This is a genomic window from Bradyrhizobium sp. LA6.1 (genome assembly GCF_040547805.1).
Taxonomy (GTDB): domain Bacteria; phylum Pseudomonadota; class Alphaproteobacteria; order Rhizobiales; family Xanthobacteraceae; genus Bradyrhizobium; species Bradyrhizobium barranii.
The window spans coordinates 340,321-396,581 of the sequence record NZ_JBEPQK010000002.1 but is presented as its reverse complement, the minus strand read 5'-3'; the positions used below and the strand labels follow the sequence as shown (position 1 = coordinate 396,581).

Sequence of the window (56,261 nt, the reverse complement as noted above, 5' to 3'; positions counted from 1 at the left end):
TTGAGATAGGCGGGGTCGAGGGTCATGAGATACCCGCGCCTTTCAGTCTCCAGTTCCGCGACGATCGCCCGCAGCCGATCAAGCGTTTCGAGGACCTGGCGGCTATGCTCGATGAAGTGATGAGCTGCTTGCCGCTCCTGCCAATATTGCAGGCCGAGGAAGCTGGTCGCGGCAAACAGGGTCACAAGCACTGCGACCGCAAGGATCAGCGGACGAGCAAACCATCGCAGAGGCAGGGCCCGAACAGGAACGGACATTGGCCGTGGGTCTTCGATGCTCGTGTGACCGCGCGTGTTCTGGTGCCGACGCCAGAGCATGATGGGACAATAGCACGGATAAGGAGGTCGGGAACCCGACATTCATCGGATACGCCAGAGGTCGGGCCGTGATGTCGCAGGACTGCGGCACCGTGCGTGTGCTATGGATGAATGCCCTTGGTTAATTCAAGGAGCATCATCATGGCACAGGGTGAAAACTCATTGAGCCATCCGGCGAGCCGCCGCAGTTTCATCAAGGGACTGGGGGCGGCTGGCGCGGGCCTGACCGCGCTGCCGCGATGGGGCTTTGCCGAGGATTCCGCTGCGGCTAACGCCAACGCCGCGATCGACTGGAAGCAATTTGCGGGACAGACGATCGCACTTTCGGGTGCGATCCATCCGTGGTCGAACGCGATCGCGCCGCTGTTGCCGGAGTTCACCATCCTCACCGGCATCAACGTCACCATCGATTTCCAGCTGGAAACCACCTACCTCGGCGCGCTGCCGATCAGGCTCGCTCGCGGCAGTAGCACGCCCGACGTCTTCATGTTCACGACCTATGGCCAGGGCATCACGAACGGATGGGTGGAGCCACTGAACGGCTATTATTCCATGAAGTCGCTGACCGACCCCGCCTGGTATGACGAGAGCGACCTGCTCAAGACGGCCCGCGCCTTCCCGCTGTGGTCGGACGGCGAACGGTACGCGGTCCCGATTACCTCAGAGGCGACGACCCTGTTCATCAACAGCGATGCGCTGGCAGCCAAGGACCAGCCGGTACCCCAGACTTTCGACGAGCTGCTTGTCACCGCCAAGGCGGTCAAGAGCAACGGGATGTCGGGGATCGCGATGCGGGCCCAGGCGAGCGGCAATTCCTCCCCGCCAGCCATGGGCTTCCTGTTCTCCTACGGTGGGGCCATGGTCGAGCACAACAGGGTCGTTTTCGCGAGCCCGGAGGGGATCGCGGCCGTCGAGATGTACGGACAGTTGCTCGGTCAGGCCGGGCCTGCCGGCGTCGGCAGCTACGAATGGTACCACGTGCTGGACGACTTCCTGCAGGGGCGGACGGCCATGGCGATCGACAGCAGCAACTTCGCGACCGACATTTCCAATCCAGCGAAAAGCCGTGTCGCCAAGCAGGCCGGGTTTGCAACCTTTCCGCATCTCGCCGGTCGCGGCCCCGTCCCCTTCATGTCGCACTGGCAGGCGTGCATCAATTCCAAATCGCGAAACAAGCGCGCGGCTTTCCTGTTCCTGCTCTGGGCGACGAGCAAGGCGACCTCGCTGCAGACTGCTGCAGCAGGGCTGGCGACGACACGCGTGTCGGCCTGGTCGAGCGAGGGCTTCAGGAAGGCGTTCGGTTCGCAGGCCGCCGAGGCGGCGCTGATCAATTTGCAGAATGCCGACGTCGACCGCGCCAAGGCGATTCTTTTCCATCCGCAATCGAGACTGATCCTGGACGCCTTCATGATCGGCGTGAATGAAGTGGTCAACGGGGCGAAATCGGCCAAGGATGCGATGATGGGCGCGGCCGAAAGGGCCAATGCGGCGATCCGCGGGTAACGGCGAGGCGTCGCCCGATCGGAAGAGGTGGCCACGGTGGACAAGTCGCCGACTCCCGCTGCGCGGCAATTACCCCTGATATTGCAGCACGTGCATTCCGGCATTCCAGTCCGACACGAACATCAGCCCGTCAGGCCGGACATAGGAATCGCAGGTCTTGGCTGCGAGCGCGACGTTCGGCCGGGGATCGATCAGCTTCTTCGGTACCGGCGGCACCCAATACGCGATCTCCTTCGGCGCAAACTGATCCCTGACGTCAAACACCCTGACGCCGGCATTGTTGTAGGTCGCGAAAATCGTCTCCTCGCTCTGGAAGGAGCCGGGGCGGTTCTCATGCAGATTATGCGGACCGAAGGTGCCCTTCGCACAGAAGTCGCGATCGCGTGGCGTCGGCAGCGTCGCGATCGGCACCGGATTTTGCGGCGCGCGCACGTCAAGCACGAATGTATGAAACAGGCCCTTGGCGCATTGATCCGCATTGGCTTCATCCGCGACGATGGCGAGCTGACGCTTCGGCAGCGGCAGCGGCGTATGCGTGCCGCCGGCGAAGGGCGGCGACCAGTTGATGTGCGAGAGCAGCTTCGGATTGGCGGGATCGCCGATGTCGTGGATGGTGAAGCCGCCGTCGCGCCAGGCGGCATAGCCGCGATCGCCCGCCGTGATCATGTGATGCAGCGCAAAGCGCTTGCCCTTGGGCGTCGCCGGCTCGCCGGCCGCGCGGTTCATGCCCGGCAGCCACCATTTCGCGACGATCTCCGGCTTGGTGATGGTCTTGAGATCGACCACGCAAAGGATGTGGTCGGTGAAGCCGTCGAAATGCGCCGACACATAGGCATAGCGGCCGCCGGGCCACCACAGCCGGTTGATGCCGAAGCCCGGCATTTCGAGGAACGCGACCTCGCGCATCTCGCCCGGTTTCGAGATGTCGTGGATCGACAGGCCGGAGCGGAATTTCTTGGCCTTGGTGATGCTGTCGGCGAGCGAATTCTCGAAATAGCCGCGCATGCTGTCGTAGGACTGCATCGCGACGATGTTGGCGCCGTTCGCAAGCAGCAGCAGGTCTTCCGCCACCTGCAGATGGTGGGTGCGGGTGTATTGCCCGGCAGTGAAGAAATTGACCGGTTTCAGTGCGCGCGGATCGGACGCGTCCAGGATCGTCACGCCGTCGCTGAACATGTGTCCGACATAGACGTGCTGCCGGTTGAACATCACCTGCACGGTGTCGGGCCGGCCGCCGACGTCGCTGTACGAGATATGCTTGATGCCCTTGCCGATGCCCTCCGGCGGAATGTCCGGCTCTGACGCCCATACCGGCCGTGACAATCCGGACAGCGCAGCGGATCCGAACACGGCCGACAATTGTTGAAGGTGATGGCGGCGAGAGAGTTCAGGCATCGGCTTCCCCCCATTTTTTGAGAGGATGATGCGCGCTCGCGGCGAGGCGCGCAAGCCTCGCGTGCCCTTACCTACGCCTGCACCACCTCGTGCCGCATCACGAACGGATCGAGCAGCGTGTGCACCTCGCCAGCGACGAGTTCGCGCTGGTCTGCCGGCAGGCCCGCGAGCGTCACAGTGGCGATCGAGCCGTGGCTGCCATGCGCGCCGACCTTCACCTTGCAGTCGATGCCGCGCGCGATGATCGGCGACAGCACCTTGGTGAACACCCGCTGCGCGGCGTCCCAGCGCAGCTGCGGCTTGAACACCTTGCCGACGCCCGTGACCGGCATCGGGTCGATCGGAATGACCTGCACTGGAACGGCGGCGCGCTCCGGCGTCCGCTCGCGCACCCACGACTCGAGCTCGCCCGGCTGAATGGTCGCGCCCGGCTTCAGTTGCACGTAACCGACCGGCAGCTCGCCCGCATAGGCGTCGGGCTGGCCAACCACGGCGGCGAAGCCGACGGCGGGATGGCGAAACATGATCTCTTCGATCGGCGCCGGATCGATATTGTGGCCGCCGCGGATCACGAGATCCTTGGCGCGGCCGGTGATCCAGAGGTAGCCGTCGGCATCGAGACGTCCGAGGTCGCCGGAGTTGACCCAGACCTCGTCGACGAACGCGCCCTTGTTGTGCTCGTCGTTGAGATAGCCGCCGAACACGCCGGGCCCGGCCATGATGACGACGCCGATCTCGTCGGCTGCGCAGTCGCGGATCAGGCGACCGTCGGCATCGAGCTGCACGATGCGCACGCGCGCGTAAGGCATGGGAAGACCGACCGAGCCGAGCCGGATCGGCCGGCTGGGATAAGCGAGCGTGTGCACGCTCGAGGTCTCGGTCATGCCGTAGACCTCGACCACCGGCAGCTTCAGCTTCTCCTGGATCGCCGAGCCGACGGCGACGGGAATCGCCGAGCCGCCGCCGGCGGCATATTTCAGGCTGGAGATGTCCGCATTGCCTGGCGGCACCGCAAGCGTCGCCGCCAGCACCGTCGGCACGCTCGACAGCGCCTCGGGCTTGAAGCGCTCCACCAGCCCCCAGATGTTCTTCACCGAATTCGGGTTGCGCCAGCCGCTCGGCGACAGCACGACCAATGAGCCGCCGGCGGACAGCGTCAGCAGCACCTGCGTCAGCGATCCTCCGACATGGAATAGCGGCATGCCGAACAGCATGTTGGCGCCGGGCTTCGACTTCAGCAGCAGATTGAGCGCCCAGGCCTGATAGACCTGATTGGCGTGGGTGTGCCGCACGAGCTTCGGCGTGCCGGTGGTGCCGCCGGTGTGGAAATAGGCGGCGATGTCGCCACCCAGAATCTTGCGCCCGCTGATAAGCCGGTCGGACGGCTGCTGCTTGATCAGGTCGTTGAAGGCGAAGATGCCCTTGTCCGGATCGCCTCCGCCGAACACCTGCACGACCGCCTTGAGATGTTTCAGCTGCGGGCGGATCTGCTCGACCTTCTGCCAGATGTCGGTGCCCGGCATCGGCCCGAGCGCAACCAGGACCTTGGTGTTCGCGGCCTCAAGGATCTCCGCGATCTGGTGCGGCTCGAGCAGCGGATTGACGGGATTGGCGATGCCCGCGGCCTCGGCGCCGAACAGCGTCACGAAGGCATCGGGCACCAGCGGCAGCATGAAGCTGACGACGTCGCCCTTCTCGACGCCGAGCGCGTGAAACATGTTGGCGGCCTGCGTGACGCGCGCGACGAAATCGCGATAGGTGACCACGAGCGGCGTGTCGGCCGGATCGGCGTTTTGCAGGAACTGGATCGCGGCCCCGTCGGGGTTGCGCGCCGCACCGAGCCTGATGGCGTCATAAGTGCTCTCGGCCGCGACGCGATCGGCGTAAGGGACCTGCTCGAAGGCCCGGACCTCTGCGTCCGTCGCGAAGTCCGGATAGTCGTTGCCGATGAACCGATCGAGCGCGTGGATGCCCGCCATGGAATTCCGTCCTCCCTCAGATGCATTTCCCCGCCCCCTGTCTTTTGACATTTTGGTCGGCGAGGCCTCGGCCGATAGCCGGTCGAGCGCCGACAGAATGATGGATGATTGAGCGTTCGTCCATGGCCGAACGGCTACGGTCGTAGCACTCGTATTCAAGGCCATTGAACCTCCCCGCCCGATCGGGGGACCAAGAACATGCATCGGACTCCCCTGCCAGCGTCCTGCCGCAAGACTTGAGGAAATCATGACTACGCCCCCGCGGCACCGCATCACACGGCTGATTGTCGCGCTCGCCGTGACTTCGGCGATCATGACTTCGGCGGTCATCCTGCCTCGCGCGGCACTCGCCGAGGACGGCCAGTTCGACAAGATGCGTGCCAGGATCGCCGCCTTCGTCGCCGACAAGATGGAGAAGCTGGGCGGCTCGCGCATCGTCTACAGGGTCGATACCGACGGCTTGCGCGAGAGCGTCGTCACGGATTTGCGCGACGATGTCTACAAGACCCTGCGCGAGGGCAAGATCGCCTTCTCCGGTCTTGCGATCCGCGACGCCGGCGTGGAGGTGAAGATCGCGGATGCCAAGGGCCGCGAACAGCTCGCACGCAAGCTCGCGTCGGCCGCGGAGGGATTGCCATCGCATGCGCTCAAGGTGACCGATAGCGGCGACGGACTGGTCAGGCTCGCGCCGACCGATGCCGCATCCGCGGCCCGGCTGCGCGATCTCGTCGAAGATTCCATCGCCATGATCGAGCAGCGCCTCAAGGATGCCGGCATCAACCTCGCCAGCGTCCTGCCGGATGGCACGGATCGCATCCGCATTTTCATCCCGGGCATGATGGAGCCCGCCCGCGTGACCGCGGTCTTCGCCAGGAAGGTCAAGGTCAGCTTCCGCCTGATCGACCTCTCGATGCCGGCGGAGCAGGCGCAATCCGGCACGCCGCCCACGGGCACCGAAGTCCTGCCCGGCTTCAAGGACGAGCGCCATTACCTGGTCGCCAGGGACAGCGCGCTCGACGGCGACGACATCAGCTATGCCGGCCCGGGATTTGCCAGCGGCACGAAAGACCCGATCGCCTCGTTCCGCTTCAACGGCCGCGGCACGCGGCGCTTTGCCCACGTCACCGAAGAGAACATCGGAAGGCCCTTCGCCATCGTGCTCGACGGCAAGGTGATCTCCGCCCCCGTGATCCGCGAGCCCATCACCGGCGGCTCCGGCCAGATCTCCGGCAATTTCACCCTGGAGGAAGCCAATAGCGTCGCGATGCTGCTGCGCGCCGGTTCGCTGCCGGGGCACCTCGACCTCGTCGAGCAGCAGGTCGTGCAGCCCGCCGCCAAGCCGTAAGGGCTGGTCGCCCTGCGCCCCCTCCCCGCCGGGGCGCCACGGTCGACGACGCCGAAGCCCGCGCCCCGGGGGCCCCGAATCACGGGCGCGCGACGGCCATGCGCACAACCAACGGGCAATTGCCGAAACGCCCGATCAGGCTAAAATTTGCCTCTTGCGGCATGGCGGCCGAAGGCTTCATTTCAAGCGGTCGTCATTCGATTTCGGCTATACGTGTCGAGCATACCGACCAGGACTGAAGGCCTTACGCGGGGTTAGTACATGCCGTCCGGCAGCGCAGACATTTCCTCGATCCTCGACCGCATTCTGGATGCGGCGACGGACAACCTCAGGATCGCAAAGATCCTGGTCCAGATGGGCCTCGATCCCAACAACGTCACCTACGACGCGATCTTCAACCGGTTGCTGGAGATCTTTGTCCAAAACATCACGCTGGCCAATCTGTTCGCCGCGGTCGGTGCCGGCTTCTTCGTCGCCACCCTCCTGATGCGGACGATGGTGCCGCTGCGCGTCGCCAACATGGTCGGCTGTGCGTTCTTCGCCGTCTTCGGCGCGCTCTCGGCCAACGTCTCGACCTTCCTCCTCTATCTGCTGCTGCTTCCGATCAACGCCCTGCGCCTGCGGCAGATGCTCAAGCTCGTCAAGAAGGCGCGCCATGCGGCCGAAGGCGACATGTCGATCGAGTGGCTCAAGCCGTTCATGACCGAGCGCAGATATCGCAGTGGCGATACGCTCTTCAAACTGGGCGATCCCGCCAAGGAGATGCTCCTCACGGTCACCGGCAAGTTCCTGGTCAAGGAGATCAATGTGGAGATCGGGCCCGGAGCTCTCATGGGAGAGCTCGGCTTCCTCACGCCGGACAACCGGCGCACCGGGACGATCGAATGCGTCGAGGACGGACAGGTGCTGACGATCACCTATGACCGCTTGCTCGAGATCTATTTTCAGGACCCGCAGTTCGGCTATTACTTCCTGGTGCTGACCAGCCAGCGCCTGCTGCAAAACATCGATCGCTTGCAGAAGCAGCTGGCGAGCGAGCGGTCAACGACCACGAACCGGATCGCGTGAACCGGCGCCGCGGCTCAGCTCAGCAGCTGCGCCATTCCCGGATCGCCCTTCTCCATCGCGCGCCGGTAGGCCGGGCGGGCACCGACGCGGCCGAGATATTTGATCACACTCGGGCAGCGCGACAGGTCATAGGGCTGGAAGTAGCGCATCGTGGTGAGCGAGAAGCCCATCATGATGTCGGCGGTGGTGAAGGTGTCGCCCGCCAGATATTCGGCGTCGCGGACGCGCGCATCGACCAGGTCGAAGGCACGGTCGGTACGCCCTCTGCTCGCGGCCAGCATCGGATTGTCCTCGGCGAGCTTGAGCCGGTTCAGGATCATCAGCCGGCCCATGCCGGCCTGCAGCGTGCCGTTGGCGAAGTGAAACCAGTACAGGAACTGGGCGAAATCGGGATGATCAGGGCGGAGCGCAAGGCGCCCATCGCCGTATTTGGCCATGACGTAATCGACGATGGCGCCGGACTCGGCGAGCACGAGGTCGCCGTCGGTGATCACGGGCGCACTCCCGATCGGATGCAGCGCCTTGTAGTCGGGCGGCGCCAGCATGGTGACGGAATCGCGCGCGTAGCGCTTCAGCTCGTAGGGAATTCCCAGTTCCTCGCAGAGCCAGACGATGCGCTCGGATTGCGACTTGCCGAGATGATGGACGGTGAGCATGGCGTCTCCTGCGACCGTGAGTTGGACCTGCCGTGATGTCCGCATCTTAACCCGTCATTGCGAGCGCAGCGAAGCAATCCAGACTGCCACCGCGGAAAGACTCTGGATTGCTTCGCTGCGCTCGCAATGACGACGTGGAGGGACCGCCCTACCCCGCCTCGTCCGTCACCATCCGCGCCACGACGCGGTCGCGGCGGATGAAGTGGTGCCAGAGCGCAGCGACCACGTGAATCGCGATCAGCGCCAGCAGCACATAGGCAAAGAGGATGTGGCGGTCCTCATAGGCGCCCGCCGCCGCACGGTCGGGAGAGGTGAATTGCGGCACGTGAAACAGGCCGACGAAGTCGGAATAATCAGGCGTACGCGCGCCGGAATGCGCCCAGCCCAGCATCGCGACCAGGATGACCACGAGATAGAGTGCGCCGTGGCTGACATGGGCCGCGATCTTCTGCCAGCGCGAGGTTTCAGGCGGCATCGCGGGCGTCGGGTTGACGGCGCGCCAGACCAGGCGCAGCACGGTCAGCAGCAGGATCACATAGCCGATATCGGCGTGGATCGAGCGGTAAAAGAAGCGGTCGGGACGCGCCGGGATGTGGTTCATCCACCAGCCGAAGCCGATCATGGCGAGGATGGCCAGCGCCAAAATCCAGTGCAGCCACCGGGAAACGCTGCCCCAGCCGTTACTGGTATTTCTGATCATGTCGGCTCTCCGGAGTTTTGCGGATATGTCCCCGTCCGCAGCGCAGCTGCTGATAGCGGGAACTTGCGGCAACCGTGAAATTGAATCGTTCCAAATTGGTCCCAAGCGGGCCCCGCCGCAAAACCGCCCCAAAAACCGAATGGTAACCATGGTGCCCTTAAGGTAGCGACGTGACCTATTCCCCGACGATCCTGGTGTTCGATTCCGGCCTTGGCGGACTCACGGTGCTCCGCGAGGTCGTGGCTGCGCGCCCGGACGCGCATTTCGTCTATGTCGCCGACGATGCCTTCTTCCCCTATGGCCACCACAGCGAGGACGAGATCATCGCCCGCGTCGTGCCGCTGATGGGCGAACTGATTGGCACCCACGATCCTGACCTCATCGTCATCGCCTGCAACACGGCGTCCACCCTGGTCCTATCTCACTTGCGCGCCGCTTATTCCCTGCCCTTCGTCGGCACCGTGCCGGCGATCAAGCCCGCCTGCGCGCAGTCGAAGACCCGCCGCGTCTCGGTGCTCGGCACCAAGGGCACGGTGAAGCGCGAATACACCAAGGCGCTGATCCGCGATTTCGCGCTGGGTTGCGAGGTGACATTGGTCGGCTCGCCCGAGCTCGCCTCGCTGGCAGAAGCCGCGCTCAGCGGCCATCCGATCAGCGACGGCGACATCCTCGCCGAACTCGCCCCCTGCTTCGTCGGTGATCCCGCGGACGCGACATCGCGCACGGACACCGTGGTGCTAGCCTGCACGCACTATCCGCTGCTGCTCGACCGGATGAAGACGCTCGCGCCCTGGCCGGTCGAATGGATCGACCCCGCGCCCGCCATCGCCCGCCGCGTCTCCGACCTGCTCGGCACGCAAATCGGCGGCATCGCGCAGTCCGGCGCCGAGATGATCTTCACCTCGAACCGCGTGCATGGTCTTTCGGCCACGCTGACGCCGTTCTTCGGCGGCCGCGCGCTGGCCTGACCTTGCGCCTCGACGGCGCGCTGCTAGGCTTCGCCGTCGCCATCTTCGCAGGTTCATCCCCATGCCGGTCCCCGCAACGCCGCTCAATCGCCTCCGCCAATTGTGGAGCGAGGGGCGCCCCGCCTTCGGCGCGATCGCGACGATCCCGAGCGTGCAGACCGTGCAGATCATGGCGCGCTCGCTCGACTGGATCATCGTCGATCTCGAGCATGGCCCGATTGGCTTGACCGAAGCGCATGCGATGATCGCCGCGACCACAGGCACGCCGTGCACGCCCCTGGTGCGGATCGCGGCGAACGAGCCGTGGCTTGCGAAAGCGCCGATGGACATCGGCGCCTTCGGCATCAATTTCCCGATGATCACCAATCGCGCTGAAGCCGAGAAGGCGGTGCGCAGCGTGCGCTATCCGCCGCGCGGCGATCGTCTCTGGGGTCCGTTCCACGCGCCGTTCCGCTGGGGCCAGTCGATGCCGGACTACATGGCCAGCGCCGACGACGAGATGATCTGCATGATCACCATCGAGCATGTCGAGGCCGTCAATCGCATCGACGAGATCATGGCGACGCCGGGCATCGACGTGGCGGTGATCGGCCCCGGCGATCTCGCGACGTCCATCAACAAGCGTGGCCAGATGGACGATCCGGAATTGCTGGAGCTGGTCGCCCGCGCCGAGGCCGGCATCCTCAAGAGCGGCGTGCCGATCGGCGGCGTGGCCCGCACCGCAGACCAGGCCAACGCCCTGGTCGACCGCGGCTACCGCGCGATCGCGCTGGGTTTCGACTGGTCGCTGTTCCAGCGCGGCATCATGGCGGCGTTCGAGGGGATCAAGCGCTGAACGAGCCGATCGCGGCCTTGCCGGGAACTGCGGCGCTGCTAGGGTCGGCGGTTCCAGGGAGGAAGAACCATGCTCAAAAAGACTTTGCTCGCTCTCGCCTTCACCAGCCTCGCCGTTGCGGCCTTCGCCCAGCAGACCGGCATCAAGCGGACCCCGCTGCAGAAGGTCGAATTTCCCGACGGTTACAACACCGTCACCGCCATCGCAGAGGTCCCGGCGGGCGGCGCGGCCGGACGCCATACCCATCCTGGGGTCGAGACCGGCTACGTGCTCGAAGGCGAGCTGAATCTCCTGATCGACGGCCAGCCGGAGAAAACCCTGAAAGCCGGGGATTCCTACCAGATCCCGGCAGGCGTCGTGCACGACGCCAAGGCTCATGGCGACAAGGCCATGAAAGTACTCGGGGTTTACATCGTCGACAAAACCAAGCCGCTGGCCTCGCCGGCGCCCTGATGCGGCGAACCGACCGGCGTCAGGCGGGTTGGTTCGTGCTAGAGCACGCGGCGAGCGGGCCACCCGCTCGCTGCACATATTTTAGTCCGCAGGAACCGAAAGACCCATGCGCGGGACGTCAAAGACCATTTCGCTGCCGCGCCGCCTGATTTGCGACCTCATGCGGGCGTCGATGGACGTGCCGTTCGTCTCGCTCTCCCGCCCCCTCAATATCCGCCCCCTGCTGGAGGCGCGTGCCGGAGCGATGGCGCCCTCCGGCTGGGCCGCAATGTTCGTCAAGGCCTTTGCCCTGGTCGCCAGGGACGAGCCGGTCCTGCGCACTGTCTACGCCAAATGGCCTTGGCCGATGCTCTACGAGCTGCCCAATAGCGTGGCGTCGGTGGCGATCGCCCGGGTCCAAGACGGCGAGGAATGCGTGATGCCGCAGCGAATCGCGGCTCCCGAAGCCATGGCGCTGGCCGCGGTGGACGCCGAAATCCGGCGTGCCAAGACGGCCCCGATCGACGATATCCCGATGTTCCGCAAGATCATGCGGGCCACCCGCCTGCCGCTGCCGCTGCGGCGGCTGTGCTGGGCGGTCGGGCTGAATTTCGGCCGACAGCGCGGCAATTGGTTCGGCAGTTTTGCCGTGAGCTCAGTGGCCGCCTATGGCGGTGGCGAGCTCCATCCCATCACGCCGGGCCCGTTCATCGTCAGCTATGGGGTGGTCGAGGGCGACCAGACCATCCATGTCGTGATCCGCTGGGACCACCGGGTGACCGACGCCGCCCCCATTGCCCGGGTCCTGACCCGGCTGGAACAGGTCCTGAACACTGAAATCGCTGCCGAATTGCGCGCGGCCGGGCCGAAGCCGATCCGGGCGGTCCGGACATGATTTCGGGGCTATTCGCATTGACAGAACGGCCCAAACTCACCTAAAAGCCGCCTGCTCGCGGGCCGATTTCGGCCCGCGAAGCGTTTCGCGACCCGTGGTCCTCCTCCCTTAAGCTTTGGGGATCGGACCTGTCAGTGCCGGGCCCAGCCCGTCACACAGGAGGGCGCGTTTCCTCAAACCATGTACCTGAAGAGGACGCGATGACTAAGCGCAGTGAGGCGAAGTACAAACTCGATCGCCGTATGGGCCAGAACATCTGGGGCCGCCCGAAGAGCCCCGTCAACCGCCGCGAGTACGGCCCCGGCCAGCACGGCCAGCGCCGCAAGGGCAAGCTCTCCGACTTCGGCGTGCAGCTGCGCGCCAAGCAGAAGCTGAAGGGCTACTACGCCAACATTTCCGAGCGTCAGTTCCACGGCATCTATGTCGAGGCGAGCCGCCTCAAGGGTGACACCGGCGAGAACCTGATCGGTCTCCTGGAGCGTCGTCTCGACGCGGTCGTGTACCGCGCCAAGTTCGTCTCCACGATCTTCGCCGCGCGCCAGTTCATCAACCACGGCCACGTCAAGGTGAACGGCCGCAAGGTGAACATCTCGAGCTACCAGCTCAAGATCGGCGACGTGATCGAGGTCAAGGAAGCCTCCAAGCAGCTCGCCCACGTGCTCGAAGCCAGCCAGCTCCCCGAGCGCGACACCCCCGACTATCTCGAAGTCGACCACGGCAAGATGACCGCCAAGTATGTGCGCATCCCCGGCCTCTCCGACGTGCCGTTCCCGGTGCAGATGGAGCCGCATCTGGTCGTCGAATTCTATTCGCGCTAACAGTTCGGCAGAACGACATTCAAAGGCCCCGGTTCACCGGGGCCTTTTTGTTTGAGCCGGCGATTCCCATGTCTCAGGCCATCTGTGCTATGATTGCACATCGCGGAGTTGAGCATGACTCATCTTCTGGAAGAGGCCTTCAGCAAAGTTTCCGGCCTGCCCGAATCAGAGCAGGACGAACTGGCGCGGACCCTGCTTGAGCTTGCCGGGGTCGATCAGCCACCAATCCAGCTGACGGCGGCGGAAGAGGCAGATCTCGCCGAGGCCGAAGCCGAAATCGCCCGCGGCGAGCTGGCCAGCGCCGACGAAGTCCGCGCGATGTGGGCTAAGCACGGCCTGTGAAGGTCCGCTATACGAAGCGGGCGCTCGCCCAAATCGACCAAATTCTGACCTACATCGAGGCGCACTCGCCCCAAGGCACAGGCCACGTGCGCGGCCGCATTGTCGCTCTCATAGCATTGCTAGAGACCTACCCCCACGCAGGTCGAACGACTACGCGTGCATACGTCCGTCGCTTGCCGGTCAACCCTTATCCCTATCTGATCGATTATCGTGTGACCTAGACAGAAATCGTTATTATGCGGTTTCGTCACGCCGCCCGGCGTCCACCCAGAGCTCGCTGACCGCGAGCGAGTGCCATTCCCCTCAGGGAGCAAGTTGATGCTCTATACCCCTCCCCCGATCGATCCCAAGGCGCCGCCGGTGCGCATCAATCTGCTTTCGGACACGCAGACCAAGCCGACGGCTGCGATGCGCGAGGCGATGGCGCGGGCGGAGGTCGGCGACGAGCAGGTCGGCGACGATCCGACCGTGAACGCACTGTGCGAGCGCGTCGCCGCGCTGCTCGGCAAGGAAGCCGCGGTCTACATGCCCTCAGGCACGATGTGCAACGTCACCGCGACGCTGGTGCATTGCCGTCCCGGCGACGAGATCCTCGCCCACGAGAGCGCGCACATCATCGCCCGCGAGGGCGGCGCGCATGCCGCGATCGGCGGCTTCCAGGTGACCCAGCTCAAGGGACCCGACGGCCAGTTCACGCCGGAGACCTTTCGCAAGGCACTGCATCCGCGGACGCGCTACCAGCCGCCGCAGACCGTCGTCAGCGTCGAGCAGACCGCCAATATCGGCGGCGGCACGATCTGGAAGAAGGCAGCGCTCGACGGGATCGTCGCGATCGCCAAGCAGCACGGCCTCGTCACCCACATGGACGGTGCGCGTCTGCTCAACGCCACCGTCGCAAGCGGCATCTCCCCGCGCGACATGACGGCGGGGTGGGATTCGGCGTGGATCGATTTCTCCAAAGGCCTGGGCGCGCCGATCGGCGGCGTGCTGGCGGGCTCGCGCGCCTTCATCGACGCGGTCTGGCAGTGGAAGCAGCGCCTCGGCGGCTCGATGCGGCAGGCCGGCGTCTGCGCGGCCGCCTGCATCTACGCACTCGACCATCACGTCGATCGCCTCGCCGACGACCACGCCAATGCGCGCGCGCTCGCCCGCGGGCTGTCGCAGATCGCAGGCGTCGAGGTGCAGGAGCCCGAGACCAATCTCGTGTTCTTCAAGCCTGATGGCGCCGGAATTGCCGGCGACAAGTTGGTCGCCGCACTACGCCAGCGCGGCGTGACGCTCGCGATGATGGACGGCCGTATCCGCGCCTGCACCCATCTCGACGTCAATGCAGCCCAGGTCGAGGAAACGATCGGGTACGTCAGAGAGATCGTGCGCGGGGCGTAAGTCCGTAGCCCGGATGGAGCGCAGCAAAATCCGGGGTCCTCGCCTCGCGGAAAGATTTTCCCGGATTGCGCGGAGCCTGTCATCGGGCGGCGCTTCGCGCCGACCCGTTGGCTCCATCCGGGCTACGAAGGCGGCTAGCTACCGCCCCATCGCCTGATAGATCAGCGTCTTCAGTGCGAGCTGAATGCGCCCGCGCTGCGAGGGGGTCTGCACCATGAAGATCCCGAACAGATCGTCTTCGGGATCGACGAAGAAGAAGGTGCCGCCGACGCCGTCCCAGCGATATTCGCCAAGCGGCCACGATGTCCCTGATGGCACCGAGGTGCGCACCGCGAAACCGAGGCCGAAGCCGGAGCTTCCGCCCGGATAATAATTCTGATCGCGCGCGATCTTCGTCCCGGGGCCGATATGATCCGACGCCATCAGCGCGATGGTCTCCGGCTTGAGATAGCGCCGGCCTTCATAGCTGCCGCCGTTGAGCAGCATCTGCGAGAAGCGCGCGTAGTCACCGACCGTACCAACAAGACCGCCGCCGCCCGACTCCCACCTCAGCGGTTTCCTGATATCGCGGACCTGCGTCATCGGACTGATCGCGCGATCCTGCGGCATCGGCTCGGCGATGCGCGGCCACTTGGCAGGATCGGCGACATAGTATGCGGTGTCCGTCATCCCGAGCGGATCGAGCAGCCGCTCCTTCTCGAACGCGAACAGCGATTTCCCCGATATGACCTCGACGATGCGGCCGAGCACGTCCGTGGAGTGGCCATAGTCCCAGTTCGTGCCGGGCTGTTCGGCGAGCGGAAGCGTGGTGATCTTCGCGACGAGTTCGGCGTTGGTCAAAGCTTTGTTGTCGAAGAGACCGGCGTCGGCATAGAGCTTGTTCACCAAGCCCCCGCCATAATAGCCGTAGGGCAGCCCGGCAGTGTGGCGCATCAAATCCTTGATCGTCACGGGGCGACTGAGCGGCTCCAGCGCCAGCGCAGCCTTGCCGTCCTCGGCCTTCGTCTCGACACCGACCTTCATCGCGCCAAAGGCCGGAATGTACTTTGCGACGGGATCGTCGAGCGAGAGCTTGCCCTCCTCGACCAGCATCATCGCCATAACTGTCGTGACCGGCTTCGACATTGAATAGAGCCGGAAGATCGTGTCCGCGCTCATCGAGATCTCGGTGGTGACATCGCGGACGCCGAAATTCTCGTAATAGACCGGCTTGCCGTGCTGCTGGAGCAGCAGGATCGCGCCCGGAAAGGTGCCGGCTGCGACCTCGCTCCTGATGTAGTCGGAAACCTTTGCCAAACCTTCTGGCGAGAAAGTGTGGGCGCGCCCTTCGGAGCCCGCTTGCGCACCAACTGCACCGAACAAAAGAACGAGCGCCGCAATCAGCGCGCGGCGCCCGAACATGTCAATTCTCCATGGCTTCATAGACCAACTGCTTCAATGTCCGCTGCACGCGCTGGCGCTCGGTCGGGGTCTGTTCCAGCAGCACGAAGAACATGTCCTGCTTGGGGTCGATGACGAAATAGCAACCGGAGGCGCCGTCCCACTTCAATTCCCCGAGATCGCCGGGCGGCGGTGGCTTGGCGTTGCCGGGATCGGTGCGGACCGCAAGGCCGAGGCCGAAGCCGAACCCGTCGCCGGGGAAATAGAAATAGTCGCGACTGACCCCCGAGGTCGGGCCGACCTGGTCAGTCACCATCAGCTTGAACGTCTCGGGCTTGAGGATGGTCTTGCCGTCGAGGCTGCCGCCATTGAGCAGCATCTGCGCAAAGCGCTCATAGTCCGCCATGGTCGTAACCATGCCGCCGCTGGCGAATTGAATTTTTTTGACAAGCGTCGGATCATTGATCCGGCCGACACGAAAATCGGCGTCATTCGGCACCGGCTGCGCCAGAAGCTTCTGCTTCTCGGGCGCGGTGACGAAGAAGCCGGTGTCGACCATGCCGAGCGGATCGAGCAGCTTCTCCCGCTCGATCTCGAGCAGCGGCTTGCCGGTTGCGACCTCCATGACTCGCGCCAGAATGTCGGTGGAATGGCCGTATTGCCACAGCGCGCCCGGCTGGTTGTGCAGCGGCAGTTTTGCGATGCGCTCGGCGAACTCGGCGAGATCGAAATCGCCGTCGTAGATCTTGGCGTCGCGATAGGCCTTGCGGACCAGGCTGTCGCCGTAGAAGCCATAGGTGACGCCAGACGTGTGCGTCATCAGATCCTTCACCGTCATCGGCCGGCTCAGAGGCACGAGTTCGAGCGACTTGGTGCCGTCGTCGGCCTTCTTCTCGACGCCGACCTTCACATTGGCGAAGGACGGAATGTATTTCGAGACGGGATCGTCGAGCTTGATCTTGCCGTCCTCGATCAACTGCACCGCAACGACGGAGGTGATCGCCTTGCTCATCGAGAACAGGCGGAAGATGGTCTTGTCCGTGATCGGCGCCTTGCTCACCACGTCCTGCACGCCGAAGGCTTCGTGGTAGACCGGCTTGCCGTGCTGCTTGATCAGCACGGTGGCGCCGGCGATCTTGCCGGTCGCGACCTCGTTCTTGAAGAACTCGCTGACCTTGGCGAGCTTGTCCTGATTGAAATGCGCGCCGGCCGGAATCTCGTAGGTGCCTTCGGCGCGCGCGAGCGACATCGCACCCAGCGACACCAGTGCGCCGCAAATCAACGCACGCAGTCCGAAATGTGAATTCATATCCCCTCCCCGGAAGGTGGCCGAGCGGAGTGTACTGACCACGTCATCAGGCACAAGGGCTGCCGTACCGCGCCAGAACGTCCGTGTGGAGCGCGGCGCTTGTCTCCGAGAAACAACAGAATATGACGCGGGTGACCAGCGGCGCAGCCGGCAGGGCTTCAATGGTCGTGTGGACCGCAATCTTCGCGGCCTGGTCGGCCGGAAAGCGATATACCCCGGTCGAGATCGCGGAGAAGGCTAGAGAGTTCAGTCTATTGGCCTGGGAGAGCTCAAGCGCACGGCGATAACAGGAACGCAGCGAATCCGCCTCGCCGCGGCTGCCGCCGTGCCAGACGGGGCCGACTGCGTGGATCACATGTCGCGCGGGCAGACGGTAGCCCTTCGTGATCTTGGCATCGCCGGTCGGACATCCCCCGAGCGTCCGGCACTCGGCCAGAAGCTCGGGACCGGCAGCGTCGTGGATTGCGCCATCAACGCCGCCTCCGCCAAGGAGAGACGAATTTGCGGCGTTGACGATGGCGTCAACGCCGAGTGTCGTGATGTCAGCGACGATAACCTCGAGCTCGGCGCCGCCAATGCGGCGCGTCAGCTGGGTCACACGATCAGGCCGCGACGGCGACGCCCTTCTCGGAGAAGAGCTGCTGCAGTTCACCGGCCTGGAACATCTCACGGATGATGTCGCAGCCGCCGACGAACTCGCCCTTCACATAGAGCTGCGGAATGGTCGGCCAGTTCGAATATTCCTTGATGCCGTTACGCAGTTCGGCGGATTCGAGGACGTTGAGGCCCTTATAACCAACGCCGATGTGGTCGAGGATCTGGACGACCTGGCCGGAGAAACCGCACTGCGGAAATTGCGGCGTACCCTTCATAAACAGAACCACGTCGTTCGACTTCACTTCGTTGGCGATGAATTCCTCGATGCTCATATCCATGTCCTTCCGGGGCGGAGCCCTCAACGATTCCCTCGGGCCGGCCCAGCCGATTTAACCCGATACCTGCCTATATATGTAGCCCAAACCGTTGTGCATCCAAAGTAAAATGGCGGCGAACAGCCCTTGAACACCCCTTGGGCGGCCGGTCCAGGCCACGCCGGCCCCATTACATGATGCCACGAATATCATCGCCGGGGAGGACTTTCATACCGTAACGGAGCCCCTATCTAGGACGAACCCAGGTTTTGGAACCGGGCAACGCCAACAACGTTCTCTTGTCCTGTCTGGAGAAAAACGTGACGAAATCAGCCTCGGCTACGGCCACCCCGCCGCTTTCGTCACCGTCGGCCGACCCGCGCGGCCTCGCCCAGGGGCTGGAAGAGGCATTTCTCGCCGTCCGCAACGAGACCGAGCGCCGGGCCGCGCCGCTGTCGCCCGAAGACCAGCAGATTCAATCCATGCCGGATGCGAGCCCCACGAAATGGCATCGGGCCCATACCACCTGGTTCTGGGAGCAATTCCTGCTCGGCGAGCACTGTCCCGGCTACCGGCCCTTCCACCCTGATTTCGCTTTCCTGTTCAATTCCTATTACGTCAGCGCCGGCCCGCGTCATTCCCGCAATCACCGCGGCGACATCACCCGCCCCAGCGCCGATCAGGTCGGCGCTTATCGAACATATGTCGATGCGGCTGTCGTCAAATTCTTCCGCGAGGTCGGCCCGGACAAGCTTCGCGAGATCGCGCCGCTCGTCGAGGTCGGGCTCAATCACGAGCAGCAGCATCAGGAATTGATGTTCACCGACATCCTGCATGCCTTCGCGCAGAACCCGATCCCGCCGGCCTATGATCCGGACTGGCGCTTCCCGGCTTCGACACGCGCGGGGGAGGATTGGCTGACGCTGAACGAGGGTATCCACACCGTCGGTCATGTCGACGACAGTTTTCATTTCGACAACGAGAAGCCGGCGCATCGCGCCCTCGTCGGTCCGGTCAGGGTCGCACGCAACCTCGTCACCAACGCCGAGTGGCTCGCCTTCATGCGCGACGGTGGCTACCGGACCGCAACGCTGTGGCTGATGGACGGCTTTGCCACCGTCAACAACGAAGGCTGGGACGCCCCCGGCCATTGGCGCGAGATCGACGGCCAGTGGCACACGATGACGCTCGCCGGCCTCAAGCCGGTCGATCTGGACGCGCCGGTCTGCCACGTCAGCTATTACGAGGCCGATGCGTTTGCGCGCTGGGCCGGAAAGCATCTGCCGACCGAGATGGAATGGGAGGTTGCTGCGCGTGCCGGCCAGCTCAACGACGCCTTCGGCATCGTCTGGCAGTGGACGCGTTCTTCATATTCGCCCTACCCCGGCTACCGCGCCATCGAAGGCGCGCTCGGGGAGTACAACGGCAAGTTCATGATCAACCAACTGGTGCTGCGCGGCTCCTCGCTTGCAACTCCCGAGGGCCACAGCCGTATTACCTATCGCAATTTCTTCTATCCGCACCATCGCTGGCAGTTCACCGGACTGCGGCTCGCCGATTACGTCTAGTTTTCATCCGACGATAAATGCGCGCCGGACAGCGCGTTCAGGAGAGTATCATGAATGTGCACGCCAGCGCTTTGGCCGAAGCCCATCTCCCCGACGAGCAGACCACCGCCTTCGCCCGCGAGGCCATCGAGGACCTCTCGCAGCAGCCGAAAAAGCTGTCGCCGAAATATTTCTACGACGCGACCGGCTCGGAGCTGTTCGAGGCAATCACGCGCCTGCCGGAATATTACCCGACGCGCACCGAGCTTGCGATCCTGAAGGAGCGCGGCAGCGAGATCGCGAAGATCATTCCGCAGCATGCGGCGCTGGTCGAGTTCGGCGCTGGAGCAACCACGAAAGTCCGCCTGCTGCTCGATCACTGCAAGTTCGCGGCCTATGTGCCCGTGGACATCTCCGGCGACTTCCTGAAGGCGCAGGCGAACGGCCTGAAGCGAGACTTCCCGACGCTCGGCATCTATCCGGTGGCGGCCGACTTCACCACGCCGTTCGAGTTGCCCAAGGCCGTCGCGTCGATGCCCAAGGTCGGCTTCTTCCCCGGCTCGACCATCGGAAATTTCGAGCCGCATGAGGCGCAGGCCTTCCTGAAGAGCGCCCGCAAGATCCTGGGCAAGGGCGCGCAGATGATCATCGGTGCCGACCTCGAGAAGGAAGAGCGCGTCCTCCACGACGCCTACAATGATGCCGCCGGCGTCACCGCCCGCTTCAACCTCAATGTGCTCGTGCGCATCAACCGCGAGCTCGGCGGCAATTTCGACCTGTCCGCCTTCACCCATCGCGCGATCTACAACCGCGAGCGGCACCGGATCGAGATGCATCTCATCAGCAAGAAGAGCCAGACCGTGCGCCTGCTCGGCACCAGCTTCTCGTTCCGTCCCGGCGAGAGCATCCACACCGAGAACAGCTACAAATACAGCCTCGAGCGTTTTGCTGCGCTGGCGCAGGGCGCGGGCTGGCAGGTGCGCGAAAGCTGGACGGACGCGGCGAAGATGTTTTCGGTGCACGCGCTGGAGGCGGCGGAGTAAGTGCTCCGTTGAATCTGAGAGCGGTTTCCTGCGGCACATCCTTCGAGACGCCCGCCTTCGGCGGGCTCCTCAGGATGAGGACGGAGCGCGCGGCAACAGTTTCAACGGGCGCCTATGCCGATTAGCCTCATCCTGAGGAGACCGCGCAGCGGTCGTCTCGAAGGACGAGGCGTGCGCTCAGACAGCTCTACGAGGACATGTGCGGCCGGAGCTCAATGCGCCTCTGCCTCCTCCGGCTTCGACCCCAGCGACAACGACTCCCAGACCGCGACCACGATCATGATCACGGTCGACGCGACCGACAGCCAGAGCGGCGAGAGATCGGCGGCGAACCACCACAGCACCAGTAGCAAGATGATGCCGATGCCGTGGGAGAGCTGGAGGAAGCCGCGGATCGCGTGCTTGAACAGGATGGTGCCGACCAGGAACACCAAGGGACCACCGACCGTGCTCACGATGGTCCTGATATCGGAATGGCCGGTCGGATGCTTCAGCACCAGCTCGTCCGACACCGCGGTCAGGATGATGCCGGCGACGATCGGCATGTGCAGATAGGTATAGGCCATCCGTGCCAGCCGGCCGGATTCGGTGGATGTCGAGAGCCGCTCGGAGCCGGCCTCCGCGCCCTTGTGGAAATAGACCCACCACATCGCGATGGCCCCGGCCAGCGCCGAGACGAAGGCCAGGATGTTGTCCGCGGTCCAGTCCAGTTCGGCAAAGGTGGCGCCGTTGACGACGACGGCTTCACCGAGTGCGATGATGATGAAGCCGGCGCAGCGCTCGGCCATGTGGCCGCCCTCGACGGCCCAGGCCTCCACCGACGAGAAGCCGAGCTTCGGGACCCAGAAGCGCACCGCGGGCGAGACGTATTCGATCGCGAGCGCCGCGATCCAGAACCACAGCCGCGCTTCGTCATGGGCGAGACCGCCGAGGATCCAGAAGATCGCGGAGCCAGAGAGCCAGACCAGAATGCGGATCGCGTTGTGCCGGACGGCCGTTCGATGGCGCGGGGTCGCGAACAGCCAGAAGGCGGTGCGTCCGACCTGCATGGTCGCGTAGGCGATCGCGAACCACAGACCCCGCCCCTCGAACGCGGTCGGGATCGTGGTCGACAGCACGAGGCCGCCCAGCATCATCAGGAAGATCAGGATGCGGACCGGGGTCAGCTCGGGATTGAGCCAGTTGGTGACCCAGGCGGTGTAGACCCACACCCACCACACCGCGAGGAACAGCACCGTGACGTGCACCGCGCCGAGCGGGGTGAAATGGTGCAGCAGCGTGTGCGAGACCTGCGTGACGGCGAAGACGAAGACGAGGTCGAAGAACAGCTCGGCATTGGTGACGCGGCTGTGCTGGTTCGGAGCGATGACGCGAAACATCGCGCCGCGAGGATTGTCCGCAGCCATCGTCATCCCCCCGTCGCGCGATCAGATCAGGCCCCCGGTACCCCGGTTTGCAGCGCCAGCGCATGCAGCACGCCGCCCATCTGGCCCTGCAGGGACTGATAGACGATCTGGTGCTGCTGGACGCGGGACTTGCCGCGGAAGGATTCCGAGATCACGGTCGCGGCATAGTGGTCGCCATCGCCGGCGAGGTCACGGATCGTCACCTCGGCATCGGGGATCGCTGCCTTGATCATCGCCTCGATATCGTGGGCGTCCATGGGCATTCGGGTCTTGCTCCTGTCTCGGCTTCGAATCGCTTGCCGGGGTCCCCGGACCGGCAGGGCCAAACTTAGCGTGAACGGCCTTCTACGTCACGCATTCCGGCACTATATCCCTGATCCCATCCGGATAAAGGCACGACAAAGTGCCGCGCGCGCAAGATTGATCGAAAAGGCGTGAAATCATGAAGCTTCCAGGGCCCGACCACCCCATCACCATTACCCAAAATCCCCGACGCGTCCGCGTCACGGCCGGCGACATCGTGATCGCCGAGACCAGCAAGGCGCTGATCTTGAAGGAGGCGAAATATCCGGCGGTGCAATATGTGCCGCGGGAGGACGCCAACATGGCGCTGCTGGAGCGCACCGACCGCGTCACCCATTGCCCCTACAAAGGGGACGCGAGCTATTACAGCGTCAAGGCCGACGGCAAGACGCTCGACAACGCGATCTGGACCTACGAGACGCCCTTCCCCGCGATGACGGAGATTTCCGGCCATCTGGCCTTCTATCCGGACAAGGTGAAGATCGAGGAAGTGGGATAGGCTCACCGCGCCGGGGCGATTGCAGGTCGCTTCCTCTCCGTCGACACAAGGCTCAAGATGCCGCGCAAAGCCGCAAGACTGATTGGGGTCTCGTTGCTGGGCGTGGCCGGTATCATCATCGTGGTGGCCGCCGCCGGACTGGGTTTTCGCGCTTATCGCCAGCATCTTGCCGCCGAAACCCTCGCGATCCGATCACCGAAGGGCGTGCAGGAAGGAGGGTTCGTCGACATCGGCGGAATCAAGCAATGGATTCAAATCCGCGGCGAGGATCGGGATAACCCGGTCCTCCTGTTCGTCCACGGCGGGCCCGGAGGCTCCAGCTGGCCAATGTCGTCGGGTTGGCGCCCTTGGGAAAAGCACTTCACCATCGTGCAATGGGACCAGCGAGGCACCGGCCGCACGTATGGCGCCACCGGAGACACGCTGGCACCAACCATGACACTGGAGCGCATGACGCAGGACGGCGTCGAGCTGGCCGAGCATCTGCGCACGCATCTGCACAAGGACAGGATCGTCCTGGTCGGGCATTCGTGGGGCTCGTTCCTGGGAATTCACATGGTGAAGCAACGCCCGGATCTGTTCTCGGCCTATGTCGGCACGGGCCAGGTGGTTGGCAGGACGACCTTCGAGAAGGCATTCGAGCTCACGATCGCGCGCCTGCAACGGCTTGCGGCATCCGCCAACAATCGTGAAGCCCTGGCGGAATTGGCGCCGGTCGCTTCACAGCCGACCCTCACCCCGGAAAATCGCCTGATTGCGGACAAATGGAGCAACGCGCTGGGTTTGCCGCCCGCCGGTGGCTTCCAGTTCGCCGGCCCCATCCCGCCGCTCTTCATGCCGGATGTCTCGCTGCTCGACTTGTACAACTGGCGCAAGGGAGTCGCCTTCTCGGCCAAATATCTGACCGGACGGAACGGGCCGATGTTTCAGAGCGACATGGTCTCGATGGGATTCAGATCTTCGATCCCCATGTTCTTCATTGAGGGCGACGCGGACGGCGTGACGCCGGGCGAACCCGCCGAGCAATATTTCAAGGAGATCACGGCCCCGCATAAGGAATTTGTGTGGGTTCGCGGCGGCGATCATTTCATTCCGTTCGATCGTCCTGATGAGTTCCTGGCCGAGCTGATGGCCCGCGTCATGCCATTCGCAGGCAATTGAGGGCCGGCCCCCGCGATTCGACCGGCAGCCCGGCTACGCCCTGAAGATCGTGAGCCCCAGTATCAGCAGCACCAGGAAGATCACGACGAAGATATAGAACAGGAAGCGGGCGACATCGGCCGAGGCGGCCGAGAGGCCGGTGAAGCCGAGCACGCCGGCCACGATCGAGACCAGGAGAAAGATCAGCGCCCATTTCAGGATCGTCATCGCCAACTCCGACTAAAATGCCGCATGTTTTGCGGCCCTCAACCCATTCGCGAACGCTAACTTCGCTGCACGGAACTGGTTCCTGAGGGCGCTCCGCGGGCAAGGCGCGGCACAAACTGCGCTTGCTGAATCCGGTTCCCGGCGGCACAGTCCGGCCAGGGCTGGAGCGCAATCGGGGCGACCATGATGACGATGTCACATTCCGCGACGATCGGCGCGGAGGCGCACGCCGCGCCGAAAGCCAAGGCGCGCAATCTGTCGCTCGATCGGACCCGCACCTTTCTCACGCTGGTGGTGCTGCTGCACCACGCCGTCATTCCCTACACCTATTTCGGTCACACCGACCCGGCGTCCTGGATCGGCTTCGACGTCGTCGTGCTCTGCACCGACAGCTTCTTCATGGCGATGTTCTTCTTCCTGTCGGGACTGTTCACGTGGTCCGGCATCGCGCGCAAGGCGCCACAGGTTTTCCTGCGCGACCGCCTGTTGCGGCTCGGGCTGCCGTTCGTGATCGCGGCCTTCACGGTCATCCCGATCGCCTATTACGCGATCGCGCTGCGGCACGATCCCGAGCTGACCTTCGCTTCGTTCTGGTGGAAGACGATCACCGTCGGGCCGTGGCCGAGCGGGCCGATCTGGTTCGTGTGGGTGCTGCTGGCGTTCGACCTGACCGCGAGCCTGCTCTACCGGGTCTCAACCCACCTGGTCGATCCGGTCAACCGCGTTTCGGTGCGCGGATTTGAGCAGCCGGCCGTGTTCTGGCTGCTGCTCGCCGTCGTCACTGCCGTCGTCTACGTGCCCGCGCTGGTCCATTTCGGGGCCAACAAATGGTTCGAGTTCGGACCGTTTTCGGTGCAGGCGAGCCGCGTCCTGCTCTACTTCGCCTATTTCTTCATTGGCGTCAGCGTCGGTGCCGCCAACTTCGATCGCGGTATCCTCAGCGCCGAGGGCCAGTTGCCGAAGAACCGATGGATGTGGGTGATCGCCACGCTGGTCCCCTACTGCCTGATGTGGTGCATGATCTACATCAAGCGCGCAATCCTCGGGAATCCCAACGTGCTGCCGGACTGGTATCAGGCGATCTACGGCACGTTCGTCGTGCTGTTCTCGGCTGCGATCCTGCTCGCGATCCTCGCCTTCTTCCTGCACCAGAAGTCGCCGGGGCCGAATCTGCTCGACCGCATGCAGGCGGACGCCTACGGCATGTTCCTGGTCCACTACCCGATCGCGCTGTGGATCCAGTATGTGCTGTTCGACTATTCGTGGCCTGCGATCTTCAAGGCCGCGATCGGCTTCGTGCTCACGGTGATGCTGAGCTGGGGACTGACGGCAATGTTGCGGAAGATTCCGGGCGCGTCGCACGTTTTGTGAGGCCGAGGTCTCTCCGCCTGTCATTGCGAGCGTAGCGAAACAACCCAGAGTCTCTCCGCGGAGACAGTCTGGATTGCTTCGTCGCTTTGCTCCTCGCAATGACGGAGTGTGTGGCGGCGCCTTACGCCGCCTTCCCGCTCATATATTCCGGCAGCCAGCGCTCGAACGATTTCCGCAGGCTATCGATCGCGACCGGCGCCTCGCCCGCGATCGCGATCGCATCGCCGCCGGTGGTGCCAATGCGCACGCAGGGCACCTCGCAGCCGCGCATCTTGGCCAGCACGCGGCCGGCTTCCGCTTCCGGCACGGTGACGAGATAGCGCGCCTGGTCCTCGCCGAACCAATAGGCCTGCGGCACGAGCGCCGCCGGCGCCGCCAGCAGTCTTGCGCCGATGCCGCTGGCCATTGCCATCTCGGCGAGCGCGATCAGGAGGCCACCGTCGGAGAGATCGTGCACCGCGGTCGCAGTGCCCGCATGGATCATGCCGCGCACGCAGTCGCCGTTGCGCTTCTCGGCGGCGAGGTCGACCGGCGGCGGCGCGCCCTCCTCGCGACCGCAGATGTCGCGCAGGTAGACCGACTGGCCGAGCCAGCCGTGGGTCTCGCCGACCAGGAGGATCGCCTCGCCCTCGGCCTTGAAGGCCAGCGAAGCGGACTTGGTGAAATCGTCGAGCAGGCCAACGCCGCCGATCGAAGGTGTCGGCAGGATCGCGCGGCCGTTGGTCTCGTTGTAGAGCGAGACGTTGCCGGACACGACCGGGAAGTCGAGCGTGCGGCAGGCTTCCGAGATGCCCTTCAGGCAGCCGACAAACTGGCCCATGATCTCGGGCCGTTCAGGATTGCCGAAATTGAGATTGTCGGTGATCGCGAGCGGCTTGCCGCCGACTGCGGTGATGTTGCGCCAGGCTTCCGCCACCGCCTGCTTGCCGCCCTCGAACGGATCGGCCTCGCAATAGCGCGGCGTGACGTCGACGGTCAGCGCCAGCCCCTTCGGCCCGTCCTGCACGCGCACCACGGCGGCATCGCCGCCGGGACGCTGCAAGGTGTTGCCGAGGATGACGTGGTCGTATTGCTCCCAGACCCAGCGCTTGCTGCACATGTCGGGCGTGCCGATCAGCTTCTCCAGCGCGGCACCGACGCCCATCGGCGCCGGCACCTCGCGCGCGTGCACCACAGGCAGCGCGGCGGAGGGAACGTGCGGACGGTCGTAGAGCGGCGCCTCGTCACCGAGCTCCTTGATCGGCAGGTCGGCCATGACGTCGCCGCCATGCTTGACGACGAAACGCTTGCTCGGCGTGGTGTAGCCGACGACCGCAAAGTCGAGGCCCCACTTCTTGAAGATGGCCTCGGCTTCCTTTTCCTTCTCGGGCTTGAGCACCATGAGCATGCGCTCCTGGCTTTCCGAGAGCATCATCTCGTAGGCGCTCATGCCGGTCTCGCGCGTCGGCACCGCGTCGAGATCGAGGTCGACGCCGAGGTCGCCCTTGGCGCCCATCTCGACCGCAGAGCAGGTCAGGCCCGCCGCGCCCATGTCCTGGATCGCGATGACGCAGCCCTTCTCCATGATCTCGAGGCAGGCTTCCAGCAGCAGTTTTTCGGCGAAGGGATCGCCGACCTGCACGGTCGGGCGCTTCTCCTCGGACTTGTCGTCGAACTCCGCCGAGGCCATCGAGGCACCGTGAATGCCATCGCGGCCGGTCTTGGAGCCGAGATAGACGATCGGCATGTTCACGCCGGAAGCGGCCGCATAGAAGATCTTGTCGGCGTCGGCGAGGCCCACGGCCATCGCGTTGACGAGGATGTTGCCGTCATAGCGGGTGTGGAAGCGCACCTGGCCGCCGACCGTCGGCACGCCGAAGGAATTGCCGTAGCCGCCGACGCCGGCCACGACGCCGGAGACGAGATGCCGTGTCCTGGCATGCTCGGGCGCGCCGAAGCTCAGCGCATTGAGGCAGGCGATCGGACGCGCGCCCATGGTGAAGACGTCGCGCAGAATGCCACCGACGCCGGTGGTCGCACCCTGGTATGGCTCGATATAGCTCGGGTGGTTGTGGCTCTCCATCTTGAAGACCACGGCCTGGCCGTCGCCGATGTCGATCACGCCGGCATTCTCGCCGGGGCCCTGGATCACCCAGGGCGCCTTGGTCGGCAGGCCGCGCAGATGGATGCGCGAGGATTTGTACGAGCAGTGCTCGTTCCACATCGCCGAGAAGATGCCGAGCTCGGTGAAGGTCGGCTCCCGCCCGATCAGCTTCAGGATGCGCTCATACTCGTCGGGCTTGAGCCCGTGGGCGGCAACCAGTTCGGGGGTGATCTTGGGTTCGTTCTTCATGGATTCGGGGCTTTCGGCGGCGTTTTGCCGTTCTTAGGAAGATCGGGGGCCTACGAAAAGCCCTTTATGGCGCATTTTCCCGCTGTCCCACGTTTTGCGGGCAGGCGGTCGGCGGGAACGGGAATTGCAAGGCGCTGACGGATCGGATTTAAGGACTAAAGACCCGTAATTGAAGGCCCATTTCCTTGCACGAATTGACCAAAGTCCCCTCCACCCGCCGCCCGGACCTGCACGTCGCCACCGATGGCGAGTTCACGGGCTGGCGGACCTGGATTCGCGACAGTTTTGAGAGCCATATCGGCCCGTTCTGGCACAAGATCGAGGACGACGGCAGCGTCCGCTCGGCGTTCCGGGTCGAAAAAAAGCACCTCAACGGCTCCGGGAACGTCCATGGCGGATGCTTCATGGCCTTCGCCGACTATTGCCTGTTCGCGATCGCCACCCATGAGCTGGATGGCCCGGCCGTGACGACGAATTTCGCCTGTGATTTCCTCGACGCGGCCCGCGAGGGCGAGCTGGTCGAATGCGTCGGCGAAGTGTCCCGCGCCGGCGGCTCGCTGATTTTCCTGCGGGGCAAGCTGACCTCGGCCGGGCGGCCGCTGTTTACCTTCTCCGGCACGATCAAGCGGGTGAAGCGGAAGCCCGCACTCCAGCCAAACGCATAGCTCGACGCCTTCCCTTTTCGCGCCCCCTCGCCCAGACTTGCTGAAAGCGCTTTTGCGCGGGGGAGCAAGAACAAGGTGCCGCAGAGCACATCCGGATCGGGCCACACAGCGCCCTCCGCGTCAGCGCCATTGCCATCCATGACCGCCGTCGGCGCCCGTAACTGGCGCGACTATGCGCTGCTGTTCGCGCTCGCCTGCTGCTGGAGCTCGACCTATCCGCTGGCGAAGCTCGCGCTTCCCACGATCCCGCCCATCACCTTCATCTCGGCGCGCTCGCTGATCGCGTTCGCCTTCCTGTTCGCGATCCTGTGGATGCGCGGCGTCAAGCTGCCGACCGACGTGAAGGCCTGGAAGCTGTTTGCGACCCAGCAGCTGATCAACTCGACCTTTCCGTTCCTGATCATCACCTGGTCGCAGCAATATGTCCCGGCCTCGAACACGGTGGTGCTGGCCTCGACGACGCCGATCTTCGCTTTCCTGATCACCTCGCTGATCACGCGGCATGAGCCGGCAACGCTTTTGAAACTCGCGGGCGCGATCCTGGGTCTCGCCGGCACCATCGCCATCGTCGGTCTCGATGCGCTGCGCGGCTTCGGCAGCGAGATCATTGCCGAGATCGCGATCCTGCTCGCCACCATCTCCTTTGCCTGCGCGACGATCTTTGGCCTGCGGCTCTCCGAATACGATCCGATGGTGGTCGCAACCGGCTCGCTGCTGTTCGGTGGCCTCGTGCTGCTGCCGCCCGCGCTCATCATCGACCAGCCCTGGACGCTGCACCCGACGCCGACGGCGATCGTGGCCACCATCGTCATGGGCATCGTCTCCAGCGCGCTGGGATTGATGCTGTTCTACGTCTGCCTCGGCCGGCTCGGCACGCTGACCACGAACGCACAAGGCTATCTGCGCATTCCGATCGGCGTCGGATTGTCTGTGCTGCTGCTTGGCGAGAGCGTGCCGTCGAACCTGGCGCTGGGCCTGCTGCTGGTCATGGCCGGCGTCGCCGCCATGACGGTGCCGGCGGAGAAGTTCAAGCTGCGCAAAGCATGATCCGGAAAAGTGCGCAGTGGTTTTCCAATAAGATCATGCTCAAACAATAAGACTGTTCAGATCGAAATCTGCTTCTCGGCGATCGAGAGCCACTCGGCCTGGGCGTCGCGCAGATATTTCGGAGCGCGACGCATCTGGATCAGGAGCTCGTTGAAGACCACGCGTGCCTCGGCGCTGCGGCCGACCATCTGGAGCAGCATGCCGTAGCGCACCCGCGCCTCGGCGCCGGGGAAATAGCCGGCGACGGCGTGATATTCCTCCAGCGCCTCGTCGAGCCGGCCGACCTCGGCGAGCGCGCGGGCGTAGAGCAGATGCGCGTCGGCGGAATCGAAGTCCGGCCATTGCTTCTGAAGATCGTCCAGCGTCGCCAGCGCATCGGCCGGACGTTTGGCGGAAAACTCGGCTTGCGCCTTGCCGAAGGCATAAGCGGGGTCGTGGCCCATCGGCAGGCTCAGGATGTGACCGTAATGCTGCTCGGCCTCGCTGAAGCGGCCGACCTTTGCGCATTCCTCGGCCAGCGCCGCACGGTTGGCGATGGTGTCGGTGGCCGCCAGCCGGTCGCACAGCTCGCGATAACGCTTCTCCGGATCGAGCCGATTGGCAACGCGCTGACGCGCCTGTCGCGCACCGGGGCTGGAAAACCATTCAGGGACGAGTTCGACCGCGATGTAGGCGAGCGCGCCGATCAGCGGCACCATCAGGATGATGAAGGCCCAGGGCTGCAACCGCCCGGTTCGCGACGCGTGATAAATCAGTGTGATATCGAGCAGCAGAACGACCAAAGCGACGGGCATGTGACATCCGGGAGCACAACGACAGCGCACGCTTCCTGATATCGCAACTCGCGCGGCGAAACAACTTTGAGTTGCTTTCACCCGCGCGGAAATCAGCGACCCCGGACACGCGCGCCTTGATGGCGACGAGGAGTCAGTCGTCTCAAACGCGATTGAGGTTCATGAGACAGCAAGCCCAAAACCGCTATGACTTGCTATGACTTGGGCGGCTGCTACTTGGCGTCGTCCGCCAGCATCTTCCGGTACTTCTCGACGTCGCGCGTCACGAGCTTCTGGAGCACGTCGGGCGTATGCTCGTCGGGATCGGGCGCAACGGTCGACAGATCCGCAAAACGCTTCTTCACCGCGTCGGTCTCCACGGCGGTGCGCGCGGCTGCATTCAACTTGGCGATGACGGCCTGCGGCGTGCCCTTCGGCGCGAACAGGCCGTTCCAGCCCTGCGCCTCGAAGTCCGGCAGGCCTGCCTCGGCAGACGTCGGCAGATCGGGCAGCGTGGCCAGCCGCACGGTCGAGCCAACCACGAGCCCCCGCACCAGCTTCTCGTTGATCGACTGCGAGACGGAGGCTGCGGCGTCGCAGACGCCGTCGATCTGGCTGCCGACCGCGTCGGTGAGCGCAGGCGCCGCGCCGCGATAGCCGACCAGCGTCGCATCGATCCCGGCGGCCGTCACGAAGCTCTTGCAAATGAGGTAATTCGACGAGCCGACACCGGCGTGGCCGAGATTGATCTTGCCGGGGTTCGCCTTGGCGTAGGCGACGAACTCTTTCAGGTCCTTCGCCGGGAAATCCTTGCGCAGCGCGATGATGCCGAACGTCTTCGCGACCATGGCGATCGGGACGAAGGATTCAGGCGTGAACGGCAGTTTTGGATAGATCGTGTAGGTCGCGGCATTGGTGCCGGCGTTGCCAATCGCGATGGTGTAGCCGTCAGGCTCGGCGCGGGAGGCGCGCGCCAGCGCGGTCGAGCCGCCGGCGCCGGCGACGTTCTCGATCACGATGGTCTGGCCGAGTGCGATGCCCATCTGCTCGGCGACCGTGCGCGCGATCACGTCCGACGTACCGCCAGCCGCGAACGGCACGATCATCGTGAGCGGGCGCTTGGGGAAATCCTGCGCGAAGGCGGCGGTCGCGAGCGAAAATGTCGCGAGCGACAGCGCCGCGATCGCGGCAAGAGCCCGCTTCCCCACGAACGCGATCACGCGGCCTTTTCCAGATGGGCAGTGAGGCCGGCGAACAGGCCGCGGCCATCGGTGCAGCCCATGATGTCTTCGACGTGGTTCTCCGGGTGCGGCATCATGCCGAGCACGTTGCCCCTGTCGTTGACGATTCCGGCGATGGATTGCGCCGCGCCGTTAATGTTATGGGCCTCGTCAACCACGCCGTCGGCCGAGCAGTAGCGATAGAGCACCCGCCCCTCGCCTTCGAGCCGCTTGATGGTCTCTTCGTCCGCCTCGTAATTGCCCTCGCCATGTGCGACCGGCACGCGGATCACCTGGCCCGCATTGTAGCCGCGGGTGAACGGCGTGTCGGAACGCTCGACGCGCAGATGCACGTCGTGACAGATGAATTTCAGCCGTGCGTTGCGCATCAGGACGCCGGGCAGCAGGCCGGACTCGCAGAGGATCTGAAAACCATTGCAGACGCCGAGCACGAGACCGCCCTTGGCCGCGTAGTCTCGCACCGCGTCCATCACCGGCGACCGCGCCGCGATCGCACCGCAGCGCAGATAATCGCCGTAGGAGAAGCCGCCGGGCACCACGACGAGGTCGGTGCCCGCGGGCAGAGACGTCTCGGCGTGCCAGACCATCGCGGGCTCGCTGCCGGAGATCAGCCTCAATGCGCGCGCCATGTCGCGCTCGCGATTGATTCCGGGAAAGACGAGGATGGCGGCTTTCATGGTTCGGGTTCCGACGGTGATGGGAATCGGGCTGGCCAAAGAGGGCCAAAATCGTGAAGAGACATAGCCATTTGACGGGGATTTTACCAGTGCTAGCCTCGCCGGGCGGCCTTGTACACAGGCCATAGCCACGGCACTTTTGCCTGACGATCTTGCCCGGGATTGACGCCATGAACGTCCCGTCGCTGCCCGCCTCCCCCTCCGAACCGGTGTCCACTCAGGGCGTCATCGCTGCCGGCGCCTATGTCGACGGCCGGCGTGTCGCCAATATCGCCATCAGCGAGGCTTCGAGCTGGCGGGCCAAGCCCGGCCACGTGGTGTGGATCGGGCTGCACGAGCCTGACATGGCGCTGCTCGGCGCCGTGCAGAAGCAGTTCGACCTGCACGACCTTGCCATCGAGGACGCCAACAACGCCCATCAACGGCCGAAGATCGAGCAATATGGCGAGGCCCTGTTCATCGTGGCGCGAACGGCGCAACTGCTCGAGGGCCGGATCGCCTTCGGCGAGACGCACATCTTCGTCGGCGAAGGCTATCTGGTCTCGGTGCGCCATGGCGCCTCGACATCCTACACGCCGGTGCGCGAACGCTGCGAAAGCTGCCCACGGGCGCTGGCGCGCGGCGAGGACTACATCCTCTACGCCATCCTCGATTTCATCGTCGACAACTACTCGCCCGTGCTGGAGAGCATCCACGAGGAGGTCGAGGGCATCGAGGACGACGTGCTCTCCAAGCCGATCAGCAAGGCACAGATCGAGCGGCTCTACATGCTGCGCCGCGACCTGTTGCGGCTCAGGACCGCGATCGGCCCGCTGGTGGAAGTCTGCCGTCGCCTCGAGCATGACGAGCTTGCGATGGTGCGTGCGACGATGCAGCCGCTGTTCCGCGACGTCACCGACCACGTCAGGAACATCCAGGAGCGCATCGATTCCATGCGCGAGGTGCTGGCCTTCGCCTTCGAGGCGAGCCTGCTGGTCGGACAGGCGCAGGAGACCGCGGTCTCCAAGAAGCTCGCCTCGTGGCTCGCGATCCTCGCCGTGCCCACCGCAGTCGCAGGCATCTACGGGATGAACTTCAAGTACATCCCCGAGTTGCAATGGGAGTACAGCTATTTCGTCGTCATGGGGATGATGGCGCTCGCCTGCCTCGCATTGTACTGGCGCTTCCACCGCGTCGGATGGCTGTGAAGCGCCGCGCGGGTTAGACGATCTCGACGCGATAGTTCTCGATCACGGTGTTCGCCAAGAGCTTGTCGGCGGCCTCCTTCAGCGCGGCTTCGGCCTTGGCCTTGTCGGCGCCGGCAAGCTCGATGTCGAACACCTTGCCCTGGCGGACGCTGGCGACGCCGTCGACGCCGAGCGACTTCAGCGCGCCTTCGATGGCCTTGCCCTGCGGATCGAGGATCCCCGTCTTCAGGGTAACGGTAACACGTGCCTTCACGTCAAATCCCTCTTAGCTCTTCACCAGCACCGGGCCAGTGCCCTGCGGACGCTCATTCTCCATGAGGATGCCGAGGCGTTTTGCGACTTCGGTGTAGGCCTCGAGCAGGCCACCGAGATCCCTGCGGAAACGGTCCTTGTCGAGCTTCTCGTTCGACTTGATGTCCCACAGACGGCAGCTGTCCGGCGAGATCTCGTCGGCGACGATGATCCGCATCATCTCGTTTTCGAACAGCCGGCCGCACTCCATCTTGAAGTCGACGAGGCGAATGCCGATGCCGAGGAAGAGGCCGGTGAGGAAATCGTTGACGCGGATGGCGAGCGCCATGATGTCGTCGATCTCCTGCGGGGTGGCCCAGCCGAAGGCGGTGATGTGCTCTTCCGACACCATGGGGTCGTTGAGCTGGTCGTTCTTGTAGTAGAATTCGATGATCGACCGGGGCAGCTGCGTGCCCTCCTCGATGCCGAGGCGCTGCGACAGCGAGCCGGCGGCAACGTTCCGCACCACCACTTCCAGCGGCACGATCTCGACCTCGCGAATCAACTGCTCGCGCATGTTGAGGCGGCGGATGAAATGGGTCGGCACCCCGATGTCGTTGAGGTGCTGAAACAGGTACTCCGAGATCCGGTTGTTGAGGACACCCTTGCCCTCGATCACCTGATGCTTTTTCGCATTGAACGCGGTGGCGTCATCCTTGAAGTGCTGGATCAGGGTACCGGGCTCCGGGCCTTCGTAAAGAACCTTTGCCTTGCCTTCATAAATACGACGCCGACGGCTCATGGGGATGTACCGTGTTTTGTTGAAATCCATGTATTTGGTGTGCTCCGGTTACCAGGCTACGACCCACAGCGGAGCTGCCGTGAACGGCTGGGAACCCGTCTATAACCCCTTGGAAACAGAACGGGAACCAAGCCTTCAGGCAACCTATCCGATTGGCTGTCCCAGCACAATCGATCCGGCCGCCCGGCATCAACTTATACCGTCTTGCCTGCGGCTTAACGGCTCGTTGTTTTGCCGATTCGTGCCCCCTATCTAGGCATGCGCCGGGGCCGTCGCAACGATGGCCACCGGATCCAGTCAGCAGGGAATTGGAAAAGCATGAGCAGTTTGGACAAGCGCGAGGAAGGCTTCGAGAAGAAATTCGCCCTCGACGAGGAGCAGAAATTCAAGGCGGAAGCCCGCCGCAACCGGCTGCTCGGCCTTTGGGCCGCCGAGAAGCTCGGCATCACCGGCGAGGCCGCCACCGCCTACGCCAAGGAGGTCGTCGCGGCCGATTTCGAGGAGGCCGGCGATGCGGACGTCCTGCGCAAGGTCATGGCCGATTTCGCCGCCAAGAACGTCGCCATCACCGAGCAGGCAATTCGCGCCAAGATGAGCGAATTGATCGCCGTGGCGGCGGCCGAGGTGAAGGCGGGCAAATAGGCGAATAGGGAGCGGCGAGTAGCGAATGAACCCCATTCGCTACTCGCGATTCGCCATTCGCGTCCCTCACCCCTCCTTGAAGCCGTATTCCGGCACATTGCCGCTGGCGCCGTAATATTTGTACGGCAGAAACTTGCCGCTCATGGTGATCTTGACGCGGTCGCCCTTCGGGTTGGCAACGCGCTCCATTGCCATGTCGAAGTCGATCGCCGACATGATGCCGTCGCCGAATTCCTCCTCGATCAGCGCCTTCCACGCCGGACCGTTGACCATCACCATCTCGTAGAAGCGATAGATCAGCGGATCGGTCGGCGGCATCGGCGTGCCGGTGCCGCGCATCGGCACCTCGTTGAGCATCGCGGTCTCGGCCTTCGACAGGCCGAACAACTCGCCGGCATTGGCGGCCTGCGGTTTCGTCAGCTTCATCTGGCCGAGAATCGCACCGACGATCAGCACCTCGGAATAGCCGCCGACCTTGTCGCAGATGTGTTTCCAGCTCCAGCCGTTCTCGCGCTTGATGTCGAGCAGCTTTTCGGTGAGGTCTTCGCGTTTCATGTCGGGGTCTCCCTTCGCCAGGCATCGTGTCACGTCGTTTGTGCCGCTTTGGGAGGCACGAAACGTGCCAATAAATGAGGCTTGAGGCGTCACCGCCTCGACCTCCCCTCACGCGGTAAAGCCTCCGTGAACCGCTTGATCGCCTCGAGCACCGGCTGCTGATCGCCGGCAAAGAACCAATGATCATTGCCGTCGAGCTCGACGAATTCTGCACCGGTGATCCGGCTCGCGATGTCGCGCCCGGCCGCGATCCGCACGGCCTTGTCGTCCCGACGATGCAGCACCAGCGTCGGCACCGCAATCCGCGCCAGAAGGTGTCGCACATCGGCGTCGCGAAAGGCCTCGAGCACGGCGGAGATGCCGCCGGGACTGGACGCCGCGCGCAACAGCCCCGCCCACCAGGCGCGCGCCTGCGGATCATTGGCAAGGCTCGGCGCGAAGGCTTCGATCCCGACCGGGCCGCCCCATTGCGCAATCAGGTGCTTGCTCCAGGCGTCATACTGGCTGGCGCGCAGCGCGTGCGGATAGTCCTCCGACCAGCAGCCCTTGGCCAGTGCGCCGAACAGGATGAGTCCGGCCACATGGCGGGATTCCTCGACCGCAAATTTGATGCAGGCCGGCCCGCATTCGGATGCGCCAAACAGCACGACGCGGCGCGAGTCCGCCGCCCGCAGCACCGTGCCGATATCTTCCGCAGTGACATCGATGCCGGGGGCCGATCCGACCCGGTCGGACAGCCCGATGCCGCGGCGATCAAAAACGATGAGACGCCCAAGCCTCATCAATGAGGCCAGAAACGTCCGGCTCGCCGGATGCTCCCAGGCGCGCTCCACATGCGAGACGAAGCCGGGCATGACCAGGATATCGAGCGGACCGCTTCCATAGGTCTGATAGGCCAGATGCACGCCGGCGCCCTTCACATAGCGTGTCGCTGGAAGAGCATCGCGCAGCGGCGCGGCCGCGCGGCTCATGAGCGCCTCGGTCTCGGCTTCCGGCGCGACGCCAAGCTCGTCGCGCAGCCGCTGCGCCAGTGCAGCGTGACGCCGTTCCGCCGCGCTTCGGTCTCCCGCCAGCAGCAGGCTGCGGATCAGGTGCCGGCCATACACCTCGCTGAGCGGATCGAGCTCGACCAGGCGGCCCGCATGCAGTGTCGCGGCGAGATGATCGCCGGCAGCATTCCTGTCCTGCACCAGACGCTCGAGCGCCTGCACGAGCCGTCCCCGCAACGCCTCGCGGCGAAAGAACGCCCAATCGTCGAACTCAGGACAGTCGTCCGGAGAAAAGCCCGCCAGGAAGTCGCCGCGATAAATCCGGCAGGCCTCTTCAAATGCACCGCGATCGCAGGCGCGCTCGAACTGATGCGAGTCGATCTTCAGCTCGACCTCCGGAGACCAACGCAAGCTTGTGCGGTCGGTCTCGAAAACCGCCTGGCCGAGCGTGAGCTCGACGCGGTGAAGCAGACGCCGCAATCGTGCAAGGCCCGTCTCGCGGGACGTCTCGGGCCACAGCAGCGTGGCAATGAGGTCGCGCGCGACGGGGCCTTTGGCTTCCGCGAGATAGACCAGCAGCGCAAGCCCCTTGCGTAAGGCCAGCTTGATCGGGCGGTCGTCGGCATGGACCTCGGGGAACCCGAACGTGACAAGCGAAAAGGCCGTCATGGAGATCCTCCCTCCCCGGTCGGCGCCGCCGGGGGACGCGCAGGGGACGGTCCAGCGATAGCAGTCAGGCCAGATCGAGCCCACTCGCCAGCGAGCAGCTCAGGTTCCTGAATGCGGCACCGCCGCCATCGGCACAATAGGAAAAACCATGTTCACGCGCCTCGCAATCCTGCTCTACGCCATCGTGAGCTACGCCGTCTTCACGGCTTCATTCCTCTACGCGCTCGGTTTCGTCGGCAATTATGTCGTGCCCAAGTCAATCGACACGTCGATCGACGTCGGCGCGCCTGCGAATTTGGGTGAGGCCATCGTCGTCAACTTGCTGCTGATGAGCCTGTTTGCCATCCAGCACAGCGTCATGGCGCGCCCGGCATTCAAGCGATGGTGGGCGGGAAGCCTTCCCATCGCCTGCCAGCGCAGCACCTATGTGCTGCTCTCCAGCCTGATCCTCCTGCTGCTGTTCTGGCAGTGGCGTCCGATCCCGACGCCGATCTGGCAGGCCAGCGGCATTACGGCGTGGCTCCTGACCGGCGTACATTGGCTCGGCTGGCTGATCGCGTTCGCATCGACCTACATGATCGATCATTCCGATCTGTTCGGCCTGCGCCAGGCTCTCGTCGCGTTGCGCGGAGCCGAGATATCAGGTCAATCCTTCCGGACGCCGCTGCTCTACAAGATCGTGCGGCATCCGCTCATGCTCGGCTTTCTGCTCGCGTTCTGGGCGACGCCCGAGATGACCGCCGGCCATCTTCTGTTCGCGATTGCGAACACGGCCTACATCCTGGTCGCCCTGCAGTTCGAGGAGCGGGATTTGATCGCCGAGTTCGGCGCGACCTACCAGGACTATCGCCGGCGCGTTCCGATGCTGTTGCCGCGCATTTTCGGAGCGCCCCGATGAAAGCGGTTCTGTGCAATTCGTTCACTGGCCCTGCGGATCTGCGCCTCGGTGAGATCGCTACGCCGCGGCCTGCCGGCGACGAGATTCTCATCGACGTCCATGCGGCGTCCGTGAGCTTCATGGACCAGTTGCTGGTCTCGGGCCTCTACCAGATGCGGCCGCCGACGCCCTTCGTGCCCGGCACGGAAGCTTCCGGCGTCGTCGTCGCGGTCGGCGACAAGGTCACGATGTTCGCACCCGGCGATCGCGTGGCCTGCAGTGCCTGGACCGGCGGCTACGCCGAACGGATGATCGCGAGGGAATCGAAGAGCGTGCGGCTGCCGGATGGCGTCGCGTTCGAAGCCGGGGCGACGGTGCTGCACAATTACGGCACCGCCTATTATGCGCTGGTCGAGCGGGCACGGGCGCAACGCGGGGAAACGCTGTTCGTCACCGGCGCAGCCGGCGGGGTTGGCCTTGCCGCCGTCGACCTCGGGCGTCATCTCGGCCTGCGCGTCATCGCCGGTGTCGGCTCCGACGACAAGGCCGACCTGGTGCGCGGTTACGGCGCCAGCGAGGTCATCAACTATCGCAGCGAGGACCTGCGCAGCCGGATCAAGTCGATCACATCGGGAGACGGCATCGATATCGGCTTCGACAATGTCGGCGGCGCGATCTTCGAGCAGATGGCCCGATCGATGAAGTGGGGCGGACGGCTGATGCCGATCGGCTTCACCAGCGGCGAGATTCCACAGATCCCGATGAACCTGCCTCTCCTGAAAAATTACGCCATCATCGGCGTCTTTGTCGGCGCCTGGGCGGAGAAATTCTCCGCGGAAGCCGCGCGCATGAATGATACGCTGATGCAATTGCTGGCCGACGGAAAGATCCGCCCGCACATCGATCGCGTCCTCCCTTTGGAGGAGGCTGGCGACGCCATGCGCGCCGTCGCCAATCGCACGGTTCAGGGACGGATTGTCCTCAAGATCAGGTAGGCTGGGCCCGACGAGGAAGATTGGACAGAACCGATGACCGAGATCATCATCGACAAGCGCTTTTGCGGTCCTCCGAACTCCGGGAACGGCGGCTATGTCTGCGGCCGGCTGGCCCGCCACATTTCCGGCGGCGCGGAGGTGACGCTGCGCGCACCGCCTCCCCTGGACAAGCCGCTCGATGCTGTCGCTACGGACGACGGCACATGGGAGCTTCGCGACGGCGCCAAGGTCGTCGCGACCGGGCGAGCGGCAAGCGTCGAGCTCGCGCGCGTAGAGACAGCCAGCTTGCAGGAAGCACGCGCGGCCGAATTGCTGGCGCTGTTCAAGCCGCACGAGCATCCGCTGCCGAACTGTTTCGTCTGCGGTCCCGCAAGAGCGAAAGGCGACGGCCTGCGCATCTTCGCCGGATCGCTCGGACGTCGGGCGCAAAGCCCCGTTCTCGCGGCGAGTTGGACGCCGGACTCGAATCTGGCCGCCGAGGACGGCCTGGTTGCGCCAGAATTTCTCTGGTCGGCGCTCGATTGTCCCACCGGCTTTGCCTGCAATTGCGATCAGCAGAGCGCGACCTTCGACAAGACGCCACTACTGCTGGGCCGGATGTCGGCACGGATCGAGGCCCGGCCGCGCCCCGGAGACCGCTGCATCATCACCGCCTGGCCAACCGGCCGCGACGGACGCAAGCGTACTGCCGAGGCCGCGCTCCATAATGAATCCGGGAGATTGCTGGCCGTGGCGAGGACGACATGGATCGCAGTCGACCGCGAGGTGCAGCTCGGGCGTACTTCGTAGGGTGGATTAGCGGAGCACCACTTTGATGTCCGTACAAACTCGATCTCGTGGGGTGGGCAAAAGGCGCGAAGCGCCGTGCTCATCACTCCTATCTCAGCTCCGTTGAGCGACATGGTGGGCACGCTTGCTCTTCGAGCTACGGCGGACAAGTCGCTTTGCCCTCCCTACCTCTAATCACGTAACACATCCGTCGCCGCACCTTCGGCCTGCACCAATCCGCATTCTCCTGCACGCCCGCGGCCGCGCTTGCGACGGTTTACCTTGCGTCAAGCACGCCCGGCAATCGATGGCTGTCTTAAAAGGCTTGTTAGGAGCGGTCATCGTTGTTGGCGCCCGGAATACGGGGACGCTCTGCAATGCAATCGGACGAGGGACTCTACAGTGCGCCACGCTGGCGCCTGACACGCTGGCTCGCCGAGCCGGGGCTAGGTGTTCCCGACGACATCCGCGCCGCGCTCATTGTCCAGCTCTATGGATCGCTGCCGGTTTTTGCTGCCGGCGCCGTCAACACCATTGCCGTCGCCGCCGTGATCGCTGGCCGCAAGCAGACTGCACCATTCATTGTCTGGCTGGTCATGGAGATCGCGATCTGCCTGGCCCGCCTCGCCGTGCTCGTCAGCGCGCATCGCAGGGCGCGTGCCCACCGCCCGACGCCGACCGACCTTCATCTCCTGCTCGCGGTCGCCTGGAGCGCCAGCGTTGGATTTGGCGTCGTTGCCAGCCTGGCCAGCGGGGACTGGGTCGTCGCCATGCTGGCCTCGCTCTCGGCGGCGGCGATGGTTGGCGGCATCTGCTTCCGCAATTTCGGCGCGCCGCGGCTGGCCGGGACCATGATCCTGCTGAGCCTCGGTCCCATCATCCCCGGCGCTGCGTTCGCCGGCGAGCCGCTGTTCTACATCGTCTACCTCCAGGTGCCGATGTATCTGGCCGCGATGACGGCCGCCGCCTTCCGCCTCAATCGGATGCTGATCACCACCATGCGCGCCGAACGCGAGAACAGCCATCGCGCACATCATGATGCACTCACGGGGCTGCTCAATCGCGCGGGCTTCGTCGAGGCGCTCAGCGCCAGACTTGGAGCCCACGCCGAACGACGGTTCGCTGTGATGTTCTTCGATCTCGACGACTTCAAACCGGTCAACGACACGTTCGGACATGCGGCGGGCGACGAGGTGCTGAAAGCGGTGGCCGGGCGCGTGCGCCGGGCGCTGCCGGACGGCGCGGTGGTCGCCCGGATGGGCGGCGACGAGTTCGTCGTGCTCGTCGACGGCGTCACGGCCGAAATGGCCCAGGAGGCGGGATACCGCCTCATCAGCGAGGTTGCCGTCTCCTATGAGCTCGGCGGCGAGGTGCGCGCCGGTGTCGGCGCCAGCGTCGGCATTGCGATGTCGCCGGATCATGGCGCCGAAGTTGAGGAATTGCTCGCGGTCGCCGATGCAGCACTTTACGAGGCGAAGTCAGGCGGCAAATCGCGTTGCTGCCTGGCCTCGGTCGAGACCAACCTCGCCGCGTTACGTCGCCTCCAGCAGAGCGGCCCGAAAGCCCCGGTCGCAAGCGCCGCCTGACGCAGTACGACTAACGCACCCCACAAGCGCGATCTCGTGGGGTGGACAAAGGCGCGTAGCGCCGTGCCCACGACTTCTGTCTTGGCTTTGTCGAGCGACATGTTGAGCACGCTTCCGCCTCCGCTCTTCGAGCTACGGCGGACAAGTCGCTTTGCCTACCCTACGAGACCTATGCGCTTTGCTCGATCATCCCCTGCAACCGCACCAGCTCCGCCTCGAGATCGCGCTCCACATCTGCCGCCCGGATCTCCAGCACGCGATAGTCGCGCGCCTCCAGCCACGTCCGCCGGCCCGCGCGATCGGCCGCGATGGTCTCGCCCTCGCCCGGATTGACCAGCTCGATCGCGATCCGGTGTGGGAACGAGACGAAATCGGGAATGTGCCGGCCGACCGGGGTCTGGCGCTTGAACCCTCCTGCGAAGCGGCGGTCGCGGGTCAGGGCCTGCCAGAGCAGGCGCTCGGCGTCGGTCGGGTTGCGGCGGAGCAGGCGGGCGAGCCCGCGCACCGTCGAGCCGCTGTCGGGCACGCCGCCGCCCTGGCCGTGCTCGGCCAGCAGCGCGCGCAAGCGCGTGGCCTGCTCGCCGTCGAGCACGCCGCCCTTGGCCGGGCCCTTGCGCCCTTCCGCGATCGCCATCACCACCCCGTGCAGGGTGTGCATGTCCTGCTTGGTCGGCTCCATCCGGCTGAAGATGTTGCGCAGGTTGACCAGCATGGTGTCGCGCTTCTCGGCCGGGCGGAGGAATTCGACCCGGTCGAGCTCGCGGATGAGGTTGTCGAAGAAGGCCTGCATCTGGTGCTGCGAGGCGCGCTCGGAACGCTCCGGCATGCTGTGCGGCAGCTCGCCTGACGTTGCCCGCTTGAACCATTCATAGCCGACCAGCAGCACGGCTTGGGCGAGGTTCAGCGAGGCAAAGCCCGGATTGACCGGGAAGGTGATGATGCGGTTGGAGAGCCCGACCTCCTCGTTGGTCAGCCCCCAGCGCTCGCGGCCGAACAGGATGCCCGCCTTGCCCCCGGTCGCGACGTGACCCGAGATCTCGGCCGCGGCTGCCTCGGGCCCCACCACCGGCTTGGCCTGGTCATGGGGACGCGCGGTGGTGGCGAACAGCAGATCGAGGTCGGCGACCGCCTCGCCGACCGTGTCGAACAATTCGACCTTTTCCAGAATATAGTCGGCGCCGGCCGCGGCGCGCTGCGCGGCGATATTGGGCCAGCCGTCGCGAGGATTGACGATGCGCAATCGGTTGAGCGCAAAATTGCCCATGGCGCGCGCGGCCATGCCGATGTTTTCGCCAAGCTGCGGCTCGACCAGGATCACGATGGGACCGTCGAGGGAAAGGCCCGCCTTGCTCTTGTCAGTCCCCGACATCTCGCTTCGCTTTCACACTGGTTCTCAAGGCCTTGGCAAGGCGCTCTTCAGGAATTGATTCAAAGCCGGTCTGCCCCGATCCGTTGGGGCCGGCTGCCCGTTCGCCTGTCGTTTGCCTGTCCTGACGAAATTCTCAAGGGAAATAACGGGTTGGATTCGACTTTTGAATCTCTTCTGAAGCCTGAGGCCCGCCCCCGCGACAGGGCCCGCCCCGCCCCCCATCTGGGCAAGCTGGATGAGCTAAAAGTGCATAATCCCTTGGCTTTCGCCCGCTGCAGTCCGGTGCTAAGAGGCGGCGGATATTCCCGTGGCGCGCCAAAGCGCCGTTCCCAAGAGGCTTCCCCGATCATGGCAAAAATCAAGGTGTCCAACCCCGTCGTCGAACTCGATGGCGACGAGATGACCCGGATCATCTGGCAGTACATCAAGGACAAGCTGATCAACCCGTACCTTGATGTCGAGCTGCTGTATTTCGACCTGGGCATGGAGTACCGCGACGAGACCAACGATCAGGTCACCATCGACGCCGCCGAAGCCATCAAGAAGGTCGGCGTCGGCGTCAAGTGCGCCACCATCACCCCGGACGAGGCCCGGGTGAAGGAGTTCAACCTCAAGCAGATGTGGAAGTCGCCGAACGGCACCATCCGCAACATTCTCGGCGGCGTGATCTTCCGCGAGCCGATCATCTGCAAGAACGTGCCGCGCCTGGTTCCCGGCTGGACCAAGCCGATCATCATCGGCCGCCACGCCTATGGCGACCAGTATCGCGCCACCGACATCAAGTTCCCCGGCAAGGGCACGCTGACGATGAAGTTCGTCGGCGAGGACGGCACCGTCATCGAGAAGGAAGTGTTCAAGACCCCGGGCGCCGGCGTCGCGATGCAGATGTACAATCTCGACGATTCCATCATCGACTTCGCCCGCGCCTCGTTGAACTACGGGCTGCTGCGCAACTACCCGGTCTACCTCTCGACCAAGAACACCATCCTCAAGGTCTATGACGGCCGCTTCAAGGACATCTTCCAGGACATCTACGACCGCGAGTTCAAAAAGGAATTCGAGGCCAAGGGCCTGACCTACGAGCACCGCCTGATCGACGACATGGTGGCCTCGGCGCTGAAATGGTCCGGCGGCTATGTCTGGGCCTGTAAGAACTACGACGGCGACGTGCAGTCCGACACGGTCGCGCAGGGCTACGGCTCGCTCGGCCTGATGACCTCGGTGCTGCTCACCCCCGACGGCAAGACCGTGGAAGCCGAAGCCGCCCACGGCACGGTGACCCGCCACTACCGCGAGCACCAGAAGGGCAAGGAGACCTCGACCAACTCGATCGCGTCGATCTTCGCCTGGACCCGCGGCCTGTCGCACCGTGCCAAGCTCGACAACAATGCCGAGCTCGCCAAGTTCGCGAGCACGCTGGAGAAGGTCTGCGTCGACACCGTCGAGGAAGGCTACATGACCAAGGACCTCGCGCTCCTGGTCGGCGCCGACCAGCGCTGGCTCTCGACCACCGGCTTCCTCGACAAGGTCGCCGAGAATCTCACGAAAGCGTTGGCGTAAGCCCGCGCATTATTTTCGTCTGATCGGGGTTAGAGATCATTATGGGCCGCGCTTGGGCGCGGCCCATTCATTTTGACACCCTTGCGCGGAGGCCACCCATGTCCATCATCAAGTTCGCCGTCCCTTGCCTGCTGCTCGCGGCCGTGGCCGGACCCGCCGCAGCCGCGGAGCCGCTCCCCGACGCCATCGCCGCCCCCGGCGAGACCGTCGTGCTCAGCGTCCATGCCGAAGGCGCGCAGGTCTATGACTGCAAGGCAGCCGCCGACGGCAAGCTCGCCTGGGCTTTCCGCGAGCCGGTCGCGACGCTGCTGTCCGAGGGCAAGACCGTCGGCCGCCACTATGCCGGCCCGAACTGGGAACTCGCCGACGGCAGCGCCGTGGCCGGCAAGGCCATCGGCAACGCGCCGGGCGCAACCGCCGCCGATATCCCCTGGCTCAAGCTGGAGGTCGCCTCCCGCCGCGGCAGCGGCATCCTGACGCCGGTCACCACCGTCCAGCGCATCAACACCCACGGCGGCAAGCTCGAGGGTTCTTGCGACAAGGCCGGCGATTTCAAAAGCGCGCCCTACTCGGCCGACTACATTTTCCTGAAGAAGGGCTGACCGCTCAGCGGTCGGTGTCGTCGCGCTCCGCCTGCGCCAATTCTGCCGCCGCAAGATCGCCGGTCTCCTCGAGCCGTGCCTTCGCGGTCTGGTGGACGTGGGCGGCGAGCGTCGGCATGCGCTCGATCAGCGCGTGAAAATCCTGGGCGTCGAGCACGAGCAGCCGCGTCTTGCGCGTCGCCGTCACCGTGCCGCTGCGCTTGGTCTTATGTAGCAGCGCGATCTCGCCGAAGAAGGTGCCGTCGGTGAGGCGCACCTGCTGGCTCGGCAGCGCGATCTCGACCTCGCCGGCAGTGATGAAATACATCGACGAGGCGGTATCGCCACGGCGCACCAATATTTCGCCCTGCTCGATGGTGCGGGCCCGGAGTAACCGCATGATGTCGGCGATCTCCGCGGCCGAAAGATGCGAGAACAGCGGCACCCGCGCCAGCATGCCCCAGGTCACCACGAAATCGCGCCGCCTCACCTCCTCGGCGAAGGCGGTTGAGATGATCGCGACCGGCAGCGCGATCATGGCAAAGCCTGAGATGATCGCGAACACCGAGATGAATTTACCGAGCGGCGTCACCGGCACGACGTCGCCATAGCCGACGGTGCCGAGCGTCACGATTGCCCACCACATCGCGTCCGGAATGGTGCCGAGCTTGCTGGGCTGCACATCACGCTCGATGGCGTAGAGCAGCGAGGCGAAGGTCAGTACCACACCGATCAGGATGACGATGCAGCCGATCAGCGCACGCCGCTCGGCATGGATGGCCGCGAGCAGCGAGCGCATCGCCGGCGAATAACGGATCAGCTTGAAGAACGGCAGCACGCCGAGCCCAGCCAGCGTCGCGTGCCGGCCGGTGGCCAGCACGATCGCGGCCGGCAGGAACGCCATGAGGTCGATGATGCCGAGCGCGGAGAAGGCATAAGAGAGCCGGTCGGACAGCGCGGAGCCGTTGCGCTGGGTGTGCCCCGCCACGGTCCACAGCCGCGCCAGATATTCGAGCGCGAACACGATGACGGCGAGGACGGCGACCGCGCTGAACAGCGTGTCGAACCGCGCGTCGAGCTCCGGCACCGAGGCGAGGATCATCGCGACCACGTCGAGCACGATGACGCTGATGATCACCTGGATGAAGCGCGATCCGATCGAGTAGGCGAGCGGATCGTGCTCCAGCAATTCGTACAGGCGATCCCTTAGGTTGGGATCGGCCGAGCCACGTCCTCGCGGAACGAGGCGCATGGCCGTTTACGCGCCTGCCATCGCTTTTTCGATCGCCGCGAGCGCCTCGGGCGCCTTGGCGCCATCGGGACCGCCAGCCTGCGCCATGTCGGGTCGGCCGCCGCCGCCCTTGCCGCCGAGCGCCTCGGAGGCGACGCGCACCAGGTTCACGGCATTGAAGCGCGCGGTGAGATCCGCGGTGACGCCGACCACGATGCCGGCCTTGCCGTCCTCGGTGACGCCGACGATGGCGACCACGCCGGAGCCGATCTGCTTCTTGCCGTCGTCCGCAAGGCTCTTGAGATCCTTCATCTCGATGCCCTCGACCGCACGCGCCATCAGCTTGACGTCGCCGACCTCGCGCACGCCTGCGGCTGCGCCGTTCCCGACGGATGTACCGCCGCCCATCGCGAGCTTCTTGCGGGCGTCGGAGAGCTCGCGCTCGAGCTTCTTGCGCTCCTCCATCAGGGCTGTGATGCGCGCCGGGACGTCGTCGATCGAGGTGCGCAGCTCGTTGGCCGCGGTCTTCGCCAGCGCCATGGTCTCGTTGGCGTGCCTGCGCGCGTAGTTGCCGGTCAGCGCCTCGATGCGGCGCACGCCGGAGGCGACCGCGCTCTCGCCGGTCAGCGTGATCAGGCCGATGTCGCCGGTGCGCTTCACATGGGTGCCGCCGCAGAGCTCGACGGACCAGCCGAGCGCGTTGGTGCCGCGCTCCCGCGCGGTCCGGCCCATCGAGACGACGCGGACCTCGTCGCCATACTTTTCGCCGAACAGCGCGCGCGCGCCGGCCTCGCGCGCTTCATCGACTCCCATCACGCATGTCGTGACTTCGTCGTTCTCCAGCACCACGTCGTTGGCGATGTCCTCGACGCGGGCAAGCTCTTCCGCCGTGATCGGCTTCGGGTGCACGAAGTCGAAACGCAAACGATCCGGCGCGACCATCGAGCCGCGCTGGGCGATGTGGTCGCCGAGCACCTGGCGCAGCGCCTCGTGGATGAGATGCGTCGCCGAATGGTGCGCGCGGATCGAGGTGCGCCTGCCGTGATCGACCTCTAGCTGCAGCGCGGTGCCGAGCTTCAGCTCGCCGCTCTCGACGGTGCCGACGTGAACGAAGAGATCGCCGAGCTTCTTCTGCGTGTCGGTAACGCGGAACTTGATGCCGCCCTCGCCGCTGAGCACGCCGGTGTCGCCGACCTGGCCGCCGGACTCCGCGTAGAACGGCGTCTGGTTGAGCACGATCGCGCCGGTCTCGCCGGCCTTGAGGCTCGCAGTTTCCTGGCCGTCCTTCACCAGCGCGGAAACCACGCCTTCGGCGCTCTCGGTCTCATAGCCCAGGAATTCGGTGGCCCCGAGCTTCTCGCGCAGCGGGAACCAGATTGCCTCGGAGGCCGCCTCGCCCGAACCCTTCCAGGACTCGCGCGCCTTGGCCTTCTGGCGCTCCATCGCGTCGGTGAACGAAGCTTGATCCACGCCGATGCCGCGCGACTTCAGCGCGTCCTGGGTCAGGTCCAGCGGGAAGCCGTAGGTGTCGTACAGCGTGAAGGCGACGTCGCCGTCGAACATGTCGCCCTTCTTCAGGCCGGCCGATTTCTCGTCGAGAATCGACAAGCCGCGCACCAGCGTCTTGCGGAAGCGGGTCTCTTCCAGCCGCAGCGTTTCCTCGATCAGATTTTCCGCGCGCATCAGGTCGGGATAGGCCTGGCCCATCTCGCGCACCAGCGCCCAGACCAGGCGATGCATCAGCGGCTCTTTCGCACCCAGCAGCTGCGCATGGCGCATCGCGCGGCGCATGATCCGGCGCAGCACATAGCCGCGGCCCTCGTTGGAGGGCAGCACGCCATCCGCGACCAGGAAGGCCGAGGAGCGCAGATGGTCGGCGATGACGCGGAACGAGGCGACGGTCTGCTCGTTCGGCCCGCTGCCGAGCGCGGACGCGGTCGCGTCGATCAGATGGCGGAACAGGTCGGTCTCGAACACGCTGTCGACGCCCTGCATGATGCAGGCCATGCGCTCCAGCCCCATGCCGGTGTCGATCGAGGGACGCGGCAGATCCACGCGCTCCTCCTTCGTCACCTGCTCGTATTGCATGAACACGAGATTCCAGAATTCGAGGAAGCGGTCGCCATCCTCTTCCGGCGAGCCCGGAGGTCCGCCCCAGATGTGATCGCCGCGATCGATGAAGATCTCCGAGCACGGGCCGCACGGGCCGGTGTCGCCCATCGCCCAGAAATTGTCCGAGGTCGGGATGCGGATGATGCGGTCGTCGGAGAAGCCGGCGATCTTCTTCCACAGCCCGGCCGCCTCGTCGTCGGTGTGGTAGACGGTGACGAGCAGCTTGTCTTTCTTGAGCCCGAACTCCCGGGTGATCAGGGTCCAGGCCAGCTCGATCGCCCGCTCCTTGAAATAGTCGCCGAACGAGAAATTGCCGAGCATCTCGAAGAAAGTGAGATGGCGCGCGGTGTAGCCGACATTGTCGAGGTCGTTGTGCTTGCCGCCGGCGCGCACGCATTTCTGCGAGGTGGTGGCGCGCTGATAGGGCCGCTTCTCGACGCCGGTGAAGACGTTCTTGAACTGCACCATGCCGGCATTGGTGAACATCAACGTCGGGTCGTTGCGCGGCACCAATGGCGAGGAGGACACGATCTCGTGGCCGTTCTCGGCAAAGAAGTTCAGAAAGGTCGACCTGATCTCGTTGACGCCGCTCATGTTCATCCAATCGGGTGTGCTTGGACCCGCGATACGCCATCCAAACCGGGCATTTGGGCTGATATCTGCGGGTCAAAGCGCTTTTAGACAAGGCCAGCTGCGCTGTCCAGAAACTGTGCAAGGAGATCAGTGAGTTGCCGCAGGCGCGCAATCCGGTTTGCAATCCCGTTGAAAGCCGCCAGGTGCGCGTTGACAGGCTTGGCCGGCCTGTGGTCTGTACCCATCTGTATCGTACGGCCACGTCGGGAGAGACCGGCTTTGGTGCCGGCGCCGAAGGAGCAACCGCCCCGGAAACTCTCAGGCAAAAGGACCGCGTGGCTTTGACGACATCTGGAAAGAGGCGCCGACGGGCATAGCCCGGACGACGTCCGCCGACGGGATAATACTCTCAGGCACAGCGACAGATGGGGCTTCGACTGGTTGCTACCGGGGAATCGTCCCCGGGGAACCGCCGAGGGCCCCGTGATGCTTGCGCGCGACGACCAAGATTCCCTCAAACGTACGCCCCTTCACGGGCTTCATGTCTCCCTCGGCGGCAAGATGGTGCCGTTCGCGGGCTATGACATGCCCGTACAGTACCCCGCGGGCGTCCTGAAAGAGCACCTCCATACCCGTTCCTCCGCGGGCCTGTTCGACGTCTCCCACATGGGCCAGCTCGCGCTTCGGCCGAAGTCGGGCAAGGTCGAGGATGCCGCCCGCGCGCTGGAGCGGCTGGTGCCGCAGGATATCGTCGCGGTTGCCCCGGGGCGGCAGCGCTACGCCCAGTTCACCAATGCCGACGGCGGGATTCTCGACGATCTGATGGTCGCCAATTTCGGCGATCACCTGTTCCTGGTCGTCAACGCCGCCTGCAAGGAAGTGGACGAGGCGCATCTGCGCGCGCATCTCTCGGATGACTGCATCATCGATTCGCTTCAAGACCGCGCCCTGATCGCGCTGCAGGGCCCGAAGGCAGAAGGCGCGCTGGCGAAATTGTGTGCAGAGGCCCCCGCCATGAAGTTCATGGACGCCGGCCCGCACAAGGTTGCCGGTCTCGACTGCTTCGTCTCGCGCTCCGGCTACACCGGCGAGGACGGGTTCGAGATTTCGGTCCCCGCGGCCGATGCCGAGCGCCTCGCCAAAACGCTGCTGGACAATCCCGATGTGATGCCGATCGGCTTAGGGGCCCGCGACAGCCTGCGGCTGGAGGCCGGGCTCTGCCTCTACGGCCACGACATCGACACCGCCACCACGCCGGTCGAGGCCGCGCTGGAATGGTCGGTGCAGAAGAGCCGCCGCAGCGGCGGCGCGCGCACCGGCGGCTTTCCCGGCACTGATGCGATCCTCGCTCATTTCGATCACGGCGCAAGCCGCCGCCGCGTCGGCCTGCGTACGGAAGGCCGCGCGCCGGTGCGCGAGGGCGCGCTGCTGTTTGCGGATGAAGCGGGCGGCGAGCCGATCGGAAAGGTCACCTCGGGCGGTTTCGGCCCGAGCCTGAACGCGCCGGTCGCGATGGGCTATGTGCCCACGGCATCGAGCGCGCTCGATACAAAACTCTTCGCCGAGGTGCGCGGCCAGCGGCTGCCGCTCACCGTCGCCGCCATGCCTTTCGTGAAAAACACCTACAAACGCTGAGGACTGAGAAAATGACCACGACGCTGTACACCTCCGACCATGAATGGCTGGCCATCGACGGCGACGTCGCCACCGTCGGCATCACCGACTACGCGCAGTCGCAGCTCGGCGACGTCGTGTTCGTCGAGCTGCCCAAAGCCGGCCGTGCCCTGAAGAAGGCGGAAGCCGCCGCCGTCGTGGAATCGGTGAAGGCCGCCTCCGACGTCTACGCGCCTGTCACCGGCGAGGTGCTCGAGACCAACGACGCGCTCGCCGCCGAGCCGGCGCTGGTCAACTCGGACGCGCAAGGCAAGGCGTGGTTCTTCAAGATCAGGATGGCCGACAAGAGCGAGCTCGGCGGTCTCATGGATGAGGCCGCTTACAAGGCACATACGGCGTGAGATGAAGCGAACTCTGACCTCATATTCGGTGTCATCACCCGCCTTGTGCGCACTGGGGCGGGTGATCCAGTACGCCGCGGCTTCTCGGCTCAAGCCGTGACGCCTGCGTTTACTGGATGCCCCGCCTTCGCGGGGCATGACGGCGACAGCGAAATCTAAAGCGAGGACCCATGATGACCGCGCACCGCAAATCCAATGGCGACACCGCCGCCACCTTCGTTCGCCGCCACATCGGCCCGTCGGCGCGCGACGTCACCGCAATGCTGGAGGCCGTCGGCGCCAAGAGCGTCGACGCGCTGATGGCGGAGACGCTGCCGGCCTCGATCCGGCAGACCGCCCCGCTCGATCTCGGCAAGCCCTTGAGCGAGACCGAGGCGATCGCGCACATGGCCGAGCTCGCGCGAGAGAACCAGGTCTTCACCTCGCTGATCGGCCAAGGCTATTCCGGCACGATTTTGCCCGCGGTGATCCAGCGCAACATTTTGGAGAACCCGGCCTGGTACACGGCCTACACGCCCTATCAGCCCGAGATCAGCCAGGGCCGGCTGGAGGCGCTGCTCAACTTCCAGACCATGATCTGCGATCTCACCGGGCTCGACGTCGCCAACGCCTCGCTGCTGGATGAAGCGACCGCCGCGGCGGAAGCCATGGCGCTCGCGGAGCGGCACTCACGGGTCGAAGCCAAGGCCTTCTTCGTCGACAAGGACGTCCATCCGCAGACGCTGGCTGTGATGCGCACCCGCGCCGAGCCGCTGGGCTGGACCCTGATCGTCGGTGATCCCCTCACCGATCTCGACAAATCCGACGTGCTCGGCGCGCTGCTGCAATATCCGGGCTCCTCGGGCGCCGTGCGCGACCTCAGGCCCGCGATCGCGACGTTGAAGGCCAAGGGCGCGCTCGCGATCGTTGCCGCCGATCTCTTGGCCCTGACGCTGCTCGCCTCGCCCGGCGAGCTCGGCGCGGACATCGCGATCGGCTCGGCGCAGCGTTTTGGCGTGCCGATGGGCTATGGCGGGCCGCACGCGGCCTATATGGCGGTGCGCGATGCGCTGAAGCGCTCGCTGCCCGGCCGCATCGTCGGCCTCTCCGTGGACTCGCGCGGGATGCCGGCCTATCGCCTCGCGCTGCAGACCCGCGAGCAGCACATTCGCCGCGAGAAGGCGACCTCCAACATCTGCACCGCGCAGGTGCTGCTCGCCGTGATCGCCTCGATGTACGCGGTCTATCACGGCCCCGAGGGGCTTGCGCAGATCGCGCGCAACGTGCATCGCCGCGCCGCCGTGCTTGCCGCCGGCCTACGCAAGCTCGGCTTCGCGCCGCAGTCGGATAGCTTCTTCGACACGCTCAGCGTGGACGCCGGTGCCAAGCGCGCCGAGATCGTCGCGCGCGCTACCGCCGAGAAGATCAACCTCGGCGTTGGCGAAACCGCGCTCCGCATCGCGCTCGACGAGACCACGACGCCGGCGACCGTCGAGGCGGTCTGGCGCGCGTTCGGCGGCACGCTTGTTTACGCCGAGATCGACGCGACCACGCGCGAGGCGCTGCCGGAGGCGCTGAAGCGCGGGACCGCCTTCCTCACCCATCCCGTGTTCCACGCGCATCGCTCGGAAACCGAGATGCTGCGCTACATGCGCAAGCTCAGCGATCGCGACCTCGCGCTCGACCGCGCCATGATCCCGCTCGGCTCCTGCACCATGAAGCTGAACGCGACCACCGAGATGATGCCGCTGACTTGGCCGGAGTTCGGCAGCCTGCACCCGTTCGCCCCGCGCGAGCAGGCCAAGGGTTACCACGCACTGTTCGCGCGGCTGGAAAAATGGCTGTGCGATATCACCGGCTATGACGCGATCTCGCTGCAGCCGAATTCCGGCGCACAGGGCGAATATGCCGGGCTGCTCGCGATCCGCGGCTATCATGCCGCGCGCGGCGAGACGCACCGAAAAATCTGCCTGATCCCCTCCTCCGCCCACGGCACCAACCCGGCTTCGGCCGCGATGGTCGGCATGGACGTGGTGGTGGTCGCCTGCGAGAAGAACGGCGACGTCGACGTCAATGATCTCCGCGCCAAGGCCGAGAAGCACTCGAAAGATCTCGCCGCGGTGATGATCACCTATCCCTCGACGCATGGCGTGTTCGAGGAGCACATCCGCGAGATCTGCGACATCGTCCACGACCATGGCGGCCAGGTGTATCTGGACGGCGCCAACCTCAACGCGCAGGTCGGCCTGTCGCGGCCCGGCGATTACGGCGCCGACGTCAGCCATCTCAACCTGCACAAGACCTTCTGCATCCCGCATGGCGGCGGCGGCCCCGGCATGGGCCCGATCGGCGTCAAGGCGCATCTCGCGCCGTTCCTGCCCGGTCACCCGGCGACGCAAGCCGAAGCTCCGGTCGGCCCGGTCTCGGCCGCACCGTTCGGCTCGGCGTCGATCCTGACCATCTCCTACATCTACATTCTGATGATGGGTGGCGACGGCCTGAAGCGCGCCACCGAGATCGCGATCCTCAACGCCAACTACATTGCCGCGCGCCTCGATGCGCACTTCCCGGTGCTCTACAAGAACGCGAAGGGCCGCGTCGCGCACGAGTGCATCGTCGATCCGCGCGCGCTGAAGACGACCTCGGGCGTCACCGTCGACGACATCGCAAAACGCCTGATCGATTACGGATTCCATGCCCCCACCATGAGTTTTCCGGTGCCGGGCACGCTGATGATCGAGCCGACCGAGTCGGAATCGAAGGCGGAGTTGGACCGCTTCTGCGACGCCATGATCGCGATCCGGAAGGAGATCGCCGAGGTCGAGGCCGGCCGCTTCAAGATCGAGGCTTCGCCTTTGCGTCACGCCCCGCACACCGTGCACGACATCGCGGACGACGATTGGAATCGCGCCTACACCCGCGCCGAGGGCTGCTTTCCCGCGGGCACCTCGCGCACCGACAAATATTGGTGCCCGGTCGGGCGCGTCGACAACGTCTATGGCGACCGCAACCTGGTGTGCTCGTGCCCGCCAATCAGCGATTACGCGGAGGCCGCGGAGTAAGGGATCGTAGCTTCGTAGGGTGGGCAAAGCGACTTGTCCGCCGTAGCTCGAAGAGCGAAGGCGGAAGCGTGCCCACCACCTTTGTGCGCGTTGGAATAGGGTGGGCACGGCGCTTGCGCGCCTTTGCCCACCCTACGGCCCCGAACGCATATCTAGGGTGCAACCAGCGAATGGTTCTGTCGGTCCCAACGCCACAGCCGTTCGTTGGTCAGAAGCGTTCCGCCCCACCAGCGTCTGATCGGGTTTTGACGGCGGAAATCCTCCCGGCCTTCAAGGACCGCTTCCCCAAATTCGGTGAGCGATAGCCGGCTTCGGCGAAAGGCGGCGTTGCGGCCTCGCGCATCGTGCGGGGCCAGCGTCGCGAGTTTCGGATCGAGACCCGTGATCACCGGCATTGGGCCGGACCCAAGCCCTTCGAGCAGCGGGCCCAATTCCCATTGATCGAGCACGCGCGTTTGCAGCGGACCGTCCGGTTGAAACAGCTCCTTGGTACGGTTGTGCCCCCGCGCAATCAGGTCGAGAAGCCGCGCTTCCGTCGTACCTAGTCCGGTGATTGGTGATGGCAGTTCTGCCAGCAATTGTTCCATCGCAGGCTTCAGGAAGGGCAGCCTGGGGAAATCCCTGCCGAGCAATCCGAAACAGAGCTCCGGCGTTGGCGCCCGGTAGGCTTCCCAGGCCATGTTGGCGATCTCGAAGTCGCAGTCCGCGACCTCCAATTCCCGCACCATACGATCGCGAAGCTCTGTGCCGTCCGCTCCGCGCAGATCGAAATTGACACGTCGCAATCTCAGACGATCGGTGATCGATGGATGGGACCGCAAATAATCGAGGATCCAGATCAGTTGCAACTGACTATTGGGCTCAGGGTCGAACCACAGCTCGATGAGATCGACGCCATAGGTCTCGCAAAACCAAATCAGGCCTGTCTCCTTGTGCGCGAGACCGGTCTGAGGCAACCGGCCAACAAGATCGGACCAACGCACCTCTGGATCGCCTCTGACATAGCCTCCCGTCAGGTATTGCTCGAGGTGATGCGAGGTAGGCAGTGGCCCCGAAACGAAGCGAAAGATGAACGGGACGACCATGTCGGCGCGATCCGCATGGGCAAGACCGACGCCGGACGAACTGGTCAGGATCACGCGTTTCATCGCGAACGCCCCCAAAACGAAACGGGCACTGACGACGTCGGCAACTCAACGTCTTCAGCGCCCGCTCCTCGCGAAAAATTTTCGCGTTAGGTCTTACTCGTCCGCCGGCTCCTCGCCGTCGGCGTCGCGCTCGGGGGTGCCGGCGAGAATCTGCTCGGCAATCAGGCCGGAGTTCTGGCGGATCGAGGTCTCGATCTTGGCGGTGATGTCAGGGTTGGCCTTCAAAAACGCTTTCGAGTTCTCGCGGCCCTGGCCGAGGCGCTGGCTGTCGTAGGAGAACCAGGCGCCGGACTTTTCGACGATGCCGGCCTTGACGCCGAGATCGAGGATCTCGCCCATCTTGGAGACGCCCTCGCCGTACATGATGTCGAATTCGACCTGCTTGAACGGCGGCGCCAGCTTGTTCTTCACCACCTTGACGCGCGTGGTGTTGCCGACCACTTCGTCGCGCTCCTTGATCGCGCCGATGCGGCGGATGTCGAGGCGGACGGAGGCATAGAATTTCAGCGCGTTGCCGCCGGTCGTGGTTTCCGGCGAGCCGTACATCACACCGATCTTCATGCGGATCTGGTTGATGAAGATCACCATGGTGTTGGATTTGTTGATGGAGGCCGTCAGCTTGCGCAGCGCCTGGCTCATCAGACGGGCCTGGAGACCCGGCAGCGCATCGCCCATCTCGCCTTCGAGTTCGGCCTTCGGCACCAGAGCCGCGACCGAATCGACCACCAGCACGTCCACCGCACCCGAGCGCACCAGCGTGTCGCAGATTTCCAGCGCCTGCTCGCCCGTGTCCGGCTGCGAAATCAGGAGCTCGTCGAT

At 64.8% G+C, this 56,261-nt stretch carries 54 protein-coding genes and 1 riboswitch (2 of these 55 only partly in view); of the genes, 29 read left to right on the top strand and 25 right to left on the bottom strand.

What is annotated here, in order from left to right; translation table 11 throughout:
- Positions 1-257: the beginning of an ATP-binding protein gene (locus ABIB99_RS05440; protein ID WP_354175014.1), read on the bottom strand. It extends 1,597 nt beyond the left edge of the window; the window shows 257 of its 1,854 coding nt (coding positions 1-257); the start codon lies at positions 255-257; its stop codon lies off the left edge, out of view.
- A gap of 201 nt (positions 258-458) precedes the next feature.
- Between ABIB99_RS05440 and ABIB99_RS05435 the strand changes: the two genes are divergently transcribed.
- Positions 459-1,820 carry an ABC transporter substrate-binding protein gene (locus ABIB99_RS05435; protein ID WP_354175013.1) on the top strand — a complete coding sequence of 454 codons (1,362 nt, stop codon included), beginning with the start codon at positions 459-461 and terminating at the stop codon, positions 1,818-1,820.
- 69 nt (positions 1,821-1,889) lie between these two features.
- Here ABIB99_RS05435 and ABIB99_RS05430 read toward each other — a convergent pair whose 3' ends face one another.
- Positions 1,890-3,215 (bottom strand): LVIVD repeat-containing protein, encoded by a 1,326-nt coding sequence (locus ABIB99_RS05430; protein ID WP_354124515.1) that lies wholly within the window; start codon positions 3,213-3,215, stop codon positions 1,890-1,892.
- Positions 3,216-3,286: 71 nt separating this feature from the next.
- Positions 3,287-5,194, bottom strand: coding sequence for an acyl-CoA synthetase (locus ABIB99_RS05425; protein WP_354175012.1), 1,908 nt, complete (start codon positions 5,192-5,194; stop codon positions 3,287-3,289).
- A gap of 247 nt (positions 5,195-5,441) precedes the next feature.
- On the opposite strand from ABIB99_RS05425, the gene ABIB99_RS05420 reads away from it, so the two are divergent.
- Both ABIB99_RS05420 and ABIB99_RS05415 read left to right on the top strand, forming a co-directional pair.
- The gene (locus tag ABIB99_RS05420; RefSeq protein WP_354175011.1) at positions 5,442-6,539 is read left to right on the top strand and encodes a SecDF P1 head subdomain-containing protein; all 1,098 of its coding nucleotides are present in this window, start codon (positions 5,442-5,444) and stop codon (positions 6,537-6,539) included.
- 261 nt (positions 6,540-6,800) lie between these two features.
- Positions 6,801-7,607 carry a Crp/Fnr family transcriptional regulator gene (locus ABIB99_RS05415; RefSeq protein WP_071912420.1) on the top strand — a complete coding sequence of 269 codons (807 nt, stop codon included), beginning with the start codon at positions 6,801-6,803 and terminating at the stop codon, positions 7,605-7,607.
- 14 nt (positions 7,608-7,621) lie between these two features.
- On the opposite strand, the gene ABIB99_RS05410 is transcribed toward ABIB99_RS05415, so the two are convergent.
- Positions 7,622-8,263, bottom strand: coding sequence for a glutathione S-transferase family protein (locus tag ABIB99_RS05410; protein ID WP_354175010.1), 642 nt, complete (start codon positions 8,261-8,263; stop codon positions 7,622-7,624).
- 148 nt (positions 8,264-8,411) lie between these two features.
- The gene (locus ABIB99_RS05405) at positions 8,412-8,963 is read right to left on the bottom strand and encodes a cytochrome b (protein ID WP_354175009.1); all 552 of its coding nucleotides are present in this window, start codon (positions 8,961-8,963) and stop codon (positions 8,412-8,414) included.
- A gap of 170 nt (positions 8,964-9,133) precedes the next feature.
- Between ABIB99_RS05405 and murI the strand changes: the two genes are divergently transcribed.
- The 8 genes from murI (at position 9,134) to ABIB99_RS05365 (ending at position 14,639) form a co-directional block, all read left to right on the top strand.
- Complete coding sequence (murI, locus tag ABIB99_RS05400) at positions 9,134-9,931, top strand: glutamate racemase (RefSeq protein WP_354175008.1); 798 nt, start codon at positions 9,134-9,136, stop codon at positions 9,929-9,931.
- A gap of 61 nt (positions 9,932-9,992) precedes the next feature.
- On the top strand, positions 9,993-10,766 hold the full coding sequence (locus ABIB99_RS05395) for an HpcH/HpaI aldolase family protein (RefSeq protein WP_208072069.1): 774 nt from the start codon (positions 9,993-9,995) through the stop codon (positions 10,764-10,766).
- A gap of 69 nt (positions 10,767-10,835) precedes the next feature.
- Positions 10,836-11,219 (top strand): cupin domain-containing protein, encoded by a 384-nt coding sequence (locus ABIB99_RS05390; RefSeq protein ID WP_085404308.1) that lies wholly within the window; start codon positions 10,836-10,838, stop codon positions 11,217-11,219.
- Between the two features lie 106 nt (positions 11,220-11,325).
- Positions 11,326-12,093 carry an acyltransferase gene (locus ABIB99_RS05385; RefSeq protein WP_354175007.1) on the top strand — a complete coding sequence of 256 codons (768 nt, stop codon included), beginning with the start codon at positions 11,326-11,328 and terminating at the stop codon, positions 12,091-12,093.
- A 200-nt stretch (positions 12,094-12,293) separates the two neighbouring features.
- Positions 12,294-12,911 carry a 30S ribosomal protein S4 gene (gene rpsD, locus ABIB99_RS05380; RefSeq protein WP_071912408.1) on the top strand — a complete coding sequence of 206 codons (618 nt, stop codon included), beginning with the start codon at positions 12,294-12,296 and terminating at the stop codon, positions 12,909-12,911.
- A 114-nt stretch (positions 12,912-13,025) separates the two neighbouring features.
- On the top strand, positions 13,026-13,253 hold the full coding sequence (locus ABIB99_RS05375; RefSeq protein ID WP_354175006.1) for a hypothetical protein: 228 nt from the start codon (positions 13,026-13,028) through the stop codon (positions 13,251-13,253).
- Positions 13,250-13,474, top strand: coding sequence for a type II toxin-antitoxin system RelE/ParE family toxin (locus tag ABIB99_RS05370; RefSeq protein WP_354175005.1), 225 nt, complete (start codon positions 13,250-13,252; stop codon positions 13,472-13,474). The genes ABIB99_RS05375 and ABIB99_RS05370 overlap by 4 nt, the downstream gene beginning before the upstream one ends.
- Before the next feature lie 97 nt (positions 13,475-13,571).
- Positions 13,572-14,639, top strand: coding sequence for a threonine aldolase family protein (locus tag ABIB99_RS05365; RefSeq protein WP_354175004.1), 1,068 nt, complete (start codon positions 13,572-13,574; stop codon positions 14,637-14,639).
- A gap of 138 nt (positions 14,640-14,777) precedes the next feature.
- Here ABIB99_RS05365 and ABIB99_RS05360 read toward each other — a convergent pair whose 3' ends face one another.
- The 4 genes from ABIB99_RS05360 to grxD are packed head-to-tail and all read right to left on the bottom strand — an operon-like array spanning position 14,778 to position 18,257.
- Entirely contained in the window at positions 14,778-16,040 is a 1,263-nt protein-coding gene (locus ABIB99_RS05360) for a serine hydrolase domain-containing protein (RefSeq protein WP_354175003.1), read from the bottom strand.
- Between the two features lies 1 nt (position 16,041).
- On the bottom strand, positions 16,042-17,328 hold the full coding sequence (locus ABIB99_RS05355) for a serine hydrolase domain-containing protein (protein ID WP_354175002.1): 1,287 nt from the start codon (positions 17,326-17,328) through the stop codon (positions 16,042-16,044).
- Positions 17,329-17,374: 46 nt separating this feature from the next.
- The gene (locus ABIB99_RS05350) at positions 17,375-17,926 is read right to left on the bottom strand and encodes an O-acetyl-ADP-ribose deacetylase (protein WP_354175001.1); all 552 of its coding nucleotides are present in this window, start codon (positions 17,924-17,926) and stop codon (positions 17,375-17,377) included.
- A gap of 4 nt (positions 17,927-17,930) precedes the next feature.
- The gene (grxD, locus tag ABIB99_RS05345) at positions 17,931-18,257 is read right to left on the bottom strand and encodes a Grx4 family monothiol glutaredoxin (protein WP_028147485.1); all 327 of its coding nucleotides are present in this window, start codon (positions 18,255-18,257) and stop codon (positions 17,931-17,933) included.
- 251 nt (positions 18,258-18,508) lie between these two features.
- Between grxD and egtB the strand changes: the two genes are divergently transcribed.
- Positions 18,509-19,807 (top strand): ergothioneine biosynthesis protein EgtB, encoded by a 1,299-nt coding sequence (gene egtB, locus ABIB99_RS05340; protein ID WP_354175000.1) that lies wholly within the window; start codon positions 18,509-18,511, stop codon positions 19,805-19,807.
- Between the two features lie 50 nt (positions 19,808-19,857).
- Entirely contained in the window at positions 19,858-20,829 is a 972-nt protein-coding gene (egtD, locus tag ABIB99_RS05335) for an L-histidine N(alpha)-methyltransferase (protein ID WP_063982369.1), read from the top strand.
- Between the two features lie 212 nt (positions 20,830-21,041).
- On the opposite strand, the gene ABIB99_RS05330 is transcribed toward egtD, so the two are convergent.
- Positions 21,042-22,235, bottom strand: coding sequence for a low temperature requirement protein A (locus ABIB99_RS05330; RefSeq protein ID WP_354174999.1), 1,194 nt, complete (start codon positions 22,233-22,235; stop codon positions 21,042-21,044).
- Between the two features lie 26 nt (positions 22,236-22,261).
- Positions 22,262-22,498, bottom strand: a complete 237-nt coding sequence (locus ABIB99_RS05325) for a BolA/IbaG family iron-sulfur metabolism protein (RefSeq protein WP_028147489.1) — start codon at positions 22,496-22,498, stop codon at positions 22,262-22,264.
- A 179-nt stretch (positions 22,499-22,677) separates the two neighbouring features.
- Between ABIB99_RS05325 and ABIB99_RS05320 the strand changes: the two genes are divergently transcribed.
- Together ABIB99_RS05320 and ABIB99_RS05315 are read left to right on the top strand one after the other, a co-directional pair.
- On the top strand, positions 22,678-23,037 hold the full coding sequence (locus ABIB99_RS05320; RefSeq protein WP_014494138.1) for a DUF427 domain-containing protein: 360 nt from the start codon (positions 22,678-22,680) through the stop codon (positions 23,035-23,037).
- Positions 23,038-23,094: 57 nt separating this feature from the next.
- On the top strand, positions 23,095-24,198 hold the full coding sequence (locus tag ABIB99_RS05315; protein ID WP_354174998.1) for an alpha/beta fold hydrolase: 1,104 nt from the start codon (positions 23,095-23,097) through the stop codon (positions 24,196-24,198).
- A gap of 33 nt (positions 24,199-24,231) precedes the next feature.
- Here ABIB99_RS05315 and ABIB99_RS05310 read toward each other — a convergent pair whose 3' ends face one another.
- Positions 24,232-24,405: a DUF1328 domain-containing protein gene (locus tag ABIB99_RS05310; protein ID WP_028158427.1), complete on the bottom strand. Its 174-nt coding sequence runs from the start codon at positions 24,403-24,405 to the stop codon at positions 24,232-24,234.
- 183 nt (positions 24,406-24,588) lie between these two features.
- Here ABIB99_RS05310 and ABIB99_RS05305 point away from each other — a divergent pair, with 183 nt between their 5' ends.
- Positions 24,589-25,776 (top strand): acyltransferase family protein, encoded by a 1,188-nt coding sequence (locus tag ABIB99_RS05305; RefSeq protein ID WP_354174997.1) that lies wholly within the window; start codon positions 24,589-24,591, stop codon positions 25,774-25,776.
- A 121-nt stretch (positions 25,777-25,897) separates the two neighbouring features.
- Here the strand turns inward: ABIB99_RS05305 and purL are convergent, their stop codons facing one another.
- Entirely contained in the window at positions 25,898-28,108 is a 2,211-nt protein-coding gene (gene purL / locus ABIB99_RS05300; protein ID WP_354174996.1) for a phosphoribosylformylglycinamidine synthase subunit PurL, read from the bottom strand.
- A gap of 185 nt (positions 28,109-28,293) precedes the next feature.
- On the opposite strand from purL, the gene ABIB99_RS05295 reads away from it, so the two are divergent.
- Together ABIB99_RS05295 and ABIB99_RS05290 are read left to right on the top strand one after the other, a co-directional pair.
- A complete protein-coding gene (locus ABIB99_RS05295) occupies positions 28,294-28,773 on the top strand; it encodes a PaaI family thioesterase (protein WP_028147494.1) in 480 nt (159 codons plus the stop codon).
- A 75-nt stretch (positions 28,774-28,848) separates the two neighbouring features.
- Positions 28,849-29,820 (top strand): DMT family transporter, encoded by a 972-nt coding sequence (locus ABIB99_RS05290; RefSeq protein WP_071912387.1) that lies wholly within the window; start codon positions 28,849-28,851, stop codon positions 29,818-29,820.
- Positions 29,821-29,876: 56 nt separating this feature from the next.
- On the opposite strand, the gene ABIB99_RS05285 is transcribed toward ABIB99_RS05290, so the two are convergent.
- From ABIB99_RS05285 to purQ, 3 genes are all read right to left on the bottom strand, one after another.
- Entirely contained in the window at positions 29,877-30,614 is a 738-nt protein-coding gene (locus ABIB99_RS05285) for a tetratricopeptide repeat protein (RefSeq protein WP_354174995.1), read from the bottom strand.
- 212 nt (positions 30,615-30,826) lie between these two features.
- On the bottom strand, positions 30,827-31,813 hold the full coding sequence (locus ABIB99_RS05280; protein ID WP_354174994.1) for a tripartite tricarboxylate transporter substrate binding protein BugD: 987 nt from the start codon (positions 31,811-31,813) through the stop codon (positions 30,827-30,829).
- Positions 31,810-32,511 carry a phosphoribosylformylglycinamidine synthase subunit PurQ gene (gene purQ, locus ABIB99_RS05275; protein WP_135215410.1) on the bottom strand — a complete coding sequence of 234 codons (702 nt, stop codon included), beginning with the start codon at positions 32,509-32,511 and terminating at the stop codon, positions 31,810-31,812. The genes ABIB99_RS05280 and purQ overlap by 4 nt, the downstream gene beginning before the upstream one ends.
- 170 nt (positions 32,512-32,681) lie before the next feature.
- On the opposite strand from purQ, the gene ABIB99_RS05270 reads away from it, so the two are divergent.
- Complete coding sequence (locus ABIB99_RS05270) at positions 32,682-33,698, top strand: magnesium and cobalt transport protein CorA (protein ID WP_354174993.1); 1,017 nt, start codon at positions 32,682-32,684, stop codon at positions 33,696-33,698.
- A gap of 13 nt (positions 33,699-33,711) precedes the next feature.
- Here ABIB99_RS05270 and purS read toward each other — a convergent pair whose 3' ends face one another.
- Both purS and purC read right to left on the bottom strand, forming a co-directional pair.
- Positions 33,712-33,951: a phosphoribosylformylglycinamidine synthase subunit PurS gene (purS, locus tag ABIB99_RS05265; RefSeq protein WP_014494125.1), complete on the bottom strand. Its 240-nt coding sequence runs from the start codon at positions 33,949-33,951 to the stop codon at positions 33,712-33,714.
- Positions 33,952-33,963: 12 nt separating this feature from the next.
- The gene (gene purC / locus ABIB99_RS05260; protein ID WP_172782948.1) at positions 33,964-34,731 is read right to left on the bottom strand and encodes a phosphoribosylaminoimidazolesuccinocarboxamide synthase; all 768 of its coding nucleotides are present in this window, start codon (positions 34,729-34,731) and stop codon (positions 33,964-33,966) included.
- A 318-nt stretch (positions 34,732-35,049) separates the two neighbouring features.
- On the opposite strand from purC, the gene ABIB99_RS05255 reads away from it, so the two are divergent.
- Positions 35,050-35,373 (top strand): DUF1476 domain-containing protein, encoded by a 324-nt coding sequence (locus tag ABIB99_RS05255; protein ID WP_014494124.1) that lies wholly within the window; start codon positions 35,050-35,052, stop codon positions 35,371-35,373.
- Positions 35,374-35,439: 66 nt separating this feature from the next.
- Here ABIB99_RS05255 and cynS read toward each other — a convergent pair whose 3' ends face one another.
- A complete protein-coding gene (gene cynS / locus ABIB99_RS05250; protein WP_014494123.1) occupies positions 35,440-35,928 on the bottom strand; it encodes a cyanase in 489 nt (162 codons plus the stop codon).
- A gap of 89 nt (positions 35,929-36,017) precedes the next feature.
- Positions 36,018-37,586 carry a bifunctional AfsR/SARP family transcriptional regulator/alpha/beta hydrolase gene (locus tag ABIB99_RS05245; RefSeq protein WP_354174992.1) on the bottom strand — a complete coding sequence of 523 codons (1,569 nt, stop codon included), beginning with the start codon at positions 37,584-37,586 and terminating at the stop codon, positions 36,018-36,020.
- Between the two features lie 148 nt (positions 37,587-37,734).
- Here ABIB99_RS05245 and mddA point away from each other — a divergent pair, with 148 nt between their 5' ends.
- The 4 genes from mddA (at position 37,735) to ABIB99_RS05225 (ending at position 41,812) form a co-directional block, all read left to right on the top strand.
- The gene (mddA, locus tag ABIB99_RS05240; protein ID WP_354174991.1) at positions 37,735-38,484 is read left to right on the top strand and encodes a methanethiol S-methyltransferase; all 750 of its coding nucleotides are present in this window, start codon (positions 37,735-37,737) and stop codon (positions 38,482-38,484) included.
- On the top strand, positions 38,481-39,458 hold the full coding sequence (locus tag ABIB99_RS05235) for an NADPH:quinone oxidoreductase family protein (protein WP_354174990.1): 978 nt from the start codon (positions 38,481-38,483) through the stop codon (positions 39,456-39,458). Before mddA ends, ABIB99_RS05235 begins: the two co-directional genes overlap by 4 nt.
- Before the next feature lie 33 nt (positions 39,459-39,491).
- Entirely contained in the window at positions 39,492-40,247 is a 756-nt protein-coding gene (locus ABIB99_RS05230; protein WP_354174989.1) for a hotdog family protein, read from the top strand.
- A gap of 356 nt (positions 40,248-40,603) precedes the next feature.
- Entirely contained in the window at positions 40,604-41,812 is a 1,209-nt protein-coding gene (locus ABIB99_RS05225; protein ID WP_071912364.1) for a GGDEF domain-containing protein, read from the top strand.
- A gap of 169 nt (positions 41,813-41,981) precedes the next feature.
- On the opposite strand, the gene ABIB99_RS05220 is transcribed toward ABIB99_RS05225, so the two are convergent.
- Positions 41,982-43,181, bottom strand: coding sequence for a TrmJ/YjtD family RNA methyltransferase (locus tag ABIB99_RS05220; protein ID WP_354174988.1), 1,200 nt, complete (start codon positions 43,179-43,181; stop codon positions 41,982-41,984).
- A 348-nt stretch (positions 43,182-43,529) separates the two neighbouring features.
- Here ABIB99_RS05220 and ABIB99_RS05215 point away from each other — a divergent pair, with 348 nt between their 5' ends.
- A complete protein-coding gene (locus ABIB99_RS05215) occupies positions 43,530-44,741 on the top strand; it encodes an NADP-dependent isocitrate dehydrogenase (RefSeq protein ID WP_166342521.1) in 1,212 nt (403 codons plus the stop codon).
- Positions 44,742-44,839: 98 nt separating this feature from the next.
- The gene (locus tag ABIB99_RS05210) at positions 44,840-45,343 is read left to right on the top strand and encodes a DUF3455 domain-containing protein (RefSeq protein ID WP_354174987.1); all 504 of its coding nucleotides are present in this window, start codon (positions 44,840-44,842) and stop codon (positions 45,341-45,343) included.
- 4 nt (positions 45,344-45,347) lie between these two features.
- Here ABIB99_RS05210 and ABIB99_RS05205 read toward each other — a convergent pair whose 3' ends face one another.
- Entirely contained in the window at positions 45,348-46,574 is a 1,227-nt protein-coding gene (locus ABIB99_RS05205) for a cyclic nucleotide-gated ion channel (protein WP_071912352.1), read from the bottom strand.
- 6 nt (positions 46,575-46,580) lie between these two features.
- Complete coding sequence (gene alaS / locus ABIB99_RS05200; RefSeq protein ID WP_354174986.1) at positions 46,581-49,259, bottom strand: alanine--tRNA ligase; 2,679 nt, start codon at positions 49,257-49,259, stop codon at positions 46,581-46,583.
- Positions 49,260-49,492: 233 nt separating this feature from the next.
- Positions 49,493-49,581: riboswitch (glycine riboswitch) on the top strand.
- A gap of 143 nt (positions 49,582-49,724) precedes the next feature.
- Between alaS and gcvT the strand changes: the two genes are divergently transcribed.
- From gcvT to gcvP, 3 genes are all read left to right on the top strand, one after another.
- Positions 49,725-50,873 carry a glycine cleavage system aminomethyltransferase GcvT gene (gene gcvT / locus ABIB99_RS05195; RefSeq protein ID WP_354175280.1) on the top strand — a complete coding sequence of 383 codons (1,149 nt, stop codon included), beginning with the start codon at positions 49,725-49,727 and terminating at the stop codon, positions 50,871-50,873.
- A gap of 11 nt (positions 50,874-50,884) precedes the next feature.
- Positions 50,885-51,253, top strand: a complete 369-nt coding sequence (gene gcvH, locus ABIB99_RS05190; RefSeq protein WP_166342526.1) for a glycine cleavage system protein GcvH — start codon at positions 50,885-50,887, stop codon at positions 51,251-51,253.
- 173 nt (positions 51,254-51,426) lie between these two features.
- On the top strand, positions 51,427-54,294 hold the full coding sequence (gene gcvP, locus ABIB99_RS05185; protein ID WP_354175279.1) for an aminomethyl-transferring glycine dehydrogenase: 2,868 nt from the start codon (positions 51,427-51,429) through the stop codon (positions 54,292-54,294).
- A 152-nt stretch (positions 54,295-54,446) separates the two neighbouring features.
- Here gcvP and ABIB99_RS05180 read toward each other — a convergent pair whose 3' ends face one another.
- Both ABIB99_RS05180 and recA read right to left on the bottom strand, forming a co-directional pair.
- Complete coding sequence (locus ABIB99_RS05180; RefSeq protein WP_354174985.1) at positions 54,447-55,442, bottom strand: hypothetical protein; 996 nt, start codon at positions 55,440-55,442, stop codon at positions 54,447-54,449.
- A gap of 93 nt (positions 55,443-55,535) precedes the next feature.
- Positions 55,536-56,261 carry the 3' portion of a recombinase RecA gene (gene recA, locus ABIB99_RS05175; protein WP_014494106.1) on the bottom strand. The gene runs 363 nt beyond the window's last position, so the window shows 726 of its 1,089 coding nt (coding positions 364-1,089); the start codon falls outside the window, past its right edge; its stop codon occupies positions 55,536-55,538.

Bases quoted from the DNA above. Each gene is read 5' to 3' on its own strand.
- purC (WP_172782948.1), bottom strand. From the start codon at position 34,731: ATGAGCCGTCGGCGTCGTATTTATGAAGGCAAGGCAAAGGTTCTTTAC.
- ABIB99_RS05365 (WP_354175004.1), top strand. From the start codon at position 13,572: ATGCTCTATACCCCTCCCCCGATCGATCCCAAGGCGCCGCCGGTGCGC.
- mddA (WP_354174991.1), top strand. From the start codon at position 37,735: ATGTTCACGCGCCTCGCAATCCTGCTCTACGCCATCGTGAGCTACGCC.
- ABIB99_RS05385 (WP_354175007.1), top strand. From the start codon at position 11,326: ATGCGCGGGACGTCAAAGACCATTTCGCTGCCGCGCCGCCTGATTTGC.
- gcvP (WP_354175279.1), top strand. From the start codon at position 51,427: ATGACCGCGCACCGCAAATCCAATGGCGACACCGCCGCCACCTTCGTT.
- ABIB99_RS05360 (WP_354175003.1), bottom strand. From the start codon at position 16,040: ATGTTCGGGCGCCGCGCGCTGATTGCGGCGCTCGTTCTTTTGTTCGGT.
- ABIB99_RS05375 (WP_354175006.1), top strand. From the start codon at position 13,026: ATGACTCATCTTCTGGAAGAGGCCTTCAGCAAAGTTTCCGGCCTGCCC.
- gcvT (WP_354175280.1), top strand. From the start codon at position 49,725: ATGCTTGCGCGCGACGACCAAGATTCCCTCAAACGTACGCCCCTTCAC.
- alaS (WP_354174986.1), bottom strand. From the start codon at position 49,259: ATGAGCGGCGTCAACGAGATCAGGTCGACCTTTCTGAACTTCTTTGCC.
- ABIB99_RS05215 (WP_166342521.1), top strand. From the start codon at position 43,530: ATGGCAAAAATCAAGGTGTCCAACCCCGTCGTCGAACTCGATGGCGAC.
- gcvH (WP_166342526.1), top strand. From the start codon at position 50,885: ATGACCACGACGCTGTACACCTCCGACCATGAATGGCTGGCCATCGAC.
- ABIB99_RS05420 (WP_354175011.1), top strand. From the start codon at position 5,442: ATGACTACGCCCCCGCGGCACCGCATCACACGGCTGATTGTCGCGCTC.
- ABIB99_RS05430 (WP_354124515.1), bottom strand. From the start codon at position 3,215: ATGCCTGAACTCTCTCGCCGCCATCACCTTCAACAATTGTCGGCCGTG.
- ABIB99_RS05255 (WP_014494124.1), top strand. From the start codon at position 35,050: ATGAGCAGTTTGGACAAGCGCGAGGAAGGCTTCGAGAAGAAATTCGCC.
- ABIB99_RS05405 (WP_354175009.1), bottom strand. From the start codon at position 8,963: ATGATCAGAAATACCAGTAACGGCTGGGGCAGCGTTTCCCGGTGGCTG.
- ABIB99_RS05395 (WP_208072069.1), top strand. From the start codon at position 9,993: ATGCCGGTCCCCGCAACGCCGCTCAATCGCCTCCGCCAATTGTGGAGC.
- cynS (WP_014494123.1), bottom strand. From the start codon at position 35,928: ATGAAACGCGAAGACCTCACCGAAAAGCTGCTCGACATCAAGCGCGAG.
- purQ (WP_135215410.1), bottom strand. From the start codon at position 32,511: ATGAAAGCCGCCATCCTCGTCTTTCCCGGAATCAATCGCGAGCGCGAC.
- ABIB99_RS05390 (WP_085404308.1), top strand. From the start codon at position 10,836: ATGCTCAAAAAGACTTTGCTCGCTCTCGCCTTCACCAGCCTCGCCGTT.
- ABIB99_RS05220 (WP_354174988.1), bottom strand. From the start codon at position 43,181: ATGTCGGGGACTGACAAGAGCAAGGCGGGCCTTTCCCTCGACGGTCCC.
- rpsD (WP_071912408.1), top strand. From the start codon at position 12,294: ATGACTAAGCGCAGTGAGGCGAAGTACAAACTCGATCGCCGTATGGGC.
- ABIB99_RS05315 (WP_354174998.1), top strand. From the start codon at position 23,095: ATGCCGCGCAAAGCCGCAAGACTGATTGGGGTCTCGTTGCTGGGCGTG.
- ABIB99_RS05435 (WP_354175013.1), top strand. From the start codon at position 459: ATGGCACAGGGTGAAAACTCATTGAGCCATCCGGCGAGCCGCCGCAGT.
- egtD (WP_063982369.1), top strand. From the start codon at position 19,858: ATGAATGTGCACGCCAGCGCTTTGGCCGAAGCCCATCTCCCCGACGAG.
- ABIB99_RS05285 (WP_354174995.1), bottom strand. From the start codon at position 30,614: ATGCCCGTCGCTTTGGTCGTTCTGCTGCTCGATATCACACTGATTTAT.
- ABIB99_RS05330 (WP_354174999.1), bottom strand. From the start codon at position 22,235: ATGGCTGCGGACAATCCTCGCGGCGCGATGTTTCGCGTCATCGCTCCG.
- ABIB99_RS05245 (WP_354174992.1), bottom strand. From the start codon at position 37,586: ATGACGGCCTTTTCGCTTGTCACGTTCGGGTTCCCCGAGGTCCATGCC.
- ABIB99_RS05270 (WP_354174993.1), top strand. From the start codon at position 32,682: ATGAACGTCCCGTCGCTGCCCGCCTCCCCCTCCGAACCGGTGTCCACT.
- ABIB99_RS05355 (WP_354175002.1), bottom strand. From the start codon at position 17,328: ATGAATTCACATTTCGGACTGCGTGCGTTGATTTGCGGCGCACTGGTG.
- grxD (WP_028147485.1), bottom strand. From the start codon at position 18,257: ATGAGCATCGAGGAATTCATCGCCAACGAAGTGAAGTCGAACGACGTG.
- ABIB99_RS05410 (WP_354175010.1), bottom strand. From the start codon at position 8,263: ATGCTCACCGTCCATCATCTCGGCAAGTCGCAATCCGAGCGCATCGTC.
- ABIB99_RS05180 (WP_354174985.1), bottom strand. From the start codon at position 55,442: ATGAAACGCGTGATCCTGACCAGTTCGTCCGGCGTCGGTCTTGCCCAT.
- ABIB99_RS05305 (WP_354174997.1), top strand. From the start codon at position 24,589: ATGATGACGATGTCACATTCCGCGACGATCGGCGCGGAGGCGCACGCC.
- purL (WP_354174996.1), bottom strand. From the start codon at position 28,108: ATGAAGAACGAACCCAAGATCACCCCCGAACTGGTTGCCGCCCACGGG.
- ABIB99_RS05425 (WP_354175012.1), bottom strand. From the start codon at position 5,194: ATGGCGGGCATCCACGCGCTCGATCGGTTCATCGGCAACGACTATCCG.
- ABIB99_RS05325 (WP_028147489.1), bottom strand. From the start codon at position 22,498: ATGCCCATGGACGCCCACGATATCGAGGCGATGATCAAGGCAGCGATC.
- ABIB99_RS05205 (WP_071912352.1), bottom strand. From the start codon at position 46,574: ATGCGCCTCGTTCCGCGAGGACGTGGCTCGGCCGATCCCAACCTAAGG.
- ABIB99_RS05210 (WP_354174987.1), top strand. From the start codon at position 44,840: ATGTCCATCATCAAGTTCGCCGTCCCTTGCCTGCTGCTCGCGGCCGTG.
- ABIB99_RS05235 (WP_354174990.1), top strand. From the start codon at position 38,481: ATGAAAGCGGTTCTGTGCAATTCGTTCACTGGCCCTGCGGATCTGCGC.
- ABIB99_RS05320 (WP_014494138.1), top strand. From the start codon at position 22,678: ATGAAGCTTCCAGGGCCCGACCACCCCATCACCATTACCCAAAATCCC.
- ABIB99_RS05310 (WP_028158427.1), bottom strand. From the start codon at position 24,405: ATGACGATCCTGAAATGGGCGCTGATCTTTCTCCTGGTCTCGATCGTG.
- ABIB99_RS05415 (WP_071912420.1), top strand. From the start codon at position 6,801: ATGCCGTCCGGCAGCGCAGACATTTCCTCGATCCTCGACCGCATTCTG.
- ABIB99_RS05230 (WP_354174989.1), top strand. From the start codon at position 39,492: ATGACCGAGATCATCATCGACAAGCGCTTTTGCGGTCCTCCGAACTCC.
- ABIB99_RS05225 (WP_071912364.1), top strand. From the start codon at position 40,604: ATGCAATCGGACGAGGGACTCTACAGTGCGCCACGCTGGCGCCTGACA.